Raw genomic sequence first — 55444 nt, 5'->3', positions numbered from 1 at the left:
AGCACTGCGACGCCTGTATTACTGGCGATCAGGTGAACTGCCTGAACGGCAGCGTGCCGACCATCGCTAACAAAGGCGGCTTTGCCGATAAGCTGCGCGCTAACTGGCAATGGGTCATTCCGCTGCCGGAGAAGCTGGATCCCGCATCTGCCGGTCCGCTGCTGTGCGGCGGCATTACCGTCTTCAAGCCGCTGCTGATGCATAACATCACCGCGACCAGCCGCGTAGGGGTTATCGGTATCGGCGGCCTGGGCCATATCGCAATTAAAATCCTGCACGCGATGGGTGCGGAAGTGACCGCATTCAGCTCAACGCCGGATAAAAAACAGTCGATTCTCGATATGGGCGCGGATCACGTGGTAAACAGTCGCGATCCGGAAGAGCTGAAAAAGCTGGCCGGCCAGTTTGATCTGATTCTCAGCACCGTGGCGGTGGATCTTGACTGGCAGCCGTACTTTGCCGCGCTGGCGCCGCGCGGAAAATTCCATACCGTTGGTGCGGTAATGAAACCTTTCGACGTACCGGCGTTCAGCCTGATTCTGGGTGACCGGGCGGTAACCGGTTCTTCCACCGGTTCGCCGGGCCAGCTGCGAACCCTGCTGAAGCTGGCGGCGCGCACCAGTATCGCGCCGAAAGTTGAGTTTTTCCCGATGTCGAAAATCAATGAGGCGTTGGATCACCTGCGTGCCGGTAAGGCCAACTATCGCGTGGTGCTGCAAGCGGATTTCTGACTGGCGCGACGCGCGGAAAGGTAAGTCAGGCGGCGGGATAATCTCGCCGCCTTTTTTACGCTCAGGATTCGGTGGCGGTTGTCGCCCGGCATTATTCAGCGGATGAGAGGCAGCCTTATTTTCAACTTTTTGAAAAAGATAATGATTTCTGATACGGGAAACCATCAGCCGCTGGCGGGTTAATGCTGGCCGGATATTTTTACATTGTCAACTCTGCAAAATAACGAAAATTTAACTTTTTGATCGCTTTCAACTTTCTGAAAAATCAGCAAAAATCTTTTCTATGCATGAATAGTGCATAAAAAATGCATAAAGGCCGCGCGCTTACGGCAGCGGTGAAAGTAACTAATTATTCATCTCTGTTGCGATTGCTTTACGCAAAAACAAATTTTTCTGTCAGGTTGAAAAATTCATCGACGATAATTAATGGTAAATTTATCAGCGCATAGTGATATGCAGGTCATTTCCACGGTTTAACAATATAAATAACTTTGTTCAAAAAGGTTTGTTATGGAAAAGCTATCTTACGCGTCGGAAAGCGGTACATCGGCCTGGAACACCTACCTGCAGCAAATTGATCGCGTTGCCCCTTATTTGGGTGATTTGTCGCGCTGGATTGATACGCTGCGCCATCCGAAACGTGCCCTGATCGTTGATATTCCTTTACAGATGGACGACGGAACCATCCGCCACTTTGAAGGCTTCCGCGTTCAGCACAATCTTTCACGAGGTCCGGGTAAGGGCGGTATTCGTTACCATCCTGACGTGGATCTGAATGAAGTCATGGCCCTCTCCGCATGGATGACCATCAAATGCGCCGCGGTAAACCTGCCTTACGGCGGGGCTAAAGGCGGCATCCGCGTCGATCCTTTCTCGCTGTCAGAGGGCGAGCTGGAGCGCCTGACGCGCCGCTATACCAGCGAAATTGGCCTGATTATCGGGCCGCAGCGCGACATCCCGGCCCCGGATGTCGGCACCAATGGCAAAGTGATGGCGTGGATGATGGATACCTATTCCATGAACCACGGCACCACCGTTACCGGCGTGGTAACCGGCAAACCGATTCACCTCGGCGGCTCGCTGGGCCGTGAAAAAGCGACCGGACGCGGCGTGTTTGTTACGGGCCGCGAAGTGGCAGGGCGCGCCGGTATTGAAATCGAAGGCGCAAAAATCGCCGTGCAGGGCTTTGGTAACGTCGGCAGCGAAGCCGCTCGCCTGTTTGCTGAAGCGGGCGCGCGCGTAGTGGTGATTCAGGATCATACCGCCACGCTGTTTAATGCGGACGGCATCGATCTGCATGCGCTCAGCGAGTGGCAGAACAGCCACAAACAGATTGCCGGTTTCCCTGGCGCGCAGAAAATCGACAGCGAAGATTTCTGGACGACGGACATGGATATTCTGATCCCGGCGGCGCTGGAAGGGCAGATCACCCGTGAACGCGCAGAGAAGCTAAGCTGCAAGCTGGTGCTGGAAGGGGCGAACGGCCCGACCTATCCCGATGCGGACGATATTCTTAAGGCGCGCGGCATTACCGTCGTGCCGGACGTTATCTGTAACGCCGGCGGGGTAACGGTCAGCTACTTTGAGTGGGTGCAGGATATGGCGAGCTTTTTCTGGAGCGAAGAAGAGATTAACGCGCGCATGGACAAGATTATGACCGAAGCGATGGTTCATGTCTGGGATAAGGCGGTTGAGAAAAGCTGTACGCTGCGTACCGCCGCCTATATCGTTGCCTGCGAACGTATTCTGATGGCGCGTAAAGATCGCGGTATCTATCCAGGCTAAGCCGACGGTCACGGTGCTCTGCCGCTGTGAATGCGTCAGGCCCGTCAGCGTTCCTGACGCTGACGGGCCTGCTTCTGGCCTCTGCTTTAATGGGGGTATTTATTCTGCTTAGCGTACTTACGTCCCGCTCTGGCGCGGCTTAACGCATGTGTAAACAGCATCACATCCTCACGCAGCCAGAGACGAACAGAAAGCGGCGCGTGATTCAGCGCCTCAGGCAGCGATACGCCGTCAATGGCGCCGCGATTACAGATAGCACGAATCAGTTCGCTCTCGTTGATACCCGCGTACCGGGCAAACTCCGGGGCGGTTAAATGGTGGCGTCCCATATTTCCTCCTTAAGCCTGCTTCAGATAATGGTTAATACAATTTAGCTTAAGGTTATTTTTTATCCTTTTTTGTGCAGGATTTATTGATCCAGGTCAGAAAGAACGCAGGACTAAAGTAAAGTTTTTTTGCCGTTTCGCTTGATTAATCAGGTATTTATCGGATAACGGAAGGCCAGAAGCGGATGGCACCGTCATCATCCGAAGCGGAGAGGTTGTCAGGTGAAATACCTTTTACCGTTTCAGGTAATCTGTACGATCGCGCCGGGGGTTTTTAACATCTGAAACAGCTGCTGCTGGCTGGCGTCCGTCGCCTCGTGAGTTTCCCAGCCGTGCCGCCAGGTCAGATGATGGATATGGCCCAGCTGCCGCCATAGCGCGATGGCAGAGGCGGCCAACGAGCAGGCTTCATCGCTCTGCAGGCACTCCAGCGTGGTGTGGCTCTCCTCATCCAGCGCGTTAATAAAAATTTGCGTGGCGTCGGCGGGAATAACGGCCCGCAGATCTTCCAGCATGTCCGCGCTGACGGCGGCGGAAAGACGCAGGATAAATGTCGCTGAATTCACGTTTACCTCCCTGATGGCTACGTTGTTACCAGAATGGTACGACAAGAGCCAGAAGCCAGCCCGCTTTTTCTGGCGGACTACGTCGGCTCACGGCAGGCAGGAAAGCAGAAAACCCAGCAGCCCTGGCTGAGCAGGGCTGAAAGGCTTATTTAGCCGCGTAAGCTTCGGTAGAGATAGTCAGCGCAATTTCATCGCTAACGGCAGGGATATACTGCTTCAGATTAAAATCGGAACGTTTCACCACAGCGGTGGCGTCAAAGCCAATCGCCTGTTTTTTTATCATCGGATGTTCGCCCTGCTTATTCAGCGTAGCATGCAACGTTACCGGGCGGGTCACGCCTTTAATCGTCAGATCGCCCTGCACATCATAGCGTTGGTTGCCTTTGCTGATAACCTGCGTGCTGCGGAACGTGGCCGTGGGGTAAGTACCGGTATTGAAATAGCGATCGCCTTTAAATTCGGTAGTCAGTGCGGCAACGTGGGTATCAATATTGGTTAGCGGCAGCGTCACGTCGACTTTTGATTTTTCCGGATGCGCGTTATCGAAAACCAGCGTGCCGCTGGTGCCGGAAATATCAGCGGCAGGATGAGAAAAACCAAAATGCGACCAGCTCATTACCACGGAAGTATGCTCCGGATTCAGCTGATAGGTCTGCGCTTCAGCGTGGCTGAACTGCGTCCAAAGGCCCAGGCTTAATACCAGCGGCGTGGCAATTTTTTTCATGCTCAACATAACGACAATCCTGCAGTCACTAAAATGGAATTTAAGTGTGGTCGCTGGCGGCAAGAATCGAAAGCAAAGATAATTGTTTTTGTTTTTCAAATAATTTGAAGAAAGTATCACGCCGCGCGATGCGGTATAAAGAAAGACCCGCCAGCTGAACTGTACCCCAAAGCCGTATTCCTGCGGGCCCGGCCCGCGCCGTTCATGACGCGGGCTTTTTATGTTAGGTTTGGGCGTAAATTAGCGGCCAGGGCCACCGTGATGAAATCCACCGCCTCCGCCATGTCCGCCGCCATGTCCACCGCCTGGGCCGCCCCAGCCGGGACCCCACCAGACACAGCCGCTTAATGATGCGGTCAGCACGACCGCCGTTAACAACATACACAGTTTTTTCATGATTACCTCCAGCAAGTGCGCGCGATTCTAAGATAAAAAAATGCCTCTTAAACCAGGCGATCGGCTGATTTTCACTTTCCTGACGTTTTGCTGCGTTTTTCCTGCGCCGCCGGGAGAAAGAACCGCAGTACCAAAGGTTTGCTATATTTAAAAAAACACAGGAGGCAAGAATGGATGTGAATATCGAGAAACACCAGACCGCCAATGGCGATTATGAATATCGCGCCAGCTGCGAACAGCCCGGCTATCGCTTTACGCTTATTGGTAAAGGAAAAAACGCCACTGAAGCGGACAATAATCTGCGGCAGAATCTGGAAGAGATGAAAATTCGGCTTGATGAAATTATCGACATCAGTAAGGTTTCCGCCTGACGGCTAACCTGCTGTTTACGCAACGGCACTCGGTAAGAGCAGGCCGGGCCGCACCCGCTTATAAAGAAAGCAGCCTCAGCCTGCCGTCCAGGCTGAATAATATTCATCTGCTACGCTTACAGGGACATGATTTTTTTAGCGTAAAAATGGAGGATGCATGGGACTGTTAAGCTTTGTGAAAGACGCAGGAGAAAAACTGTGGGATACGGTAACACATAACTCACAGGAACAGGATGCAAAGCTCAAAGAGCATTTACAGAAAACCGGGGTGCCGGATGCCGATAAGGTGCAGGTCGAAGTAAAAGATGGCCAGGCCACGGTAACTGGCCAGGGACTGAGCCAGGAAGCGAAAGAGAAAATCCTGGTGGCGGTGGGTAACGTAGCCGGTATCAGCGGCGTTGATGATAAGGTCTCCGTAGCGCAGCCCGCGACGGAAAGCCGTTTTTATACCGTGAAGAAAGGCGATACGCTGAGCGCCATCTCGAAAGAGGTGTATGGCAATCCCAACGAGTACAATAAGATTTTTGAGGCCAATAAGCCAATGCTGAGCAGCCCCGATAAGATCTATCCGGGACAAACCCTGCGTATTCCGCAATAAGCAATAACATGCCGCGGGGGCCGTCCGGCCCCCGCGATTAATGCCTTAACTTCTGGGCGTCCGCAGGCAGCCTTCAGAACAGATGAAAATGGTGACGCAGGCTGAAGATGCTCCAGTAGATCACGGAGGCAATCAGATACGCCCAGCAGCCCCAGTAAGCCACCGGCTCGCGTTTGCTTTTCTCTTTCGGCAAATTGATAAATAAATAGAACGCCGCGGCAATCAACGCAATAAAGTAAAATATCTTCAATCTATTCTCCTTTTTCCCTGGCCTGTCTGAACATAGCGTTGTAAAAGCTATAGCACAGAAGCGCAAATAAGGAGAAATAAACGGCGAAAATTGCCCGGTAAAGATGAGGCGAAATAATGGTTTACTGGTGTAACCACTTTTGCCGACCTTTGCTTTAATTTTACTTTTGCGCCAGGTTTAAGGGGGAGGAGAAAATTATGAAACGTGATGCGCTGAGTGAAGACTATTATGATGAAGTTTGCCGGGTGATTGGCGATGCGGTGATTGTCCTGTCGGAAAGCGGCCTGAATACCGAGCGAGAGACGCTCGCCAGTTTGCTCTGGCAAACGCGTCTGCGCCGTCAGGATAGCGATCGCGACGAGCAGAAAGTACTGGAACATGCGATCCGGCTGATTAAGCCCTGAACCGCGTCCGGTTTACGCCTGCCGCGGCGGCAAAGATGGAAATTCAGTCACCAGAAAGTGACGCAGATGGTCAAGACACCATTCGGCATCCTCGCTGTGCTGACAGCAAAAGGCGAGGGTGATTTTTTTGCCACGTATGCCGCCCATTTCAAGTTCAGACCAGCTCCATTTCAGTGCGGAACGCGCATAGCTCACCATCGCGCCATCGCTGATATGGTGTTGTAACTCCTGTTTCGCCAGATAAGCCCAAAAATAGTCATCCAGATTCACGGCATCAAGCGTTAACGAGGCGGGTAAACCCGAACGGAAAGTGAAATCCACGTAGCCGCTGATTCCGCCATCCAGCTGGCGATAATCACAGCCCAGCGTCATAAACAGTCCATCCTGCAAATTAACCTCTTCCAGCAGGCGCCGCAGGTCAGGAGAGCGTTTGGCTTCCTCAATCTCATCAATGCGCTGCGTTTCATTGGTTAAGTCGATACCGCCATAATTTACGCTACCGTCGCTATAATTTTCCTGCGGATAGGGAAAGGTAACGAAGCGGTCATGCTGTTTTTCCTGTTCCATGCTGGTATCTCGTTAAGGGTGGCCTGGTGCTATCTTCGGGTATTAATTCCCGCAGGTCCAGGTAATCATCTGATCCTGGCGGGGATCGATCAGGCGAAACTGCTTAGCGGAAAGGCGCTGGGCCAGATAACCTTCTTTGGTGACCGCGGCCGGGATATAACGGGTGCGATCGGCAGAGTGGAGCGGTCCGCTTTCCACTTTGGCATCCTCAGTGGCCACGCTAAACGAACTGACCAGATCAAACACTGTGGCGTGGGTAACGGCGCTTTCCTGACCGTAAATCGAGGCGACTTTGCCAGGACACTCAACGCCCTGCGGGCCGGAGGAGCAGGCCGCCAGCAAAAAGGGAAGCGTGAACACCATCATTCGCAGCATATTCATTGCCTTTTCATCTTAACGCTTTTCCTGCCGTACAGGAGGCAGGGCCGGCGCAGCAGCGCGCTGTGCTTTGAACAGCATAGCATCCGCCGGAAAAATGATGCAGTCCGGCGCTGCCGTTCCGGCTGAACCAGTGAAAAAAAGTGACTTAACTTGGTTTAGCGCGATAAATTTGGCAAACTGTGCGCCCTGTCACGAAAGGGAAAAGCGGAATGAAAGAAGAAGAAGCCAGCCTGATGCTGATTCGCCATGCTATAGATAACCTGCCACAGCCACAGAAAGAACGTGTAATGCTCTGTATTAGCAGGATAAAAGAGACGCTTGGCGAATACGAGGAAGAAGATGCGGGTCTGGCGCTGATGCTGGTGGCGGCGGAAATTGCCGCTGAGTAGCAAAACCTGGCACAAAATTTGAGTGGATCTGAAGCCGCCCTGGGCGGCCGTTATTTGACCGCAGACTTAGCGATTCATCTCTTTTACCAGCCAGGCGTGAATGACCGTAACAATATAGCGCTGCTGTTCGGCGCTTAGCGGCTGATGTGCGGCAATGTGATGCCACTTTTCCAGACAGCTACGGCAGCAGGTAGCGGTGGCGTGTTGAGCAATAAAGACGGGATGTCCACGCATCGGCGTTTGTTTGCCATCGTTACGCGGCTCGGCATCGGCCAGACGCTGCGCAATAAAATCCGCCGCATGCCGATCGATGACCTCCGGTCCTTTTTCCAGACAATATTGCCGTTCTTTACTGCCCAGCCGAAAGCGACGACGAAAAGTCGAGGCGTTCAGGCGCTGAAACAGCCGATCAAGTTCAGACATAAATCGCTCCTGTTAACTGCATCAGTGTTAACGGCGCGGCCAGCGTTGTCAAATTGACGATTGATTTTATGCCTGCCAGAAATTTCAGCAACGGCTTGCGCCAGATCATCTCTTCAGTTCGCGTTTCCGGCGATGTCAGGCTATGGATAATAATGAAATATTTTTGTGCTTACGCTGAGGGTGAATGCGCTATGAAGAGGTTATTGTTAGCGGCGGGATTGCTCACGCTATTTACGTCGTCCGCCCGGAGCGAAACCGAATTTCAGATCACCTGTCCGGGACGGGCAGTAATGACCATATCACGCGCGCAGTACGGTCTGACCACGCTTATGTGGCCGCAGCGCCATTTCCAGGTCGCCTCCGGCCAGACGCGCCACACCATGAAAAATGGCGCGAAGATCGCCATTACCCGTTTCCGCAATGGCGATCGGTTAATCATTAATCAGAGCAGCGGCGAAGTCTGGTTTGCCTATCATCATACCGAAAAGCTGCTGCCCTGTAGCCGTAGCGCTAAACGCGAAGTGGAAGCGGTCACGCTGGAACGTTTTGACGACCGCGGCCACATTAATTCTTAACCATCCACTTCCGGCGTCGCGGATTGAGGTAACACCGGATGGCCGCTTATGCGCAGGCTGGCCTGGCCGCGCGCCACGCTTAGCGCGCCCTGCGCCCCCAGCGGCAGCGTTACCGTCGCCTGGTCATGACCAAAATCGAGCCCGTCGATAACCGGCAGACCGGTCAGCTCGCGCATACGCTGCCAGACGCTGACGAAGCCGAAGCCGTTGTCATATTCCGTAGGTTTAAAGCCGGTAAAACTGCCGACGATAATCGCGCGCTGGCGCGCCAGGATACCGCACTGATGCAGCTGCAGCAGCATGCGTTCGGTACGGAACGGATGCTCATTCACATCCTCGATCACCAAAATACCGTCATTGATATTCGGCATCCACGGCGTGCCGACCAGCGACATGATCATGGCCAGGTTGCCGCCCCATAGCGTGCCTGTCAGCGTCGGCAGCGTCGGGGTGCTGCTGGCCCACGTCAGGGTAAAATCGGGCGAGGTTAACGCCTGCCAGAAGTGGTTCCAGCTAAATTCACACAGCTCCGGCGCGCCGAAATTTCCGCACAGCATCGGCCCGCTAAAGGTGATCAGGCCAGAATGAGCAAGCAGCGCCAGCTGCAGCGCGGTGAGATCGCTATGGCCGCACAGCGCGACCGGCTTGCCCTGCAGCTGTTGCTGCAAACCCGCGTAGTCAATCTGATCCAGCAGCCGCGTCACCCCATAACCGCCGCGCACCGTCAGAATAATATCGGGCAGCGGGCTGAGCCGGGCCAGCGCATTAATATCCTGCAGACGTTCGGCGTCGCTGCCGGCGAAACGCTGGAAGCGGCGGCCTGTTACCGCCTGATTGGTTACCTGATGTCCCGCCTGCTGTAGCCGCTGGATACCCAGCGCGGCGGCAGGCTGGTTATGGCAGTAACCGGATGGAGCAATAAGGTGGATGGTACGAGGCGTGTGCAGATTCATTAATCGGGACTCCTGTTTTTTTCCTGCGGTCCAGCTGGCGTGATGATGACGAAAAGCCTGGCTAAAGTCATCATTTGTCACACTTTATTCAGCAATTCGGACAAGCGGTAATTTTTAAAAGCGAGCCGCTAAGTAAGATGGGGCGCAGCAATAAGGCTTCGAGGAAACCTGCAGCGTGAAAATCAGGATGCTGGTGCTATCGGCACTGTTACTGGCGGGCTGTGCCAGTAAAACTAACACACATACCGCCCAGGAGCGGCAAACGCCCTTAACCAAAGCTTCGCCAGCGCATGTTTCGCAAGCCTGGTCGATGTTTACTGAAAGCGCCGCCAGCCATTATGGCGTTGACGAGCGTTTGATCAGCGCCATTATCAGCGTTGAATCGGGCGGCGATCCTGACGTGGTAAGCCGTTCGAATGCCGTTGGCCTGATGCAAATTAAAGCCTCGACCGCCGGACGTGAGGTCTATCGCGCTCAGGGACGGCATGGTCAGCCATCAACGCGCGAACTGCGCGATCCGGCAAAAAATATTGATATTGGCACCGCCTATATTCATCTGCTGCAGCAACGGGCGCTGGCCGGTATTCGCGACCCGGAAACGCTGCGCTACGCCACTATTGTTTCTTACGCCAACGGTGCGGGCGCGCTGTTACGCACCTTTTCACGCGACCGCGATCGCGCCATCGCCATGATTAATGATATGTCGCCGGATGAGTTCCGACGCCATGTACAGACCAGACATCCGGCTGCACAGGCGCCACGTTATCTGTGGAAAGTGAATACCGTTTATCGCACCATCTGATGTCGACGGTCAGCCTGCTGGCCGTCCTCACCCTCATTCGACGCCTTTTCCGCCATATTCAACTCCGGCAATGTGCCGCCGGTAAACTGCACGTGACGGATCGGGAAGGCGAAATGCACGTCCAGAGCGGCCAGTCGTTCCATCAGCTGCAGGTTAATCTCCTGCTGAATATCCATATATTTGTTGTAATCGGCGTCGGTAACGAAATAGATCACTTCATAGGTCAGCTGGGAAACATCAAAAGATAAAAAGTGCGCGCGATCGAAGCGCGTTTGCTCAACGCCCTGAATAATCTCTTTAACGATGCTGCCAATCTGGCGCGCCTTCTCCGCTGGCGTGTTATAGCTGATGCCAAAACGGAACTGGATACGCCGCTCCTGCATGCGCTTATAGTTGTGAATAGTTTGCTGTAACAGCACGGCGTTAGCGCAGACGATCTGCTCCCCGCTGAGGCTGCGGATGCGGGTCGTTTTCAGGCCGATATGCTCGATGGAGCCGGCAATATCGCCAAAAACGATAAAGTCGCCGATTTCAAACGGCTTATCCAGTCCGATAGCCAGCGAAGCGAAAACATCGCTCAGCACGGTTTGAATCGCCAGCGCGACCGCAATACCGCCAACGCCCAGACTGGCGACCAGCGCGGTAATGTTTACGCCCATATTCGACAGGATCGCCAGCATCATAATCGCCCAGATAAATATCCGCAGCATGATGCCGAGGATCACCATCGTGACCGGATTACGCACGTGCGTGGGATCGCGCAGCATATTTATCAACCACAGGCGCACGCAGCAGTCCAGCCACAGCGCGAACTGGAGCATCAGCGCGATAAACCAGCCGTGGGAAATGTTGCGGTGCCAGGTGGCGGGCAGATCGATAAACTTAACCGCAATCAGCAGGGAGAAGATAAACAGCAGCAGATGGCTGGTGGTACGCAGCATCTCAACGACAATGTTATAAAGGCGTGAGCGGTGATCGTTGTCAAAACGTCCAAGGCGGGAGCTGATAAAGCCAATTAGCGAACGCAGCAGCCAATAAATAATGACGGTGCCGGCCACGACGATAACCGTATTGAACCAGAACGTTTGGTTAAACAGCAGTGACAGATTCCGGTCGGAAAACAGATTTTCCATTAGGGAGCATCTCCTTACGGTTGATTGAGCGCCTGAAATCAACACTAAGCCTGGCTCAGACGGATGCCCTTTGCCAGGCCGGGAGAGAAGGGCCCCTTAACGGAAGCGCATCGCCTTTTCACGCGCGACGCGTTCAAGGGAGAAAATAATCTGCTGTAGCTGGCGCTCCTGCACCGGGCCAAGCGAGGTAAAGCGGAAGCTCAGGCGCGGCGTCGAAACCGTCTCGTTTTTACCGCTAACGGTGGTGCGCGCGCCAACGTGCAACAGTTGAGCATCCACCTGAAGCTCGCCATATTCGCCCATATCCAACCGCATACCATGCCAGGTGGCGCCGCTGGCGAGATTTCCCGGCATTTCACCTTCTACCAGTACGCCAATGCCGCCCAGCGAAATATCCTGTAAGCGGAGACGGGCCTTGCCGCCTTCGGGCCAGCTGGCATGACAGTAAAATACCGGATCCAGCGGGGCGCTAATCCGGAAATATTCGCGGCGCTGGATCTGCAGCAGCTCGGACGGCAGCGGGGTGCTGAAGGCGGGGAGGCCGCCAAAGTGAGCCTCATGCAGCTGCTCCAGGCTGAATTCGACCTTCGCGCCTTTCATTTCGGCGGTGACGGTCAGGCTGCGCACCTCCAGCGTCACCTGATTATCGTAATCATTGCTGCCGTAATCGAGCACCAGCAGATCTTTATCAGCGGAGAGGATACGGCTAATAAACTGGCCGCGCGCATGAGAAACCATAATCGGCATACCGTCATGTTCAAGGTCGCGCAATACGCCCAACACCGCCAGCGTGCCGCGTTTGTAATACTGCTCATTGTCTGGTTCTTTCACTTCCCCGCTCCAGTCTGTTTCCAAAAATTGCTGCAATCATCGTTATCCGCTGATTATCGGCACTGCGGCGGAGAAATTTATACCGGGCGTTGCTTTTTTGGGTAAAAAAACTGCAAAAAGTTATCTCTGAAATCACATAGTTAGAATCATGTCCTATACTTGTTGCCAGAAGTGTGATGAGCAGGTCAGCCGCTAACCTATCTCAGGAGAACTGGTAATGTTTTCGAAAAAAGAAACGCGCGACAGCCTGGAATATGCGCAGGACCGTACACGCGAGGCAGGCAGTGAACTGTGTCGCGAAATGAACAACGTAACGCATCAGGCGTGTGCGTATGTAAGAAGTAACCCCTGGGCAGGCGTTGGCGCCGGTGCCGTAGTGGGCATCATCATTGGTATGTTAATTAGCCGTAAATAAGAAGGAGTTACAGATGGGAATTCTGTCATGGATCATTTTTGGTTTAATCGCCGGTATCATCGCTAAATGGATCATGCCGGGTAAAGATGGTGGTGGTTTTATTATTACCATTATTCTTGGGATCATTGGTGCCGTAGTCGGCGGCTGGATCAGTACTTTCTTTGGCTTCGGCCGCGTTGATGGCTTTAATTTCGGCAGCTTTGTGGTCGCGGTGATCGGCGCTATCGTGGTGCTGTTTATCTATCGCAAAGTACGTCACTAAGCGGTAAACAGAAAAAAAGGAGGCCGGGGCCTCCTTTTTTTTTGCATTAACCGATAAGCCGATTGCCCGTCAGAAATCGTAGCCGACGGTGGCGACCACGGCGCGTTCCGCACCCCAGTAGCAGTTACCGGTGCCGTAACAGGCGGCAACATATTTACGATCGGTAAGGTTATTCGCATTCACCTGTAGCCATGCGCCCTTCAGCTGACTATTCCATACGCCTAAATCGGCACGCACGGAGGCGTCGAACAGGGTAACCGACGGCAGGCGGGTAGTATTTTCATTATCTGCCCACTGCTTGCCTAAATAACGTACGCCCGCGCCGGTGCTGATACCGTAATCAAATTTATAATGCGCCCACAGTGACGCGATCTGATTCGGCGTTACGTATGGCGTATGGCCATTATTACCGTCAACGGCATCTTTAAAGCGCACGCGGGTAACCGAATAGTTGGCGATAGTGCTGAAGCGCGGCGTAAGCTGATTATGTGCCTCCAGCTCCAGCCCGCGCGAATGAACTTTACCCACAGGTTCGTAGAACGAGGTATTAACAATGCGGTTGCCTACGTCTTTCTGCGTCAGATCGTAAACCGCCACGGAGTACATATCACTGCTGCCCGGCGGCTGATATTTTATCCCAGCCTCATACTGCTCGGCGGTGGTCGGCTTCAGCAAATCGCCGTTCGCGTCCGGCAGGCTGGAAGGCGTAATAGCCTGACTATAGCTGACGTAAGGGGAGACGCCGTTATCAAAGGCATAAAGCAGCGAAGCGCGGCCGCTGATATGGTCATCGGAACGACGGCGACTGGTCGCTGTGGTGTCGTTGGTGCTTTTGGCCACCAGGCGATCGTAACGGCCGGACAGCGTCATATGCCACTTATCCCACGCCATATCATCCTGCAGATAAACGCCCGCCTGATAATAACGGCGTGTTTGATTATAAGCATACAGGCCGGGGACGCGTGCGGTGCCTGGAGCGTAAGCCGTCTGCCAGAATTGGGTGCCGCCTTCGCCGGTTCGTGTATCAAGCGGGTCAACATAGGCGCTGGCGTCCCACAGTTTGTTACGATACTGATGATAATCCGCGCCCAGCACCAGCGTATGTACCACATCGCCGGTAGCAAAATCCGCTTCCAGCTGGTTATCGATAGCAAAGGCATCCAGTGAGGAGCGCTCGCCGGAGTAATAACGATCCAGCAGGTCGCTGTCGCCAAGCCAGCCAATCTGGTACACCTGATCTAAATCGACGTTTGAATGGGTGTAGCTGGCGTTAGAGCGGAAAGCCCACGTATCGCTGAAACGATGCGAGAATTCATAGCTGTAGATCTGCTCGCGACGCTTAAACCGATCGATTGCGCTTTCGCCATCATAAAAGCCGTTGCTGAGCTTCTGGCCGTGGTGTTCGGTAATACTGCCTTCGCCCGGCACCGAACCGTGATAGCCGCCGGAAGGATCTTTTTGCAAATAAGCTTTCAGCAATAAAGACGTATCGCTGTCAGGCTGCCAGAGCAGAGAAGGGGCGATGGCATAGCGCTCTTCACGCGTATGGTCATACTGCGTATCGCTATTGCGCGTAATACCGGTAATGCGAAATGCCCATTGATCGTTCAGCGCATTGGTATAATCGAAGGCGGCGCCGGTTGTGGCGTTATTGCCAGCCATCAGGCGGAAATGGCCCTCTTGAGAAAACTGCGGACGCTTAGAGGTCATCATCACCAGCCCGCCCGGCACCGTCTGGCCGTACAGCGCGGAGGAGGGGCCTTTAATCACATCGATACGTTCCAGGAACCAGGGATCAACCTGTAGCGCGTTATAGCTGCCGCCATCGGTCATCAGGCGCAGGCCGTCAAGGAAGGTATTATCCACGTCGCCGCCGTGGAAGCCGCGCAGGGAAACCGTATCATAGCGGGTAGCCGCACCGGCAAAGTTAGTAAAGACGCCGGAAGAGTAGTTCAATGCCTGGTTAACATCCATCGCGCCCTGATCTTCAATCTGCTGACGCGTCACCACCGAAACGGACTGGCCGGTCGTAATCAGCGGCCGATCGGTTTTAGTGGCGCCTTTACTGGTTTTAACGGTATAGCCTGCGGTAGGTGAATCGGCAGTTTCAGCGGGCTGAGCGGTGACCGTCAGCGTCTCTTCCGCCATTGATAAACCTGGGACGGCAAGCGCCAGTGAACAAAGCAGCGCGGAGCGTTTCAGGTTAAAAGGCATTCCCATGTAATATCCCTTAAACAGAATCGAAAAGACCGCTCCGGTAACGGAACGCGGCCAGCAGCAATACGGAGAGGTAATGCTCATGTAACTGGAAAGACTAATGAGAATTATTATCTTTATCGATTGCCGATTCAAGATCTAATTTATCTGATAATTTCCAGATAAACCGTGGGGATTCAGGGGATTAAAACGGGGAAGTCAGGCTGCCCGACCGTTCGGCCGGGCGGTAAAAAGCTACTGCGATTTTTTCATGTCATTAACGTTATTACAGGTTACGTCTTTCGGGCAGTACATATCCATCAGCTTAAGGGTGACGCCGTTAGTCCAGCCAAAGCCATCCTGCAACGGATATTCACCGCCGCCGCCGCCGCCAAGGTTGCCTTCCACCACATATTTTTCTACCAGCTTATGCTCGCGGTCATAGGTGGCCTGAACGTTGTCGAGGAAGCGCATCCCGATCTCTTTCGCCAGCGTTTGTTTGCCGTAGTGATTCAGGCCTTCAACCGCCACCCACTGCAGCGGCGCCCAGCCGTTAGGCGCATCCCACTGCTGACCGTTATGCACGTTGGTGGTAACCAGACCGCCCGCCTTAACCAGCTGTTTTTCCACCGCGGCGGCGGTTTTTGCCGCCTGATCGTCGCTGGCTAACTGCATATAAAGCGGGAACAGCGCGGCGGCAGTCAGCTGGGTACGCACGCTGCTGCGTTTCCAGTCATAGTCGGTGTACCAGCCGCCTTCGGCGTTCCACAGATAGCGGTTAATCGCCGCCTGACGTTTTTCCGCCAGCTCCGCGTAGCGCTGGCTGTCGTTCTGTTTGTCCGCTGCTTTACTGGCGTGCGCCAGCGTTTTTTCCAGATGGAACAGCAGAGCGTTCAGGTCTACCGGAACAATGTCCGTGGTGCGAATGGTGGAGAGATCTTTCGGGTCGTCAAACCAGCGCGAACTGAAATCCCAGCCGGATGCCGCGCCGGAGCGTAGATCGCGATACAGCTCCGCCTTGTTGCGCTGCGTGGCTTTTTCCGCAGTAGTAATGTCATCCATATAGGATTCGGTGCGTGGAACATCGCGCGCATCCCAATAGCGGTTCAGAACCGTACCATCTTTCAGTTTCACTACGCGTTTGCTGGCGTTACCGGCCGTGACGGTTTGAGCATCCGCCATCCAGTATTGATACTCTTTTTGCAGCTGCGGCAGATATTTACTGTAGGCGTTTTCACCGGCGTGCTGCGCCAGTAAATCAACCATCAGGCTAAAGAACGGCGGCTGCGAACGGCTCAGATAGTAGCTGCGGTTGCCGTTGGGAATGTGCCCATATTGATCCAGCTCGTGAGCAAAGTTATCCACCATATCCTGAACGCGATCCCAGTGGCCGCTTTCTGCCAGCCCCAGCATGGTGAAATAGCTGTCCCAGTAATAAACCTCACGGAAACGACCGCCCGGCACGACATAAGGCTTCGGCAGCGGCAGCAGTGAATCATACTGGTTAACTTTATCGGTAGTGCGCGTCAGCACCGGCCACAGGCCATCGATATGTTCGCGCAGGCTTTGTCCGGCTGGCGGCACATAGGCTTCGCCTTTGCCCGGCAGGGTGAAATTGTTATCGACAAAGCGGCGCAGATCGAAATTGCGCTGGTTTTTTTGCATTTGCCAGTCGGCGAGAATAGAGGCGGGGTTATATTTCGGCACCGCATCGGCAAAGGTTTTCTGATCCGGGAAGAACTTTGCTGACTGAACTGCATGATAAAGCGGCCCCAGACGCACGTCCGGCGGTTGCGGCGCCTGGCTCAGCAGATGCTGCTCGTCTGCCGCCTGCGCATAAAAAGTTCCCGTTGCCAGCGCGCCGGTAATCAACAAAGGCAATAACAGAGCGCCTTTCCATTGAGAAGGTACGGCCTTTTTCGTCATCAGTATTCTCCTTGTCCAGACCAGACATGGTCTGTAAGTGTTTGACCATTCAAAAAACTTTAGACGAAATTAAATAATTTGCCTGTCGTGAAGATACGAAATGTGAGTTGGATTAGGGTTTTAACTGATGCGATGGGGAAGGTCGGGGGCTTTATGCCACCCAAAAAACCGGCATTTTCGCGCAGGCTTTCGCCGGGATAATGGCCGTAGCGCATTATCAATTTATTCCTCCTTCGTTTATGGTATGTCCGGGTTACTCAGAATATTTAACGTTTTATACCTTTGATTTTAAAAGAAACTAACGGTAAGCGTATTCAGGTACTGAATTGTATAAAGGTAATTTTTTACGTAAAATTCACATTTTTGGAGAAAGAAATGTCGGTCACGGATTCACTTCTTGCTTATTCTTTTGCCGCATTACTTCTGACGCTTACGCCTGGGCTTGATACCGCGCTTATCTTGCGTACCGCGACGGTCGAAAGCAGGAAAAAGGCGTTTCACGCCGCAATCGGTATCAACACCGGATGCTTTATTTGGGGAACGCTGGTCGCTTTTGGGCTGGGGGCGTTACTGACAGCTTCTGAGCTGGCTTATGACGTGCTCAAATGGTGCGGCGCCCTCTATTTATGCTGGTTAGGAATACAGCTAATTTTAAAGCCGCGCAAGAAATTAGCGATGTATCAGGCGGCTAATTCCCCTTCGGCTAACTGGTTTTTAAAGGGGATGCTTGGCAATGTTCTGAATCCCAAGATAGGCATTTTCTACGTCTCTTTTTTGCCCCAGTTTATACCTGCCGGTCACTCGCCGGTAATCTGGACTTTCCTGCTTGTTTTTATTCATATTTTTATCGGCGCCGCTTGGTCAACGGTATTAATATCAGGAACGCGTTACGCTTCCGGAATATTGAAAAAACCCCTGGTCGTGCAATGGATGGACCGCGTCACGGGGGGTGTTTTCATGCTATTTGCTGCAAAACTTGCATTGAGCAGCCGGTAACTACCCTGAAGCCGCTTTACGGGCCGCCGATCTGCGACGGCCTTTTCCACGCCTGACTCTACCCTGATATGGTACTTACCCTATTATCCTCAACGAGCAGGGAGAACCCGTACGCGATCGAAATAGCTGCGTTGCGCCTGATTCGCTTGTCTGTCGTTACTGAAAAATCCCGGTAGTGAACTTCTCCCGTCAGCTCAACTTGATAATCGCAGCTTCACAGGATAATCAATAAAGCTGAACTTCAGCCCGCTGAGATGATCTATATTTATTAGGGTGTTGGAGCCTCTCCCTGGAGGGTTCTCTGGTTTTCTTATCGCTGGTAAGACGCTAAAGGCAATGTGAGGCTAAAATGTTAAATGAAAGGCAAAAAGAACTGGTTAAAGCCACGGTACCCGTACTGAAAGAAAATGGTGAGGCCTTAACGGCTTATTTTTATAAGCGTATGTTAAAAAATAATCCGCAACTGAAAGAAACGTTCAACATGGGTCATCAACGCAGCGGCGCGCAGGCTAAAGCCCTGGCGGGAGCGGTACTGGCCTATGCGGAAAATATTGAGGATCCGTCAGTATTGGCGGCGGTGATTGAGCTTATTTGTCATAAACATGTCAGCCTGAATATACAGTCCCCGGATTACAATATTGTTGGTGAGAATTTACTGCATTCAATAAGCGAAGTTCTTAATATCCCGATGGATGATGAATTAATCGCCGCATGGGGCGCGGCATATCAACAGCTTGCTGATATTTTTATTGCAGCTGAAAGTAAACTGTACGATGAGCGTAGAAACGCCACGGGCGGCTGGGTAGGCTGGCGAAACTTTATCGTCGATAAAAAGATAAAAGAGAGCGAAGAAATCACCTCTTTTTATCTGGTTCCGCAGGATGGGCAGCCGCTCCCTTCTTATAAGCCTGGCCAATATATCACCTTGCGAGTGCTGGTACCGGAGCTGGGTATTAAGCAACCCCGCCAATACAGTTTGTCCAGCAGCCCCGCTGACAATTATCTGCGTATATCGGTTAAACGAGAGGACGCCCGTATGGAGGGACAGGATCCGGGCTACGTTTCCTCCACGTTGCATAACACTATTGATGAAGGCAACGTTGTTGAACTCAGCGCCCCGGCAGGAAACTTTTACCTGCTGAACCCGGATGCCACCAATGTCCTTATCAGTGCTGGTGTCGGACTGACGCCGATGATCTCTATGGTCAATCACCTGCTTGCCGAACATTCCGATCCCAATTTGAATCCTGCGCTACGTGAAGGAGCAAACTCTAATACCGAAGCGTATCGGGCGCTAAAAAAAGATATTTATTTTATCCATGCAGCCCGCAGTTCTGAAGTACATGCGTTGCGTAAGGAACTGGAAAACTTAGCCAGCCAGAACGACAACCTTCATATTTTTATTGCCTACGAAAATGTCAAAGAAAATGAAGTGGCTGGCAAAGATTATCATATGCAGGGCAGGCTGGATTTAAACGCGCTTCCTGCCGAATATCTGCCCAAAGATGCTGATTATTATTTATGCGGGCCGGTTCCGTTTATGCAGGAGCAGTATCGCACCTTAATCGGTCTGGGGATCCCGCAGGAGAAAATATATAGCGAAGCATTCGGCACCGGCGGGCTGCATTTATAGCGCTCAGGCTTTCTCATGAAATATGCTAATAAAAAAGCCTGAACTTTCACTCAGGCTTTCTTATGAAATATGCCAACAAAAAAGCCTGAACTTTCGCTCAGGCTTTCTCATGAAATATGGCGGTGAGAGGGGGATTGACTCGCTTCGCTCGCCCTGCGGGCAGCCTGCGGCTGTCCAACCGGCGCTGCCGGTTGTCGAACCCGGCGGGGCTTCTCATCACCCCTCTCAGAGTGCTTTATGCTAATAAAAAAGCCTGAACTTTCGCTCAGGCTTTCTCATGAAATATGGCGGTGAGAGGGGGATTCGAACCCCCGATACGTTGCCGTATACACACTTTCCAGGCGTGCTCCTTCAGCCACTCGGACACCTCACCATATTGTCGTCAACAGGCACACTGCTGACCGGCGCTAATGTAGGGATTTTGCCGCAGCTCGTCAACCCACTTTCTGCGCTTAATGATGCGTTTAGTCAGTTTTAAACCACTTCGGCGCGAAAATAAGCGAAAAGCTAATGAAAACGTGCGGTTAACATAAATCAGACTGCATAGCCGCCGCAGAAGATGCATACTAATGCGCTTTAAATGCTTAAAAATCACTGAGGTCAGCTTGAACAACCCAACCAAAGCGCAACCGCAGGGGATCCCGGCGGGATCCGGGGCGCTGTTCTTTATTCAGATTTTTGCGACGCTCGGTTTCGCCGTGCTTTACTCCACGCTGGTGCTGTATGCCACTAAACGCCTCGGCTTCAGCGAGGCGCAGGCAAACGCCACTATGGGCGTTTTCGGCGCGTTTAACTACGGCCTGCACCTGTTCGGCGGCTACCTGGGCGGACGCTTTCTCAGCAACCGCAATCTCTTCGTATTGGGGATGGGATTGCAGGTGGTGGGCTGTTGGACGCTGTCAGGCGAAAGCGCACAGGGACTTTACTGGGGGCTGGCAATGTTCCTTACCGGCAGCGGCCTGAACGTCACCTGTATTAACATGATGCTGACCCAGCGCTTTGCCCCGGACGACCAGCGCCGCGAAAGCGCATTTTTATGGAACTATGCCGGGATGAACCTGGGGTTCTTTATCGGCTTTACCGGGGCCGGTTATTTTCAGCTTGGCGAGCATTATCAGGCGCTATTCCTGTTCGCCACCGTCGGCAACGCGCTGGCGATTATTATCAGCCTGCTGCGCTGGAAAATTCTGGCGGATATCGATACGCCGCTGCTGCATGTCAATCCGCGCCAGTATTGGCTGCGGATGTTGGTCGGTCTGATGGTGCTGGCAGTGCTGGTGCCGATTATTCGCGTAATGCTGACGAATGCTGATTTCACCGGCTCTTTTGTTATTGCGCTGGGCGGCCTGATCTTTTTACTGCTGTGTCTGACTACGCTACGCCATCGACCGCGCCACGAACAGCGCCGCATGACGGCTTACCTGCTGCTGGCGCTGGGTTCGCTGGTGTTCTGGGTGCTTTACCAGCTGGCGCCGATGGGGCTGATGCTGTTCGTCGAACATAATATCAACCTCAACGTTTGGGGAATACCTGTTGCGCCGCAGTGGGTGCAAAACATCAACACGCTGGTCATTGTGATCGGTGGACCGCTGCTGGCCGTCGCCTTTAAGCGTCTGCGTCAGCGCGGCTGGCGCATCGATATTCCGCTGCAGTTTGCCTGCTCGTTGTTCTGCATTGGCCTGGGCATGCTGGTGTTGCCGCTGGGCATTATGCTGGCGGGCGGCGACGGGATGGTGGCTTTCAAATGGATCTTCTTTAGCTATCTGCTGCAGAGCATCGGCGAGCTGCTGATTTCTCCGGTCGGTTACGCGATGATTGGCAAGCTGGCGCCGACGCGCTATCAGGGGATTATGATGGGCTGCTGGATGATGGTTACCGGCGTCGCATCGATACTGGCGGGCTACGTTTCCGCGCTGATGCCGGAAAACAGCGGCAGTAACGCGCTGTTAACCAATCCTGGCTACAGCCATATTTTCAGCCTGCTGGGCTGGGGAGCGGCGGCGGTCGGTCTGGTAATGCTGTTCCTTATCCCGTTGCTGCGTAGATTGATTCAGTCAACGGCGCCGCAGGCTTAATTATTCTCAGGCCCGCACGCTGCGGCGGGCCGAATTCTGCAATTTTTTCTTGCCAGCGCCTCCGGTTTCCCTGAGCCTTGGGTGAAATAAAAACAAAGGAGACACTATGGAGATCATTTTTTACCATCCCACCTTTAGTCTGGAAAAATGGCAGCAGGGCCTGCAACAGCGGCTGCCGCAGGCGCGGCTGCGGCTCTGGCAGCCGGGCGATAACGGTCACGCCGATTATGCGCTGATGCGTTTTGCGCCGGTTGACATGCTGCAGGGGCGGCGTGGATTAAAGGCTATTTTCGCCATCGGCGCTGGCGTGGATGATATTCTTGGTCAGCTACAGCAGCATCCGGATATGATCGATCCGGCGGTGCCGCTGTTCCGTCTGGAAGATACCGGTATGGGCCTGCAAATGCAGGAATATGCCGTGCATACCGTGCTGGGCTGGTTCCGTCGCTTCGATGATTACCGTTTACAGCAGCAGCAGGCTATCTGGCAGCCGCTGCGCAACTATAAGCGCGAAGAATTTACCGTCGGCATTATGGGCGCGGGCATACTTGGGCTGAGCGTGGCAGAGAGCCTGAAGGCCTGGGGCTTTCCGCTGCGCTGCTGGAGCCGTTCGCCCAAACAGCTGGCGGGAATGGAAAGCTTTCACGGCAATGAGCAGATGGCTGATTTTCTCTCCGGCACCCAGGTGTTGATTAATTTGCTGCCCAACACGCCGCAAACCGTCGGGATCATCAACCGTGCGCTGCTTAACCAGCTAAATGACGGGGCCTTTGTCATGAATCTGGCGCGCGGCGCGCACGTGGTAGAAGAGGATCTGCTGGCGGCGCTAAATGATAATAAAATTAAAGGCGCGGCGCTGGACGTCTTCGTGAATGAGCCGCTGTCGCCAGATCATCCGTTCTGGCTTCATCCGCGCGTCACGCTGACGCCGCATAATGCCGCGGTCACCCTGCAGGACGAGGCGATGCGCTATATCGCCAGCGCGATTGAGCAGCTGGAAGCGGGGCGTCAACCCGAAGGCCGCGTTGATCTGACGCGCGGTTATTAATCGTAACGACGGCAGGGTGCGCCAGCCCTGCCCAATCCGAAGGGGAAAGTTAAATGTATCCTGTTGATTTGCATATGCATACTGTGGCAAGCACCCACGCATACAGTACGCTGCATGACTATATCGCCGCCGCAAAGCTAAACGGCATCAAATTGTTCGCCATTACCGATCACGGCCCCGATATGGCCGATGCGCCTCATTACTGGCACTTTATCAATATGCATGTCTGGCCGCGCGTAGTGGATGGCGTGGGTATCCTGCGCGGTATTGAAGCGAATATTAAAAACAGCGCCGGCGAGATCGACTGCACCGGACGCATGCTGGATGCGATGGATTTAGTGGTTGCAGGTTTTCATGAGCCGGTCTATGCGCCCCAGGATAAAGCGGCGCATACCGAAGCGATGATCGCCACTATGGCCAGCGGCAACGTGCATATTATCAGTCATCCCGGCAACCCGAAATTTGAGGTAGATATTCCGGCGATCGCCAGGGCGGCGGCAAAATATCAGGTTGCGCTGGAAATCAATAACTCTTCTTTTACCCATTCACGCCCCGGCAGCGAGCCGAACTGTCGCGCCATCGCCGCTGCGGTGAAAGAAGCGGGGGGATGGCTGGCGTTTGGTTCCGATTCCCATACCGCCTTTACGCTGGGAAATTTTGAGCATTGCCTGCGTATTATGCGCGAGGTGGATTTTCCTGAGGAACGCGTGTTAAATGTCACGCCGCGCCGCCTGCTTGATTTTCTGGAAATGCGGGGCGGGAAGCCTCTCGACGCGTTTGCTGACTTTTAACGGCGGCGTCTTAACCTCTGAACGGACTGAAAGTAATGAATGAGTTTTCCATCATCTGAACGGACTGAAAGTAATGGATGAGTTTTCCATCATCTGCCGCGTGCTCGGCTCGCTGTTTAATCGCCAGCCGCGGTATCAGCGCCAGTATTGATGAGCGCCAACAGGCAGACGGGTAGCCATATTCTTGAGAGCTGCATATTTTTCCCTCAGGCTGATTAATTTCAGCCGCTGTCAGAATTGGTAGCTGTAATTCATGCTGAAGAAATAGAGAGAGGGGTCCTGATATTCTCCCTTCACGCCCTGTGATGATACGTAGGAGGAAGAAAGATTCACGTATTCAAAGGCCACGCCTATATTGCTGGCAGGCGTAACCTGATACTGCGCGCCAATACCATAACGCCAGGCCTCACCTGAGGGCATGGTCATTGAAGTATCATCCGGTGAACGATAGAAACTACTGTCATACGCCACGCCGCTATTGAAGCGCCAGTATTCATTCGGACGGAACTGAACGCCGAGCGCTGCATGCCAGGTATCCTTAAGGCGGTTCTCCCGATCTACCTGATTGCCGGACAGGTAAACCTGATTGCTGCCATATGCGCTCCAGTCCTGCCAGCCCAGATCGCCCATCACTGACCAGCGCGGATTAACATCATGAACCATACTTAGCATCAACTGAGCCGGAGCGTTGATCTGTGCAGAGAGGGGAAGATCATATTCCACATTGCCCAACTGAGGGAGTCTGGCTTTACCATTAATATTGAAGTGGTAGTCCGTTTTGCTGGTGTAATTCAGGCCCACGCGGGTTGCTCCGGTGATGTCGAACAATACGCCGGTGCGAAAATTGAGCGCCCAGTCATGGTCGCTTTGCTTCTCATCCTGTCCGCCTACGTTGCGCGTGAGGGAAAGGAAGCCATAATTAATACCCAGCCCAACCCCCCAGGAGAGGCGATCGTTTATTTGCCAGGCCACGGCTGGGCTGAGCGTTAACGCCAACAACGTGCTTTTTTTAATCAGACGATCGCCCGCCCAATCGCCAAAATCCAGGCCTAAGCCGTAATTACCGTAAAGCCCGACACCGGCAGACAGCTCGTCATTGATACGCTGATGGTAAAAAAGGCTGCCGCCAGGAAACCAGCCGATGGTATTACCAGGACTTTTCCCCTGGAGTGAAGCCTCATTATCCAGCGTGTAAGGAGTATCACCATACAAAGCCTGCAATCCGCCCGTCAGCATACGATCCGGTAGCCTGGTCATTCCAGCGGGGTTGGTCACCAGCGTGGAAGCGTCCTGAGCACGTGCCGCCTGACCGGCTCCGGCTAATCCTGTATCTTCAGTACCGATTTCATAAAGATAGAGGCCACTGGCCTGACTAGCCATAGAAACGAAAATACCTGTCATGCCGATAATCAGTCGCTTCATAACCGCTCCAGAGCAAGAATAATGCTGGCAAAATTAGCTGCCTGTAATGAATGCTTTTCGAAAGAATTAATACGCAAGACCTGAGGGATAAATAAAAAGCCCTGTAACAGACAAGTCACAGGGCAGTTACCTTACGGTGTCACCATATTGAACCAGAACTCAAATTTATCCATATAACCAAGCAGCTCATTCAGCTTGTCGCCGTTACCCGTAATTTTGACGTCACCTTTGCTTTTCGCGTCATCCAGCGACTCTTCTTTCAGGATGATTTTATTCAGTGTGTCGCGAGACAGGGTGATGGTTGCATCAGGGTTTTGAGCGGCGGAATTTGCCGTATGGTTCAGTACGCCGTTCTCCAGTTCGACCGTGTATTTTCCACCGTCTTTACCGAAGTCGAAGTTCAGCAGCGCATGGGCATTTGCCGCTTTTTCGCCATTGATATGCACAGCCAGATAGTCAAAGAACATTTCAGGCGTCATAGCACGGACGGTATCCGGGCTTGCAGTATTTGGCGTTGGCAATTTCTGCACGCCGTTACGCAGCTCCTGAGCACCTGTCAGGTAGAAGTTACGCCACGGACCAGATTCAGCCTGATAGCCCAACTGCTCAAGCGCATCGGCCTCCAGATCCCTGGCCGCTTTGTTGTTCGGATCGGCAAAGACTACCTTGCTGACAACCTGAGCCACCCAGCGGTAATTCCCCTGAGCGTAGTCATCTTTGGCTTTTTTAAGGATGCTATCCGCACCGCCCATGTAATCGACAAATTTCTTCGCCGCTTCTTCAGGCGGCAGCTCGTCCAGCGTTGCCGGGTTGCCATCAAACCAGCCGAGATACAGCACGTAGGTGGCTTTGACATCATGACTGACGGAACCGTAGTAACCCCGGTTGGCCCAGGTATTAGCCAGATTCGGTGGCAGTTTGAAGTTAGCCGCAATTTCATCGCGGGTTAACCCTTCGTTAGCCATACGCAAAGTCTGGTCATTAATGTAGCGATAAAGGTCGCGCTGGCTTTTAAGCAATTTATTAACGTTCTCATTGCCCCAGGTCGGCCAGTGGTGCTGGGCCATTAATACTTCAGCCTTGCCACCCCAACGGTTGATCGCATCATTGATATATTTTGACCAGGGCAGCGGCTCACGGATCTTCGCGCCACGCAGTGAATAGGTGTTGTGCAGCGTATGTGTCACGTCCTCTGCGGACTCAATCAATTTTTTCTCTTCGATATACCAGAGCATTTCTGCCGGCGCTTCGGAGCCTGGCGCCATCATGAAATCATAAGTCAGGCCGTCAATAACCTCTTTCTGACCTGTCCTGGTAATCGTGTTGGTTGGCGCAATCAGCGTCACTGTCCCTGCTGAGGTGGTGGTTCCCAGGCCTGCGCCTACCTGGCCTTTGGCATCTCCTTTCAGTAAGTTGCCGTACATATAGCTTGCACGGCGGCTCATCACGTTACCCGCCATGATGTTTTCCGCCACCGCAGAATCCATAAATCCGGCAGGCGCATAAATTTTCACCTTGCCTGACTTCACATCCGCTTCTTCAACGACGCCACGCACCCCGCCATAATGGTCAACGTGGCTATGGGTGTAAATCACCGCAACTACAGGTTTTTTACCACGGTTCTTGTAATAGAGATCCATACCGACTTTCGCCGTTTCGGCGGAGACCAGCGGATCGACCACGGTAATGCCTTTTTGGCCTTCAATGATGGTCATGTTAGACAGGTCGAGGTTGCGGATCTGATAGACCCCGTCGGTCACCTCAAAAAGGCCGCTTATGTTGATGAGCTGGGATTGTCGCCAGAGGCTTGGATTAACGGTATCCGGCGCTTTAACGCCTTCCTTAATGAAGTCGTACTGTTTAGGGTTCCAGATTACGTTGCCTTTCTCACCCTTGATAACCTCCTGCGGGAGTGGAGCAATAAAGCCTTTATGAGCGTCGGTAAAATCAGTGTTATCAGAGAAAGGGAGTTGATTGTAGAGTGCGTCATTCGCCTGTTTAGTGGCTTCAGTCGCCTCTCTGGGGCCATCTTCTGCATATACGGGCCCAGCCAATGCTGTAACCAGCCCTGCCAACGCCATACTTTTAACTAACGGATTCAGTCTCATTTTCAACCTCAGATTTGAAGGGAGCGAGTTATTTATCCATGTAAAAAATGGGAGTGATTATGTAAAGGAATTAAACATAAATATTGCCTGCGCAATATTCAGATATAACTATAACGTTTGCTTTACATACATCCAGTTTGACTTAAGTAAATTTTATTTCTGTGATGTGGAAAAGCAGGTGAGGTAAAAAGCCTTTAAAAATAGTGGGTTGTAAAACACAACCTGAAAGTTTGTAAGCTGCGGTGAAAGAAGCGGGGGGATGGCTGGCGTTTGGTTCCGATTCCCATACCGCCTTTACGCCGGGAAATTTTAAGCATTGCCTGCATATTAGGCGCGAGGTGGATTTTCCTGAGGAACGCGTGTTAAATGTCACGCCGCGCCGCCTGCTTGATTTTCTGGAAATGCGGGGCGGGAAGCCTGTCGACGCGTTTGCTGACTTTTAACGGCGGCGTCTTAACCTCTGAACGGACTGAAAGTAATGAATGAATTTTCCATCATCTGCCGCGTGCTCGGCTCGCTGTTTAATCGCCAGCCGCAGGATCCGCTGTTGGTGCCGCTGTTCACGCTGATCCGCGCAGGCAAACTGCAGCAGAACTGGCCGCTGGAGCAGGATGAGCTGCTGACGCGTCTGCAGCAGCATGCCGATCCGCAGGCGCTGGCCGCCGATTACAATGCGCTGTTTGTCGGCAGCGACTGCAGCGTGCCGCCGTACGGCTCGCAGTGGAAAGATGGCCCGGCCGAGGCCGAGGTGCGCAGTTTTCTCCAGCAGCGCGGTATGCCGCTGAGCGATACGCCTGCCGATCATTTCGGCGCGCTGCTGCTGGCGGCCTCCTGGCTGGAAGATCAGGCGCAGGAAGATGAAATTCAGGCGCAGATCGACCTGTTTGATGAATATCTGCTGCCGTGGTGCGGCGCGTTTCTTGGCAAAGTTGAAGCCCACGCCACCAGCGGCTTTTATCGTACGCTGGCGGCATTAAGCCGCGAAGCGCTGCAGGCGATGCGCGAAGAGTTGGCGGAAGAAGAGGGTGACGACGAGGCGTAATCGCACACGTTACCGATCTCGTATAACCGGGTGTATTTGCTAAACAGCATACGTCCAGAAACAGACCCGCCAGCATGGCGCAGGCGGGCAAAATCCAGGCCCGCTATCAGGCTGGCAGCCAGCTGGCGGAGGCTGAACCCAACGGGCTGCCGGAGCGTGACCAGAGCAGCGGCGTACCGGGCAGCCACAGCGGCGGCCGCAGCCGATAACCGATGCCCAGCGGCGTGATCTCCAGCGTATCGCTTTCATCATGCGGCTGCGCCGGGCCAGGGCCGGTTGCCGCCGTGGCGGCCGGGTAAGGATGCGAGGTCAGCAGATGCGCGGTACGCGCCAGAGAAAGCCGCGCCGTAATGCCGGTGCGGTGCGCAACGCGTCGGCGCATGCCTTCCAGCACCGCCGCCGCCATCAGATAGCCCGTGGCGTGATCCAGCGCCTGTACCGGCAACGGACACGGCGCATCGGCGGCCTGCCAGCGCTGTCCCGCATCGGCAATGCCGCAGGCCATCTGCACCAGGCTGTCGAAGCCGCGCCGGTTGCGCCACGGGCCGCTCCAGCCCCAGGCGTTCAGGCTGACATCCACCAGACCGGGCGCCAGCTGTTGCCGACGCGCGCTGTCGTAACCCAGATTTTCCAGCGCATCGGCGCGATAGCCGTGTACCAGCACATCCGCCTGCGCCAGTAGCTGCTCAAACTGCTGACGCCCCTGCACGCTTTTCAGATCGAGCCGCGCGCAGCGTTTGCCCTGCATCATCTCTTCTTCCAGCGAAGGTTCCTCCCAGCCTGGCGGATCGAGGCGCAGCACCTCGGCACCCAGCCCGGCCAGAAAACGGGTCGCCACCGGCCCGGCGATAATTCGCGTCAGATCCAGCACCTTAACGCCGCGCAACGGGCGCGCTATCGGACGCTGCCATGCCGGCGGCGCTCCTTCCGCCTGCGGCTCCCAGGCGATTAGCGCCTCCTGCGCCACGCTTTTACCCTGCGGATGCTGCTGCCACTCGGCCAGGCTACGCATTTCTGCGGCACAGCCGCCAGCATCAATAACGGCCTGCTCCAGCGCCTGCTTTTGCCAGCCGGCAACGATTTTGGCCAGTGCCGCGCGGTCTGGCTGTTTCCCCAGCACGCGCTCCATCGCCTGACGGTGAAGCGGCGCATTGGTGTGCAAACGGATCCAGCCGTCAACGGTGGCGTAATCGCCAGCGAAGGCGTCCCAGCTGGCAGGCAGCGGGCGGTTTATCGGACGAAAGGTATGCTGGAACCAGCGTGAGGCGCGACGAATATCAATCGTCACTTTTGCCGGGTTGTTGACCAGCCCGGCGGCGGATTGCGCCGCCAGCGCCATGCTGGTGGCGGCGAGTTCGCTGACCGGATAAGCTGATGCAAAGGCTTCGTATCCCTGCAGGATAACCGGAGGCGGCGGCGTTTCTCCCTGCAACGCATGCCACAGCTGCTGCCAGAAAAGTGCCGCCAGGTTGTTATCCATATCCTTCTCCCTCAGTTCGTTTGCTCTTTCACCTTAGCAATGGATGGGCTTTTTTTCCTGTTACGGCTGGCGTTTACGCCATAGCGGCAAACGGGGGAAGCGGGCGTGCATACGTAAACGACGAATATTGATCACCGCGATAGCGGTGCCGAAAATCACCAGCAGCGAACCGATGATTTTGAACCTATTCATGCTGTCGCCCAGCACCAGCACGCCCATAATTACCGCCAGCACCGGCGTCAGCAGCGAGTAGGGCATGATCAGGTTGACGTTATATTTTTTCAGCAGCGCATACCACAGCGAATAGGCCACTACGGAAGAGGCGATAGCGCTATACAGAATGCCGAACCAGCCACGCCAGGAGGCGTGCAGCAGCGCGTCAATCTGATGCGCTTCGGTCAGCCAGGAGGTAAAGCCCACGACAGGAATCGCCATAAACGACAGCCAGCCGGTCATGGTTAATGGCTTAATCGGCGGCGCCTTTTTTACGATCAGATTGCTGATGGCCCAGCCGCATGCGCTGATCAGGAGCAGCGCCAGTACCCACCAGGTGGGAATCGTCGGGCTGCCGGTTAACACCACCACGCCGCTAAGGGAAATGGCGATGCCGAACAGCTGGATCAGCGTTAGCTTCTCTTTTAATATCACCCACGCCAGCAGCATGGCGATCGGCGTGCCCAGCTGCACCAGTACCGCGGCGGTGCCGGCATCGGTATAGCTTATCCCGACAAACAGCAGCGAAAAGTGCATAAAGCCGAAGGTAAACGCCAGCGCCGCCAGCCAGGGCAGCTGGGCGCGCGTGATGCGGGTAAAGGGGATCAGTACCAGCGCGACCACCACGAAGCGCATAAAGGTCATAAATAACGGCGGCAGATCGAGCAGGCCCCATTTAATGGCCACGTTATTAAACGCCCAGATGGTGACCACCATCAACACCAGCAAAAAATGACGCAGAGCCACAACACCATCCTTAATTATCCGAAATAAAACGTTAACTATCATGACAGGTCTCATCAGCCAGACAAGCGTCAGCGCGGTCGTTTTCTTTGCCTGCTTATTATCAGCCCGCACAGAAGTCTCAGAAAAAGTTATGAGACAGCCCACAACAGAGCTGTAATACTGTACAACCGAAACGCTCCCGTAACAGGAAAAGGATTCGGTATGACGCCCACGCAGTTACCTCTCGCTATTATCCAACTTGAACGTCCTCCCGCGCCGGTGCGCGAACGCATTGGCGAACAGGCGCGCTGGTTTATCGATGCGCTGGACCTCGCGCCACACGACTATATTATCTGCCGCCCCGATCTGGGCGAAACGCTGCCCGATTTTGCTGCCGTCAGCGGCGCTATTCTGAGCGGTTCGTGGGCGATGGTTACCGATCACGCCGAGTGGAGCGAACGCACCGCCGCCTGGCTGCGCGCTGCAATGGAACAGGCGCTGCCGCTGTTTGGCGTCTGTTATGGTCACCAGCTGATGGCCTATGCGCTGGGCGGCGAGGTGGGCGATAATCCGCGCGGCTGGGAGCGGGGAGCGCTACCGATCACATTGCAGCCTGGCCCGCAGTCCGATCCGCTGCTGCAGGCGCTGCCTTCAACGTTTCCGGTCTGGCTGTCTCATCGTCAGACGGTGCTGGCGCCACCGCCCGGTGCGCGCGTACTGGCCCGTTCCGCCACCGATGATTGCCAGATTATCCGCTACGGGCCGCATGCGCTGTCGGTGCAGTTTCATCCGGAATTCGATGCGCAAATTATGCTGGCCTGCCTGCCGGAGGGGGTGAATTTTAATCCTGCCGCCCAGCCAGCCACCGATAATCCGCGCCTGATTTTACAGCGTTTCTGGCAAAGCCTGCGCCAGCGTGAGCAGCTTAGCGCCTGAAACGCTGAATCTTTCCGCCGGGCTCACATTTTTCTCCTGTGGCGACTGACAAAGCTGCCGCATTCGGTCAAGTTAATAAATGGTTATTCATTTGTTATTTAATGCCACAGGAGAATCGGTATGCGTTACGCCTGGCCCGGATATAAAGATTCGCTGATAACGCTGCAGCAGCGTTATGGCAACTACATCAACGGTGAATTCGTTGCGCCGGTTAACGGCGAATATTTCACCAATACATCGCCGGTTGACGGCTCGGTTATCGGCGAATTCCCGCGCTCCGGCCAGCAGGATATTGAAAATGCGCTGGACGCCGCGCATGCCGCCGCCGAACGCTGGGGCAAAACCTCGGTGCAGGTGCGCTCTCAGCTGCTGCTGAAAATCGCTGACCGCCTGGAACAGAACCTGGAACGTATCGCGGTACACGAAACCTGGGACAACGGCAAACCGGTCCGCGAGACGCTGGCGGCGGATCTGCCGCTGGCGGTGGATCATTTCCGCTATTTTGCCGGCTGTATCCGCGCGCAGGAGGGCACGGCGGCGGAAATCGATGAGCATACCGCCGCTTACCATATTCACGAGCCGCTGGGCGTGGTCGGGCAGATCATCCCGTGGAATTTCCCGCTGCTGATGGCGGCCTGGAAGCTGGCGCCCGCGCTGGCGGCCGGTAACTGCGTGGTGCTGAAGCCTGCCGAGCAGACGCCGCTCTCTATTACTCTGTTTGCCGAGCTGGTGGGCGACCTGTTGCCTGCGGGCGTGCTGAACGTGGTGCATGGTTTTGGCCGCGAGGCGGGCGAAGCGCTGGCGGGCAACCCGCGTATCGCCAAAATCGCCTTTACCGGCTCAACCGCTACCGGTACTCATATTCTGGAGCTGGCGGCGAAAAACCTGATCCCTTCGACCGTTGAGCTGGGCGGTAAATCTCCTAACATCTTCTTTGAAGATATTATGCAGGCCGAGCCTTCTTTTATTGAGAAAGCGGCGGAAGGCGTGGTGCTGGGCTTCCTGAATCAGGGAGAAGTGTGTACCTGTCCATCACGCGCGCTGATTCAGGAATCGATTTACGAACCGTTTATCGCGGCGGTAATGGCGCGGATTAAAACCATCCGACGTGGCGATCCGCTTGATACCGAGACGATGATCGGCGCGCAGGCCTCGCAGCAGCAGTTTGATAAAATCCTCTCTTACCTGGATATTGCGCAAAAAGAGGGCGCGGAGATCCTGACCGGCGGCGGCATTGAGCCAACCGAAGGCCAGCTGCAAAGCGGCTACTATATTCAGCCAACGCTGCTGAAGGGCAGCAACAGCATGCGGGTGTTCCAGGAAGAGATCTTCGGTCCGGTAGTGGGCATTACCACTTTTAAAGATGAGGCGGAAGCAATCGCCATCGCTAACGATTCGATTTACGGCCTCGGCGCTGGCGTCTGGACGCGTGATATTAACCGCGCATGGCGCGTAGGGCGGGCGATCAAGGCGGGGCGCGTCTGGACCAACTGCTATCATCTCTATCCGGCGCACGCGGCGTTCGGCGGCTATAAAAAATCGGGTATTGGCCGCGAAACCCATAAAATGATGCTCGATCATTATCAGCAGACCAAGAACCTGCTGGTCAGCTATAGCATCGATCCGCTCGGCTTTTTCTGACGTCATTTCCTCCTTTCAGGGGCGTTGATCGCCCCTTTTTTCTTCTCTTTATGCTGATTTGTCGCCAGCGTGACGGATCCCTGTCGTCTGACGTTCTATGCTTAACTTTTATCGAAACGTAACGGGACGCTTATGACCGTTGGAATTCTGCTGCTGGCAGCAGGGGAAAGTACGCGCTATCGCGCCGCTTGCGGCCGTCACAAGCTGCTGGAACCGGTGGAAGGCGAACCGATGCTGGTGCGCGATGTCGATCTGCCGTCAATGCTGTCAGGAGAGAAATAATGCACTCACTCGATCAACAGGTTATCGACCGCGCGCTACAGTGGCATCAGCAGGGAGAATGCGTCTGGCTCTGCACCGTATTGCACAGCTGGGGATCGGCACCGCGAGCGCCTGGTGCGCTGCTGGTGGCGAATCAGCAAGGGAATTTTTGCGGATCGCTTTCCGGCGGCTGTATTGAAGAGGATTTTCTTACCCGCTTACAGCAGGGGAGCTTTAACGCCGCCAGCCAGCTGGTGCGCTACGGCGATGGCGGGCTGGCGACTTCTACCCGGCTGCCGTGCGGTGGGGTACTGGACGTGCTGATTGAACGGCTGCCGCCGGACGCGGCCAGCCTGAGCCATCTTCAGCGCCTGCAGCAGGCGCTGGCGGGCGGCGATCGCCTGCGCAAGCAGATTGTAATGGGACAGGCCGCGCAGCTGGAAACCGATACCAATCGCGTGCCGCGCGCGCTGTGCTATGACCACGACAGCGTTTCGCTATCGGTGGGTAGCGTGCCAACGCTGCTGCTGGCGGGTTATTCAGCGGTGGCCGGTGAATGTTTGCGTCTGGCGCTGATGCTGGGTATGCAGGCGATCGTGTGTGAGCATCGGGAGCCTTTCTGGCAGCAGCTGCAGGAGAATCATTCACCACAGCCGCATTTGCGCTGCATCAGCCAGCATCCCGCGCGCTATCTGGAGCTGCATGGCGCAACGGATCAAACGGCGGTGATCTGCGCCACGCACGATCCGCGCGTGGACGATCTGGCGCTGCTGGAAGCGATGAATACTCCGGCCTTTTACCTGGGCGCAATGGGCTCCGCCAGTAATAGCCGACAGCGGCTGGCGCGTCTGCGCCGCATCGGCGAGCTGGATGAAACCGATTTACAACGTATCCATGCGCCGATTGGCCTGCCTATCGGCAGTAAAACGCCGATGGAAATCGCGCTGGCGATCATGGCGGATATTGTGCGCGTTAAAAACGGGCGCTGATTAACAGAAGTAATATATTTAGCGTGAGCTTTCGTTCCATTGGCCCGTGCGCCGGGAAACGCTGCGCTTAGCTTGCCGGTGAAGGTTCTGTTCCGGAAAGCGCAGCCAGCGCCACAGGGTAGAGAGACTTACGCCGTGACGGATAACTGAGCAGGACTACTCTACTCAGTTCCCAAAAAGTAGACTCATAAAAAACCATAAGTAAAATATGACAAATTTAACCAAAAGGATGACGGAAAAATGCTGGAGCCTATTGAAGGGATATTAACTTTCAGATCTGAAGGTAATAATTTAAAATCAAGCAGAGATTATTCAAGAAAAATACACTGGCCTGGAAATTCTTCAGCATGCGGTAAAAACAATTCTGGGGTAACAATTGGCCGGAGGTTCGATCTTGGAGACAGGTCAAAAATAAGCGCATTAATTAGTCTGAAAAAATCAGGAATAAAAAAAGAAAAGGCTGCGGCAATCGCAAATGGAGCAAGAATAAAAGGATGCTCCGCTTATAATTTTTTCATTATGAACAGAGATCTAATTGGTGAGATAACAGAGCAGCAGCAATTAAACCTATTTATCCTGACCTACGACGAGATAAAAAAGGATGTTGAGAGGATATGCAAAGATGATTTTACTATCAAAAAGTATCATCCCGACCCAAATATATCAGCATCTTTAGCATGGAATAACATTCCGGGCAAAATAAAAGAAGTCCTTGTTGATTTGCGTTACTGGGGAGACTATAACCCAAAGAGCAGAGTATGCTTACAACGAATGGCATACGCAGGTGATTTAAAGGGGTTTGGAAGTGTAATTGCAGATAGATCAATTTGGCCGTCTGTGCCTAACGACAGATTTAAACGAAGAGTTGACTTCTATGAAAGTAATTAAAATTATCTTTTTCATTTTCATCTATTCTTTTAATGCTAATGCTGCATTTACCGAGACAGAAATTAATCAATTAGATGAAATTAATAAAAAATCGATAGAAAAATCAGAAAATTCGAAGCATATATTAGAGGTTGCAATAAAAAAGACAATAGAACACTTACCAAAAGAAAGAGAAAGGATACTGGATTTAGAAAAATCATGGAATATAACCATTAAGAAAAAATGCAAAGTGATGATATTTAGCTCACTGAACACTGATGCGGAAACTGCGGAGGAGAATTCATGCTTATCATCTGAATATCTTTCGGCAGCGAATTTTTTTGAAAACCTGAACTATTAATAAAATGCAGGTGCCTAACGATAAAAACAGGCACCTGAATTAATCATCTTTTTTCTAAAAATAAGATGTAGAATCTTTTATGTTCCACCCCATGCGCGTTTCAGCACCTCGCCTGCCGATCGCCGCCTGTTCCCAGTACTGGAACTTTACTTTATCAGCCTGAAACTCATACTCAATGTCGGTCATTGAACCGCTTTCGTTTAGAAGCACTTCCATGACAATGTCATTTTCCAGCGTAATCCGGTAATACTCCACTTGTTCGCCACCCGCTTTACAGGCAGATAACTCAACTTTTTTAATTTTGTTTCCATTTGAAGCAAACAAGAGTGTAGCAGCCGTTGCTTTATCCACCTGACAGTGGACAGTAAGATGGTGGTAATTAGTCATCCCTGTTTCTGAACCTTCTCCTTTCCTGGATACTCCCCATGAATAACTCTCAACATCAGTCCATCCCTGATGAAGAGAGTCTTTCGACTCTCCCATGATCCCATCGATTTTAAGAAATGTACTGTTCATCCTATGCTCCCTAAAATTCCCTGTTTGATCCTGTGTTAGCCAGCAGAATTTACCATAACACGAGTTTGAGGACCAAGGATGTTAAAAACCATACTAAGTGCGTAGTTTACTGTTTTTCTCATTTAATTAATGAGTAACCCCGGTTCGATCCAGGTAAATAATGTACTGATTTCATTTTTAATTATTATTTTCCATGCATAACCTGCCTCATTGCAGTAGTTAACTCCAGTGGTATTCCTACGTTAATTTATAAGTTTATTAATTTCGCTATCATTTAGCTCATGATAGTTATCAGGCTGCTTTATAGCGAGGTGTAAACCATATTTAAATACTTTATCAAGATCAAGTTTCTGATAGCTAATTCTGATTATTTTATATTAATTTATTGCGTTTTTTCGTTTTTTAAACAGAAATAAGTATTCCTTGATATGCCTGTTTTCTCTGCCACCGTTTTAAATGATTGCCACAGGTGGATTACTAAATGGTGAACGTGTTCCCCCGAAATCGTACTGGTTATGGATGTTGCCAGATGGATCCACCTAACAAGCCATAACTCTCTGGAGACCAAACTGGCGAAGTGCCAAAAGGAGAGGATCCACCGGGTACACAGGTAACAGAGATAAGGGACGGAACCCAGGAGAACCAAAAGTTTCTCGACGGAATGTGAGTAGGTCGTTCCGCAAGTCCGGTTCTGAAAAGGGGGCCTGCCCGGATAACTGAGCAGGACTACTCCACTCAGTTCCCTTATCACGCGGTACAGACGCGGACACGCCGGGAAAACAATAAGGGAAATATCGGAAAAAAGGGCTATTTCCTCTGGCAATCTGGCGTAGCGGCTCAATGTTACTATGATGAAAAGGATGCATTTTCACCGGAGAGAACTGATGTCAGTAAGCCACAGCCTGTTTGACGATCGCGATGAAACGCTCGATGCCCTTGAGGAAAGCCTGATTGCAGTGAACCTGCCGGGACGACAAATGCTTCATCTGACTGAGAAGGAACGTTTTCCTGTGCTGACGAGCGAACATTCCGGCGCGTTGCGCGATCCGCTTTATGACAGCGACGAGCGGGTATTCTGGCGCTAAACCCCGCTGCGCCCCGAAGTCATTCCAGATATTTGGCTCAGGAAAGACGACGCCGCGCCTTTCCTGCCGTTTCATCACACCGCTGCGGTTTTGAAAATCGCCACGCTGCGGCTGAGGTGGGAGGCCTGATCTTCCAGCGACGCGGCAGCGGCAGCCGCCTGTTCAACCAGCGCGGCGTTCTGCTGCGTAACTTCATCCATCTGCGTGACCGCCTGGCCCACGTGTTCAATACCGTTCGCCTGCTCATCGGAAGCGTTAGAGATTTCAGTCATAATCTCTGAAACGCGCTGAATAGAGGTGACGATATCTTTCATCGTCGTGCCGGCAGCGGCCACCAGCGAGGTGCCTTCCGTAACGCGTTCTGAGGATTGATGGATCAGCTGCTTGATCTCTTTCGCCGCCGTTGCGCTGCGCTGCGCCAGCGCACGCACTTCGCTGGCAACCACCGCAAAGCCGCGTCCCTGTTCACCCGCACGGGCGGCTTCTACCGCCGCGTTCAGCGCCAGAATATTGGTCTGGAAAGCGATGCCTTCAATGGTGCTGATAATATCCACGATATGCTGCGAGCTTTCCGCAATTGCCGACATGGTCGTGACTACCTGATCCACTACGTTGCCGCCGCGCAGCGCCACCTGCGATGCATCGCTGGCCAGCGTGCTGGCGTGCTGGGCGTTAGAGGTGTTCTGCCGCACCGTGGCGGTCAGCTGCTCCATACTGGCCGATGTTTCTTCCAGCGAGGCCGCCTGCTGCTCGGTACGGCTGGAGAGATCGATATTGCCGGTCGCCACTTCTTTCGCCGCGCTGTCGATAGAAGAGGCCGCGTTCTGAATATCAGAAACTACGCGGGTTAGCTGTGTCTGCATAGACGCCAGCGCGGTTAGCAGCGTTCCGGTTTCATCACGAGAGTCTGCCACCAGTCGGGTAGTCAGGTCGCCGGTCGCAATAGCCTGCGCGGCGCTGACCGCACGCTGTAACGGAAGGGTGATCGCGCGCGTCAGCACATAACCCAGCGCCACCGCGATAATTAAACCGAACAGCGAACCAAAGATCAGCGTCAGCGTAGTTTGTGACGTGGTTGACGCGACGGCAATCTGACGTGCCGCCAGCAGCGCCTGTTCTGTGGTCGACATTTCATCAATGATGGCGCGCATATTATCCATCCGCTTTTTGCCGGGGTTCGCTTCAAACGCGTCGATAAATGCCTGTTCCGTTAACGTACCGGCGTTGGCGGCGCGGCGGTTTTCCATCAGGCGCGCAGCAAAATCGGTGTTCCACGCTTTCTCAAGCTGCAACAGACGATCCAGCCGATCCTGCTGGGCGGGGTTATCCGACGTCAGCTTTTTCGCCAGTTCCAGATGCTGTAAAAACGTTTTTTGCCCGGAAATATAAGGCTGTAGCATTTCTTCTTTGCCGTTAAGCGCGTAGCCGCGCAGACCGGTTTCCATATTGACCAGGCTCGCAACCAGGCCACGGCTTTCATCAATTACTTGATAGGTGTGCACGTTCCAGCTATTCGTCGTTACGATGCGCGAAAAATTCAGGTAGAAAGAAGCGCAGATAATTAACATCACTGCGACTACCGCCCCGAAAGCCAGAATAAACTTTCGCTTGATCGTTAAATTTTTAAACATGTGTCATTACCCGCGTGTTGTGGACGATCCCGTTAAGTTTCCGGGGACATCTGAATATCGGCGGCAACAGGGAAACGTTTAGCTGAAAACATAAGGAAAAGTTGAGCTTCACGCAGAAACAAAGCGATAGCGGCCAGATCGATAAGGCGATTTGAACATTTCCGCTTGTCGTTATATGAATATGATGATCGGCAGCAGGGTTATCCCGGCCTGACCGTGGATCGCCTGATGCGGCTGCGTTGTTACAATATCAACGGAATACGAGGGCGTACTAAACCTGCCGGATGCAGCTGGTTAGCATACATCAGCATTTTAGCCATACCGGCGGTTCCAACAAGTTGCGCCACGCTGTCTGCTATATTGCCGGATGACGGATACTGGCACACCATCGCAACTATCCGCAAAATACCCGGCGTCCACGGAACGTCTTTGTAGTCATCGCGTAGGGCAATATCTGGGCGATCGCGGCGTAGCAGTCTGCTGGATCCGACCTGGGCGAATTACGGATCTTTGAGGTTGCTGAGGATGGGTGGTCTGATACGCGCGCTTTGACGCCCCTCCTTAACTGCGGCAACCTTTGCCCATAAGCCACTGATACTCTTTATCAGACCTGCTACGGCAGATGCGTAAAACTGGATGGAATAATCGCTTTCGCGCCCGCATTTTCATTTTCCAGGCTTACAGTTGCCGTGCGGCCTGCAATCAGTTGTACGCCATCTGGCACTTTATCAATCGCAATTCGTACAGGAATACGCTGCGCCAGGCGGATCCAGCTAAAGGTTGGATTCACGTTAGCGAGCAGATTGCCTGCGGCGGTAGTGCGTTCGCTGTCGTTGATACCTGCAGATAATCCGTCAACATGACCGTAAAGAGGCTGGTTTTCACCCATTATACGGATAATGACTTGGTCGCCATTTTGAATATGCCCCAGTTTGGTCTCTTCAAAATAGCCCGCAATATAGAAACTGTGAGAGTCCACCAGAGCCATGACCGGCTGACCGGCGCTGGCATAGGCCCCCGGACGTAATGAAAAATTGGTGATTACGCCGTCCACTGGTGCGAACAGATCGGCGCGCTGCAGATTTATCCGGGCCAGTTCACGATCGGCTAACGCCTGATCCAGATTCGCTTTAGCCAGCAATTGCGCGTCATGGTGATTATCGCGCTCCTGCTGAGAGATGGCGGACTGCAGCGTCTGGTAGCGCTGGTTTTCACGACGCGATGAGCTCAACTGGACGCTGGCTTGCTCAACGGTCGCCTCGGCCTGGGCCAGGGCATTGCGCAGGCGAACCTTATCAAGGCTAAGCAGTAGCTGTCCTTTACGCACCACCTGATTATCGTGAATATAGACCTCGTCTACTCTGCCGGAAACATCTGTTGCCAGCGGCACGACATCGGCGCTTATTTTGCCATCACGGGTTTGCGGCGCGTAGGTGTAATAGTGATAGAGCTGCCAGAGCACGACAATGGCAGCCAGTACGGCAATAAGCGTCAGCAGCGGGCGCAGAAGGGTGAAGCTAAATCGTTGGAGCATGCTATCCTCACGGCGTGGTTAATAATTTCAGACCATAGAAAATAAGTCCGGTCAGTATCAGAAACAGGGCAGTATCAAAAAGCGGACGCTGAGCGATCAGACGATAGACACCGGCCGCGTTGAGCAGTGCGGAGAGCATCATGCGCAGGAAAAAGGCGCAGACAAGACATAGCAGCAGCGGCGAAATAAAAATGCCGTCAATATTAATCTCACCAATCATATTAAGGTTTCCAGTGCCAGGCCTGAGGGAAATGTAATAACCGTAGCCGGGTTAACGGACGCAACAGCCGGGGATCGCTTCGCTCCCATGCATATTCCAGACTGGCATCCAGTTGCGTTAGCAGCGTTCCGGGGATTTCTTCGGTGAGCGATAACTGGCGAAAAGTTGCCAGCAGCCCGAATACCGGCGACGCATCAGGGCAGGTGGTTACAGCCTGTTGCAGCAGGATCAGATTGATGCCGGTTTTGAGCCGGGTCAGCAATAGCGGGCTACGATCTTCCTGCCCGATGGCGCTGAAACGGCTACCCAGCGCCGTAATGCGCTCCAGTGCGCGCGCTGATAGCGCTCCAGGTCTCTGGTGGAGAGGTGCCGGTTCAGAGACATCATCTCTTGCGCATCCTTACGGATCAGCCTTGCCACGGCAAGTTCAGTTCCCCAGCGGCGATAGAGCGCTGCGGATAAAAACGCGCAGTAAACGCCAACCAGCGTACCGGATGTGCTTTCCAGATACTGGCCCATATTGTTTGGCGCATAGTGACCCTGAAAGTTGACGTTGCTGAGCGCCAGGGCAATCGCGAGGGTTGCCAGGGGATTACTGGCAGCCCACACCCCTAACGGCAGCAGGAAAATGCCCATCACCACCAGGAAACTGCCGTAATCTCCGGCCATCGGCAACAGCAGATAACTCAGGACCGCGCCAAGCGCCATCGCAATGAAAGCAAATCGGCCGAAGGAGGCGATCGTTTTGCCTGGATTATCACCGTGACCAAAAAAAGCGATAGCAACGATCCCCATCAGAACCATGTTGGCGCCCTGTGACCAGCCGGTCAGATACCATACTCCGCACAGCAGGGTATAGGTCGTCAGGATGCTGGCAAACATTCGCAGCGCCATACCGGTATCCGCCGGGAGAGAAAACACACGGCTACGCTTCATTCGGGAATATAAGTGCTCCGGCAGTGGCTTACCCTCCAGGAAGGTCTTTAATTGCCGAACCTGCGCCCAGAGTGCCAGCCAGCGTCTGACTTGTTCCACCAGTTCATCAACGAGCAGCTTCTCCCAGGGATGAAGCTGTCCTTGCGTGGGCAGATGAGCCAGCGTCGCGACAAAGGACGGCTTCGGCAATTGAGCCTGCCGCTGGATTTCCGCCAGCCACGGGGTAAGCACGGTACGTAAATTTTCCGGCAGAGCGTTAATACTGCTGTCAATCGATGACAGCAACGGCACCATCTTCACAACGCGCTGCTGTATTGCACTGGCGGCCTGTCGGGTAGATTTTTCAACTGAGCTGTCGTATCCCAGCGTCGTCATCAGCTGATTAAAGGAGGCGATATCGCTAAGTAACCTGATGCGATCGGCTTGTGTAGTGGCATCCGCAGATTTGCCATTCAGACTCTCATTCTGCCAGCGTTCCAGATCCGACAGCCAGCCATTCAGACGCTTGTGCAATACCGGCGCCAGCGACGACGGGAACAGTACGCTGTCAACCAGCGTGACCGCCAGGATCCCCAGACAGATCTCTGTAACGCGGGTAACGACCATGGTGAACATCGTATCCGGCCGTTGATATAAGCGATCGCCACTAACATCATGGTTATGGCGCCCAGCTGGAAAAAATAAGCGCGCGGAGTTCTGTCAAGATAAGAGATCCCGAGCATCAGCGAAGAGGACAACCCGGCAACGATAATCAGTAGCTGGGGCGTGTTGCTCAGAAATGCTGATATTGTCAGCGTTAGCACTCCCGCAAATAGCGTTCCGCAGAAGCGATAGGTTGCTCTGGCGCGTACTGCTCCGCTGACCGGATTGCTGAGTACGCAGCAGGTTACCATTGCCCAGTAGGGGTTTTGCAGACCGATATTTTCCGCAAGGGCGAAGGCCAGCATGGCAGAAATAAATAGCTTTACTGCGTACAGCAGCTGCGGTTTACCAACAGGGATCATGATTTATGGTTAGCCTGTTGCAGGTACTGACAGGCGCGCTCTTCGAACAGACGTAAAATCCGCGTGGCGGTTTCGATCTCTTCCAGCGGAACATCGTGCATTAGCTCAAGCCGTAGCTTGTTCGCCGCAGTTTCAATTTTTTCCGCCAGCTCTGCGCCCGCAGGCAACGTTCGCAGAACTTTAAAGCGCCGATCGTTTGACTGCTCCTGGCGTTCTAATAAACCTAACTCAGATGCCTGATCCAGCAGGCGCACCAGGGCGCCCGGATTCACGCCCACTTCTTCCGCCAGGTCTCGCTGATTAATACCCTGTGGATTGCGGTGTACCAATACCACAACGGTAGCCAGCGACATGGAAATACCCGACCTGGCGAGCACCATCGTTGCGGCCTGCTTCCAGACGCGGCGAACCGGCTGTAAGGCGTTGGTGAGGGCATACAGGGATTTTTCTTTGGATGACATAAAACACCTCGATACAGGGTGCGCATAGGTTAAATGGCAACAATTGCTTTAGCAATTAATATTTATATCAACGTCATCCCTGTTTGCCGCGCTTACCTGAAGCGGTTCGAGACGACGGGCGATCAGCACGGCACTGTCGCCTTTTGCCCGCGTTTAGCGGTTTCCTGAACTATTTTTAGCATGTGATGCGGGGTGATCTCGCTGATGGGAAGTTTTCCGCTGGAGGGAAAGACTACAGGCTCCAGCATATCAAGTCGGCGTATTGTAGTGATTTCCGCCCGGACTTTTATCTGTAACCATTTTTTGGCGATAAGCTCAAAGGTGTTGGATGCAACTTTGATTTTGCGGGTTTTATCTAACTGACGCGCCTGGGTCGGGTTTGCCCCAACAGCGACTGGCTTACGCGCCTGCTCACTAATGCAAACTATTATTTAAAAAGCACGAGTGTTTCCTGCAAAGGTTTTTTCAACAACGTCATAGCATGTGCTTCAGAGCGGATATTGGTATATCCCAAAATTAACCCGTAACGTTTCTGTGTCTGGCTGTACCAGCTGGAAAGCGGAAACACCTGTAAATTATGTGCCTGCCAGATAGTCGCGATCTGCACATCCTGCGTGCCTTTGCGGAGAAAAGCCACTATATGCATGCCGCCTTCGGTAAGCTCATAGTAAAAAATCTCTGAATAAAGTGCATTTAGCGCGTTGAGCATTATTTCCCGTCGCTGCTGATAAAGACTACGCATCCTTTTTATATGTTTAAAAAAGTGTCCTTCACTGAGAAACATACTGAGAATTTTTTGAGGCAACAATGGCTGGCCGGTCTCCATAATTTCACCAATTTCATTAAATTGCTGGATGGTTTCCGGTGGCATAACAATGTAACCAATACGCAGCGCGGGCATAATGGTTTTACTGAATGTGCCGACATATATCACACGTTCATTGGTATCAAGGCTTTTCAATGCCGGGATAACTTTACGTGTGTAATGAAACTCTCCGTCATAATCATCCTCCACAATCCATCCCTGATTTTCGCGGGCCCACTCGAGCAGTTCATGTTTACGCGGTAAAGAGAGTGAGACGGCCAGCGGGCTCTGGTGCGTGGGGGTGACGATGACAAAGCGCGCATCAGGGTGATGCTTCTTAAAATAATCAGTATCCAGTCCCTGTTGATTGACAGGAGAGTAATGCAGATTGGGGGCAATGCGTTTCAGCAGCTTCTGGCCAAAAAAATAACCCGGATCCTCCATCACCACTTTATCTGTATGCTGCGCAAGCGCCTGCAGGATCAAGCGAATATTAGTGCGGTATCCATTAGTCACAAATATTTGCTCAGGAGTGCAGTTTATTCCCCGTGAAATTTGCAGATAGCCTGCCAGCGCTTGCCGCAACGGGGCATAACCCATCAGAGGCTGGCTGGTCATCTCTTCCGGGCGCAGTGAGCGAGCCGCTTTTCCGGAGAGTAATAGCCATTTTTTAAAGGGGAATTCATCAAGTGCTGGAATGCCCAGCCTAAGATCCCCGTTGCCGTCCCGCAGGGAGGTGATCATGCTGAGACCCGCATCCGCCGCTTTTGCTTCAACAGGTGGAGTGACAGGCTTAATCTTTAAATCCGGGTTAACCAGCGTTCCTTTTGCCCCCTGACTGACAATGTAACCTTCACCTGTAAGTATGGCGTAAGCAGCTTCAACCGTTTTTCTGGCAACCTTTAACTCTTCCGCCAGCACCCGGATAGCCGGGAGCTTATCACCTGGCTTAAGCAGCCCGGTGACAATCAGCTGGCGATACTGCTCATAAATGCCTTTATAGCCCATCTGGATGTCCTACCTTTATTTGCGTTTTTTGTATCTTTTTTATATGCCATAGCGGGTTATTATCTCGGCACCAGATCATGGTGCCCTGTTTCAACAGCATAATGCCCTGGTAAAGACTTTACCTGGCCAGGATACAGAACAGGGTGCATCAGAGAGTAAATAATATGGCTGCCCTGACTGATATTACGCATTTTGAAACGGAGAGAGAACTTCGTACGTGCTTCCCGCTCATGAATATTTTACGCCGACAGCTGACATCAGAAACGGAGTTTATCCAGCAGATTAAGCGTCAGCAAATTCAGGGCTACCATCTGGTTGGCTTAGAGCAGGAAGGGAAGCCGATAGTGCTGGCAGGATACCGTGAATTAGAAAATTTTATCAACGTACCGGCTACATAGCGTCAGGTATGCATTTTTATCAGCGCATAAAATAAACGGTGTGGAGACTAAACTTATGAAGTTATTACATATCAAAGTCAGCCCTAATATAACGGGATCTTCGTCGCGGGCCGTGTCGAATATACTGGCCGAAAAGTTAAAAAACCATTATTCAGGTCTTGTAGAGACAGTTCTGGATTTATCGGAAACGCCTCTGCCACATCTGGACGCATTCACTATTGGTTCATTCTTTACCATGCCTGAAAATCGCACTTCTGAGCAGTGTGCTGCTATTGAGCGATCTGAAGAAATGGTTAATTTACTGCTTGAGAATGATCTTATTATTATCTCGTCACCTATGTGGAACCTGGGTTTGCCATCCGTGCTTAAAGCCTGGTTTGATCACATTACACGTGCCGGACGCACGTTTGGTTTCACTGATGAAGGAACTAAATTTGGGCTGGTCACCGGGAAAAAAGTTTACGTCGTGGTTGCAAGCGGAAGCATGTTCACCAATGGTCCCTTTATGAATGACGATCAGTTCTCGCCATATATCAAAACGGCACTGGCCTATGTCGGGATTACAGACGTGCAGTTTATTCGTATAGACGGAACGCACGATCCGCGTAGCCGGGAAACAGCATTACCAGACGCTATTAAATTTGTTAACCAACTTGTAATTAACTGAGGGAAATATTATGAGCGCTCGTGTAAATCATTTCAAAACGGTTCCTGCGCTGATTAAAACACTCACCAGTATGACAATGGCATCTCACGCCACGTCTATTGATCTGACTATCAAAGATTTAATTGATATTCGTGCTTCACAAATGAATGGCTGTGCCTTCTGCCTGGATATGCATGTTAAACAGGCAAAAAATAATGGTGAGCGTGAACTGCGTATTTATCATCTCCCAATCTGGCGCGAATCGCCTTTATTTACCGCCAAAGAAAAAGCAGCGCTGGCGCTGACGGAAGCGCTGACCCGCGTTACTGAACATGGCGTAACGGAAGAAATTTACCGTTCAACACAGGAACATTTCTCTGAAGCGGAAATTTCAGAGCTGACCTTTGCCATTGCTCTTATCAACAGCTGGAACAGGATGCAGCTTCTTTCACAAATGGAGCCGGGTGCGCTGGATAGTGCATATGGACTTGAGCGTGCCAATCTGAAATAAATTTCAGGCCCGTCAATCAGGTTGACGGGCATCTATGTGTAATGTTTCGGGCTGATTGAGCTACAGCCAGTTTATTAACGCAACGGAATATTAGTGAGTCTGCTTCCGGCACGAAGCCGTCAGTAATTAAGAGATTTAAAGTCAGCTATGAGCAAAAGCGGACGTTCCTCTTTTTGCAGCAAAGCAAAAAGAGTGTCTAAATCTAATGCGGCAATTCGATTGTTCACCAATAAGGACTTAGTCAGTCTAAAGCTATCTTCGCTAGTGGCAGGCTGATATTCACCAATACGGATAAGGAGTTAACGGCGTATAAGCAATCGCACCCGCTTACCACGATAGTTAACATACTTTTGAAGCTGGAAACCAAAACGCTCAGCTAGATAATTTGAACGTTTGTTTTCTTCATCAATAATACAGCACACTGGAGAGGAAAATGTCTGGTCGGCCCATAGTAAAATTGCGGTCAGTGCTTCAGATGCATAACCTTTGCCACGTACTTCAGGAATCAACGTCCATCCAGCTTCAGGGTATTCCAGTGCAGGCGTAATATCACGATGCGCATCCTGAAAGCCAAAAGAACCAGCGTAACGGTTTGTTGATTTTTCAAACACTGCCCAGTAGCCATAACCTAACGCCTGCCAGTGCCCGATATAACGTAATAAGCGGGTCCAAACCATTTCTGCCGTTGGATTTTCCCCGCCATTAATTTTAGCCATTTCAGGGGTAGCCCAGCATGCCTTGAGTGCAGGAAAATCATCCAGCGTAAATTGCTTTAAAATCAGGCGTTCTGTTTCAAGTTGAGGCGCTTGCTGTGTAGCCATTATTTCCCCTTATCCTGGCTTCATAATTTGGCTAATTTACCACCATGCACGGATCTTTTTCCACCAAATCAACATAACGGTAACAATGTCCGCTCCAGGCTAAATTAAGATGTCCGTCACGTAGACTTACCATCGAAGGATTTTGATGACGGCTCATGCAGCGTAGTTTTTCACTTTGGACGAAGTTAACCGACTCAAAATCATTCAGGATGTTAGATTGTGCGCTCAGTCATTATGTCTGAGCGCTTCCAGGATGACATTAAAGGCAGCCGAAGATTTCAGCCGACTGGTGTAATAGAGATAATATCCCGGGAAGGTAATGGTGAAGTCGTCCAGAGCGGTAATCAGTCGGCCAGAGGCGATATCATCCTTCACTAACGCATGCGGGACGTAAGCCAGCCCGTAGCCGTCGAGACAGGCCTGATGAACCTGATTGATGCCGTTTACGATAACCTGTCCCTGAATACGCAGCTTTTGCTCCTGCCCGTTAATTACAAACGTCCAGGATAAATTCTGCCCATGGGTTGGTAACTGTAAATTGATACAAGGTAGCGCCAGCAATTCCGCGGGAGTTGTCGGTAGATCCTTTTTTTGCAGACAATGAGGCGAGACAACGACAACCATACGGTGTTCCGCACTGATCGGAATGGCCACCATATCCAGGGCAATCAGGCCACCTCGCCTTACGCCGGCATCAAAGCGCTCCTTAGCGATATCAACCAGGCCATAATCCGTGATGAGTTCCAGGTGAATGTCAGGATAGTTCTTCAGAACCGGCGCTAATTTCGGCCACAGAACCTGCTGGATGGCATATTCATCGGCAGAAATACGCACCCTACCCGCCGGTTTATCCCGCAGGTCTGATAGCTGCTCCAGTCCAGTTGAGATATCTTCGAGTGCCGGGCCGATAAGTTTTGCCAGGCGTTCCCCCGCTTCTGTCAGCGTCAGGCTTCGGGTTGTGCGGTTCAGCAATTTCAGCTGCAGACGTGCTTCGAGATTACTGATGGTCTGGCTTACCGCAGACTGAGTTGTTCCCGCTTTCACGGCAGCCCGCGTGAAACTCCCTTCCTGAATCACCGTCATGAATGTAATGAGATCGTTGAGATTCTCTTTCATCATATTAATAAGCCATGCTAATAACTGTCATCAGATTATCCCTGCTAATCAAAAATGCCGTCCACTCATATCATCACTTCACCGTCACACAGGTCTCATCTTCGGGAGAAGAAAATGATGAAATCCATTCGCTTTACCAATGCAGAAATCAGTATGTCCGGGAATCTGTTCCTCCCGGAGAATTTCAGTGAAGCAGAACGCTACCCCGCGATTGTCGTCGTTCACCCGAGCGGCGGCGTTAAAGAACAAACTTCAGGCCTCTATGCTGAAAAACTGGCGGGTCATGGTTTTATAACCCTGGCCTATGATGCTTCGTATCAGGGGGAAAGCAGCGGTGAACCTCGCCAGCTCGAAAATCCTTATAACCGGGTAGAGGACATCAGTGCGGCTGTTGATTATCTGATCGCACAGAACTGCATTGATGAGCAGCGAATTGGTGTTCTGGGCATCTGTGCGGGAGGAGGCTACGCCGTTCACGCAACCATGATGGATCGCCGGATTAAAGCGCTCGGTACCGTCAGCGCCGTTAACTATGGTGATATGTATCGTCTGGGCTGGGAAGGCGATCTGCAGCCTTCATCGTCCCTTGAACTCCTCGGGATGGCTGCAGATCAACGCACTGCTGAGGCCAGAGGAGCTGTCACTGGCTATCTGCCAACGACACCGAACTCAATGGAAGAGGCGCCAAACAGGGATTTTGCCGAAGCCTATGAATATTACCGTACGCCACGGGCGATGCATCGTAATGCCTCCAGTAAATTCACCACCCGCAGCCTGGCGCAGCTTATTACCTACGATGCCTTCAGTCATGCAGACGTTTTTCTGACTCAGCCAGTTCTGGTCATTGCGGGTAGCGAGGCGGGAACGCGCTGGATGACTGAAGCGATTTATCAGCGTGCCGCCAGTCAGAAAAAGTCAATTCATATTGTTAATGGTGCCACCCATATCGCCATGTATGACAAGCCTGACTACGTGACGGAAGCGACAGAGAAGTTTGCTTCCTTCTTTTCAGAAAACCTGTAATGCCGTCCATTGCCCGCCGGACCCCCCCCCCGGTTCGGGCAGAAACTGACCAGAGAACACTATCATGAAATACACTCTTATCACCGGAGCAAGCTCAGGGATCGGCAAAGCCCTTAGCTATCAGTTCGCATCCCGGGGCCAAAATCTCATTATCACCGCCCGTCGTCAGGACGAACTGCACAGGCTCCGGGAGGACATCGAAGAAAAATATGCTGTACAGGTAATCGCAGAACCCTGCGACCTGGCACAGGAAGGCCAGGCGGAAAACCTGTATCACCAGCTTGCTGATTATGATCTCTCTGTCCTGATTAACAATGCCGGTTTTGGCGATTTCTCCATGCCCTGGGATATGGATTTAACCAAAGCAACCCGGATGCTGGATTTGAATATTAAGGCCCTGACCACGCTCTCCCTGCTGTACACCAGGGATTATGCCGATCGGGAGGCTACGCTGATCAACGTAGCTTCTGTCGGCGGTTATTCGGTATTTGATATTGCCGTCACTTATTGCGCGACCAAGTTCTTTGTCGCGGCGTTTACTGAGGGGCTTGCTCAGAATCTGCAGGATCAGGGCAAAAAAATGCGGGCCAAAGTGATAGCCCCGGGTCCTACGCAGAGTGAATTTGTCGCCCGCTCTTCCGACAATGGTGGGATCAATGGTGATGGTCTGTTCGCTGAGGATTCATTTATTACCGCAGATACACTGGCAAATTACACATGGCAACTGTATGACAGCGACAGTACGGTGGCCATCGTCAATGCCGACCGCCGCCTGATGCTTAAGTCACCTGTCTATCCGTATATCAGAGTCCCGCACTGATGCGCAGGGCATCTCAATACGCTTGAGGAGTTCACACTATGTCTCATGAACAATCCGTTACCTTCAGGAATAACACCTGGCAGGTCGCTGCCACAATCCGCTTTCCTGACGGATTCGATGCAAACCAGAAATACCCGGCCATCGTCTGTGCTCATCCTATCAGCAGTTGTAAAGAACAGACATCAGGCGCAGTCTACGGTCAGAAACTGGCCGAAGCGGGTTTCATTACTCTGGCATTCGATGCTTCCACCCAGGGTGAAAGTGGCGGCGAGCCACGCTTTAGCGAAAATCCGTCAACCCGCGTGGAAGATTTCCGCTGTGCAATCGACTACCTCGTAACCTTATCTTATGTGGATGAGGAGCGCATCGGTGTATTGGGGGTCTGTGGCGGAGGGGGATATGCCGTCAGCGCCGCAACAACGGACCACCGCTTCCGGGCGGTGGCAACAGTGGTCGCGGCCAACTACGGACGCATCATGCGTGAAGGTGATTCGGGCCCTGATGCCGCACTCAGGACGATCGAAGCGCTTGGCAGACAGCGAACAGCTGAGGCCCGGGGAGCCGCTCCACTCGTGGTGGGTTACATTCCGGCCAACGCTGAGGAACTGGCCAAATCGGGCATTAAGGATATCGATATCATTGAGGCGGTAGATTATTACACCACTCCCCGTGGCCAACAGCCTGGCTCACCCAACAAGCTGCGCTTTACCAGCACCGCTCCCGTATTAAACTGGGATGCTTTTGCCTTTACGGAGAAATTGCTGATACAACCTCTGCATATTGTTATTGGCGATGTCCCTGGTGGTTTTGGTTCATATCGCGACGGTTATGAACTTTACCAGCGAGCCCGCTCTGCTGAGAAGACGCTACAGGTGGTCAAAGGGGCTTCCCACTATGATCTGTATGATCGTCCGGAAGCAACGGGTCAAGCGCTGGAACAGATTATTCCTTTCTTTAATAAGCATTTAGGCTCGTAAGTGGTTTAGCCTTTTGTTAATTCCCTTTCAGGCCCCAGGTCATAAAAGTCATGGCCTGGTTTTTTAAATTTGTCTCCTCCTGCCGCCTGCAAGCGGGAAAATAGTCAGCGATAGTCTCAGGAAAATAATCCGGGTGGTTAGTGCTCACTGTAGAGAATAACCAATGTTATTCGCAATATTTCACGGATACCCCATTAAAAAGTTTTTCGTAGTTCATCCTACATCTCTTGTTCCCTTAGTCAGTTCAAACTGAACAGGGCTACCCGTTTTTTGCTGCAGCACTGTCGCTCTGCCCGAAACAGAGTGTCCATAGGCCACATCGGAAACTTTCAGCTTTACCAGAGCACAGCCCCGAAGTTTACTGTCCAGCGCCATGTTAAACAGAGCCAAATCGCGTACTTTTCCTTCCAGCTCAAGCCGGTTACGAATTCCCCATATATGAGAAATCTGAAGCGGTCGTTTCTGGCCAATAATACGGCTTTTGTTCCAGGAGGATGTTGTCATGTTCAATCTCCAGTGATTCAGGAGATGTGATTATGATTGTCTCATATGAGCGAAGAGCGGAAGTTCACATTGACAGTCTGTGTGTATCGGTACGAACAGCTTTAACAGTCTTTAATCAGTAGTTATTCTGACTGACATGAGTATCAAATTATAAAAATCGTTAAGCGTTCAAATCTGAACGTCAGAATTCTTATTCACACAGAGAGCAACAGAATGAAGATGGACGCATTTGCTTTTGGCACAACGAACTGGAATGAAGTCGAAAGAACAGAGCATCCCGGAGAAACAGGCATCGCCTACTGGCGTACACAGAGCTTTGGTAGCGAGCCCAACCAAATTCGTGTACGTATGGTTGAGTATACTCCTGGCTACCTTGCGGATCATTGGTGTCAAAAAGGACATATCCTTTTCTGCATGGAAGGCGAGTTAGAAACAATGCTCGAAGATGGACGAGAATTCGTCTTGAAGGCAGGAATGAGTTATCAGGTTGGCGATAACGCTGAGCAACATCAGTCAAGAACAACTACAGGGGCAAAACTTTTTATAGTTGACTAAATTGCTTGCAAACCGATCACGCTAAGTCCGCGTCTGGCACGAAGCGGACTGCCAAAGATGCTCAGGCTTAGACGAGTTGAGTTGTGGTTCGATTCAGGTCGATATCCCATCTCGTTTAATCGTGTGCTGCCAGTGGTTCTGGTTGCATGCGGGCTAAAAGCTCCGCTCCAGCCAGGACTTTTAAGTAACAGGCGTAACGAGTAAGAAATTATCGGGCCACGCGGATTATCCCTGCCCGGAAAGAGATGCCGCCGGTGCCCGGTTAGTCCCTGGCGGGTTCTGAGCATTTTGACGGTCTGGGAGGGAAGGGGAATGTTATGCTCTCAATGGGCTTTCATTCGTGCCGCTGGAATTACCCACAACGCTTTATCAAGATCGGTTTCGGCCCGTTTCGCTTCGATGGCTTCGGCAGAGCGAGCCAGCGTCCGCCACATCAGACACATGCAAAAGTTAATTGACCTGTTTACGGGCGACGATATAAAAAAATCCACGCAAGGGCGTGGATTTTATAAGGTTTGTTAGGCTTCGTGAGATGCGCTGCGATCCCACAAGTCAACCAAAGCGATTAGACGTTAAACCATGATTTACCACTCAATGCATTGATTTAATTGTTTTATTTAAATTTGTTTTTTATTTGTACTCAGATTTGTACTCATTTTCATGTCGATTCATATTGGCAATGTGCAGTACGGATGTTCTACTTCTAGTATCGGTACAAGCTCAACTCCTTGAAGAGAGTGTAACGTTAGTTCCTGTATAAAGTGCACATTCAGTAACTTCCTAACCATTCATGAGATTTTTAGCGCACCCTGCCGCTGCCAAGTGCGCCGTTAGTTCGGTCTTTTACTCGATTTGTTTTAGCACGAATGATTCTAATGAATCGCTCAAGATTTCAAGAACGCCAGAGAGAGGAGACCAGCACACAATTTTGCCGTTCCCGTTGTTAACTTCCCTCTAAACTGAAGGTAATCCTAGTTTATCAAAGAATGCACGATTACGTTCTTTCGCTGATTTCACTAGTTGATCGAAACTAATCACTTCTATGTAAGAATGTGCAGGTTCATTGTAACCAAAATAGCCCATGCCGTCGGAGGTGATACGCAAATTAGCCCTTCGGCACCGGCGATGCATTGTCTTAGTTAAGTCACAAAGCACATAACAATAGCCTGGGATATCCTTGCCTCCGGGAATAGGGCGTCCTGACTTAGTTTTTACACCTCCCTCACGAATTCTTTCTAAATAGCCTAAGGCCTGATCAATCGGGTCTTTATCTTCTCCTTCTTGCATATCGTTACGCATTGGTCTTTTAATCTCAACAACTGTAATGGAAGCAAGATAGGGTGTGTTTTGGTCATTTACCAAAAGAGGGTTATCAAAAAGTCTAAGGCTGAGTATATCCGGTTCTTTTGTTGACTCTGCTCCAGTAATTGGCATTGATAGCAGAGTTTTATCTGAAGCTAAATAGTTATGAAATGCCAAACGTTCGTCAATCAGCCATAAGTTACAAGCTTCAAGAAAAACTTCATTAGAATCTTTTCGCATGGGCATTATCAATTCATGGATCATATCTTCACGAGCATATTTTCCGTCTTCAAGTCTTTCGATCGATTTTTGCAATAAATCAATGATTACTTTGCGGTGAGAGACGTAATTGGCTAGATCTGATTTTTTAAGGTCTTCAGCTTTGCTAAGGTATTCATTCAGCCTTTCTTTATATTCCTCTACCTGCTCTTTGTTCTGAGGTTTTAAGATGTCATGACCTTCGTTTACCAACTGCCTTTCTACTTCATACCACTGTGAGTGCAAATGTAACTCTAATTCTTTATCTGATTTTTCTGGGTCCACGATCAGTAGCTCTTCCGGCACATGATTTACGATTGGACGATAGCGCGGCGCATGATTGTTAATGAAATCGTCAACACGTTTGCGGCCGGCAGAAGTAGTTTCTGCTAGTACATCCTGAAGATAGAATTTAGTACGAGCTAACACAGCTTCGCGGATGTCTTTTAGACTGACTTCATTGAGCATGTCTTCAACATCTTCAGCAATATCAAACGATGTTCGTTCACTACGAACGTGCTGATTAAGATATTCAGAAGATACATAGCATGTATAAGTAAACTCACCAGAATTGTCCGAGATTTTTCCGTATAAACCGGGGATTTTACCTTGTATTGATTCTTCTTTAACCAATCTATTTGCGGCGCAAAGTGCCAGTTGATGCTTTTTATTCACCGAAGCACGAAATTTAATATGGGTAAGATCAAACTGGCATTCACGAATTGTAATTGTTTCAATGAATGCACTCGCATGCATATGTCCTTCAAGTAAACTATCTAGATCAAAAGTTTCGTCAGAATCTTCAAGGATTATATTTGGAGCACTGCCTTGTCGTACGAAATACCAAAGCACATGCTCCAGTAATTGGTTAGCTATTGAATGACCTTTTGAAGGAACTTGCTTTCTAAAACTTTCATCAAAATCAATCAACCTGATGACGGTGCCGGGATTCGAAGATGTTGGATCTAAGATCTTTTCGCCATGGACACCTGATTTGCCATCGAAACGAAACAAGCGTTTTTTCAACTCGCCATCAGAATCGAAAAAGTGGCTTTCCACTTCGACCTGCTTAAACACCTTAAGCCACATCAGGCGACCCACACCACGGCATCCTTTGTCAATTTTATGGTCCGAATCAAGGGTTTCAAAGGACTTAAAGTTGTCGTCATTAAACCCACAGCCATTATCTATGATAGTAAAGCCGACGATTGCTGACTGAGATTTTGCATCAAAATCCAGATTGCCTTGAGTTGCACGATTGACTTGGAGAACAATCCGCCCTTCAGCGGCGCCATTCATCTCTTCAATGGAATGGATGGAGTTGACTACCGCCTCGAAAACAGGCATCAGGCCGTGGCTTTTAGGCAAAAAAGTGTTGCGTAAACGTCCTCTCAGATTTGTTTGCAAGCTCACAGCGCAATCTCTCATTTTTATCATTGATGCTAAAAAATCTAACTGACACGATGTTATGAGGCAATACATCACTGAAAAATTAATGTTTAGCATTAGGAGTGATCACAAAGGAATTTGTTCTTCTTGTGTAGTGGTTTACTGAATTTGGCCACCTGAACAGAGGTGATATGCTCACCTCAAAACAATACAGGTGCCCCAATGAAAAGAAGAAATTTCAGTCCTGAATTCAAACGCGAATCCGCTCAGCTGGTTGTTGATCAAAATTACACCGTCTCTGACGCTGCTAAGGCTATGGATGTTGGTCTTT

Annotated in this window: 60 protein-coding genes, 1 tRNA gene and 5 pseudogenes (1 of these 66 cut by a window edge); 32 read left to right on the top strand and 34 right to left on the bottom strand. The window is 52.0% G+C overall.

What is annotated here, in order from left to right; translation table 11 throughout:
* Positions 1-731: the 3' portion of an NADPH-dependent aldehyde reductase Ahr gene (gene ahr, locus COO59_RS00295; RefSeq protein ID WP_103057853.1), read on the top strand. It extends 286 nt beyond the left edge of the window; only the last 731 of its 1017 coding nucleotides appear in the window; the start codon falls outside the window, past its left edge; the stop codon is at positions 729-731.
* A gap of 510 nt (positions 732-1241) precedes the next feature.
* Positions 1242-2516 (top strand): Glu/Leu/Phe/Val family dehydrogenase, encoded by a 1275-nt coding sequence (locus COO59_RS00290; RefSeq protein WP_103057852.1) that lies wholly within the window; start codon positions 1242-1244, stop codon positions 2514-2516.
* An 86-nt stretch (positions 2517-2602) separates the two neighbouring features.
* Here the strand turns inward: COO59_RS00290 and COO59_RS00285 are convergent, their stop codons facing one another.
* The 4 genes from COO59_RS00285 to COO59_RS20845 form a co-directional block, all read right to left on the bottom strand.
* Positions 2603-2845: a hypothetical protein gene (locus COO59_RS00285; RefSeq protein ID WP_103057851.1), complete on the bottom strand. Its 243-nt coding sequence runs from the start codon at positions 2843-2845 to the stop codon at positions 2603-2605.
* A 239-nt stretch (positions 2846-3084) separates the two neighbouring features.
* Entirely contained in the window at positions 3085-3408 is a 324-nt protein-coding gene (locus tag COO59_RS00280) for a hypothetical protein (RefSeq protein WP_409371620.1), read from the bottom strand.
* Positions 3409-3553: 145 nt separating this feature from the next.
* Entirely contained in the window at positions 3554-4141 is a 588-nt protein-coding gene (locus tag COO59_RS00275; protein WP_103057850.1) for a YceI family protein, read from the bottom strand.
* A 231-nt stretch (positions 4142-4372) separates the two neighbouring features.
* On the bottom strand, positions 4373-4528 hold the full coding sequence (locus COO59_RS20845) for a hypothetical protein (protein ID WP_165786466.1): 156 nt from the start codon (positions 4526-4528) through the stop codon (positions 4373-4375).
* A gap of 170 nt (positions 4529-4698) precedes the next feature.
* Here COO59_RS20845 and COO59_RS00270 point away from each other — a divergent pair, with 170 nt between their 5' ends.
* Together COO59_RS00270 and lysM are read left to right on the top strand one after the other, a co-directional pair.
* Positions 4699-4899 carry a hypothetical protein gene (locus COO59_RS00270; RefSeq protein WP_103057849.1) on the top strand — a complete coding sequence of 67 codons (201 nt, stop codon included), beginning with the start codon at positions 4699-4701 and terminating at the stop codon, positions 4897-4899.
* 157 nt (positions 4900-5056) lie between these two features.
* Positions 5057-5497 carry a peptidoglycan-binding protein LysM gene (gene lysM, locus COO59_RS00265; protein WP_103057848.1) on the top strand — a complete coding sequence of 147 codons (441 nt, stop codon included), beginning with the start codon at positions 5057-5059 and terminating at the stop codon, positions 5495-5497.
* A 73-nt stretch (positions 5498-5570) separates the two neighbouring features.
* Here the strand turns inward: lysM and COO59_RS20840 are convergent, their stop codons facing one another.
* Positions 5571-5747 carry a hypothetical protein gene (locus COO59_RS20840; RefSeq protein ID WP_165786465.1) on the bottom strand — a complete coding sequence of 59 codons (177 nt, stop codon included), beginning with the start codon at positions 5745-5747 and terminating at the stop codon, positions 5571-5573.
* 197 nt (positions 5748-5944) lie between these two features.
* Between COO59_RS20840 and COO59_RS00260 the strand changes: the two genes are divergently transcribed.
* Entirely contained in the window at positions 5945-6151 is a 207-nt protein-coding gene (locus tag COO59_RS00260; RefSeq protein ID WP_103057847.1) for a DUF2767 family protein, read from the top strand.
* A 12-nt stretch (positions 6152-6163) separates the two neighbouring features.
* On the opposite strand, the gene COO59_RS00255 is transcribed toward COO59_RS00260, so the two are convergent.
* Together COO59_RS00255 and COO59_RS00250 are read right to left on the bottom strand one after the other, a co-directional pair.
* Positions 6164-6718, bottom strand: coding sequence for a hypothetical protein (locus COO59_RS00255; protein ID WP_103057846.1), 555 nt, complete (start codon positions 6716-6718; stop codon positions 6164-6166).
* Positions 6719-6760: 42 nt separating this feature from the next.
* Positions 6761-7093: a hypothetical protein gene (locus tag COO59_RS00250; RefSeq protein ID WP_103058242.1), complete on the bottom strand. Its 333-nt coding sequence runs from the start codon at positions 7091-7093 to the stop codon at positions 6761-6763.
* 215 nt (positions 7094-7308) lie between these two features.
* Here COO59_RS00250 and COO59_RS00245 point away from each other — a divergent pair, with 215 nt between their 5' ends.
* Positions 7309-7488, top strand: a complete 180-nt coding sequence (locus tag COO59_RS00245; protein ID WP_103057845.1) for a hypothetical protein — start codon at positions 7309-7311, stop codon at positions 7486-7488.
* 66 nt (positions 7489-7554) lie between these two features.
* Here COO59_RS00245 and COO59_RS00240 read toward each other — a convergent pair whose 3' ends face one another.
* Positions 7555-7911: a DUF4186 domain-containing protein gene (locus COO59_RS00240; protein ID WP_103057844.1), complete on the bottom strand. Its 357-nt coding sequence runs from the start codon at positions 7909-7911 to the stop codon at positions 7555-7557.
* A 191-nt stretch (positions 7912-8102) separates the two neighbouring features.
* On the opposite strand from COO59_RS00240, the gene COO59_RS00235 reads away from it, so the two are divergent.
* Entirely contained in the window at positions 8103-8486 is a 384-nt protein-coding gene (locus COO59_RS00235) for a hypothetical protein (protein ID WP_103058241.1), read from the top strand.
* Here the strand turns inward: COO59_RS00235 and ldcA are convergent.
* Complete coding sequence (gene ldcA, locus COO59_RS00230; protein ID WP_205960839.1) at positions 8483-9439, bottom strand: muramoyltetrapeptide carboxypeptidase; 957 nt, start codon at positions 9437-9439, stop codon at positions 8483-8485. The two genes, COO59_RS00235 and ldcA, sit on opposite strands and share 4 nt — an antisense overlap.
* Before the next feature lie 187 nt (positions 9440-9626).
* On the opposite strand from ldcA, the gene emtA reads away from it, so the two are divergent.
* Positions 9627-10241 (top strand): membrane-bound lytic murein transglycosylase EmtA, encoded by a 615-nt coding sequence (gene emtA, locus COO59_RS00225; protein WP_103057843.1) that lies wholly within the window; start codon positions 9627-9629, stop codon positions 10239-10241.
* Here emtA and COO59_RS00220 read toward each other — a convergent pair.
* A complete protein-coding gene (locus COO59_RS00220; protein ID WP_103057842.1) occupies positions 10226-11374 on the bottom strand; it encodes a mechanosensitive ion channel family protein in 1149 nt (382 codons plus the stop codon). The genes emtA and COO59_RS00220 overlap by 16 nt on opposite strands.
* Before the next feature lie 96 nt (positions 11375-11470).
* Positions 11471-12205 (bottom strand): flagellar brake protein, encoded by a 735-nt coding sequence (locus COO59_RS00215; protein ID WP_103057841.1) that lies wholly within the window; start codon positions 12203-12205, stop codon positions 11471-11473.
* A gap of 217 nt (positions 12206-12422) precedes the next feature.
* Between COO59_RS00215 and COO59_RS00210 the strand changes: the two genes are divergently transcribed.
* Positions 12423-12620 (top strand): glycine zipper domain-containing protein, encoded by a 198-nt coding sequence (locus COO59_RS00210; RefSeq protein WP_103057840.1) that lies wholly within the window; start codon positions 12423-12425, stop codon positions 12618-12620.
* Positions 12621-12633: 13 nt separating this feature from the next.
* Positions 12634-12882, top strand: a complete 249-nt coding sequence (locus tag COO59_RS00205) for a GlsB/YeaQ/YmgE family stress response membrane protein (protein WP_103057839.1) — start codon at positions 12634-12636, stop codon at positions 12880-12882.
* A gap of 69 nt (positions 12883-12951) precedes the next feature.
* Here COO59_RS00205 and COO59_RS00200 read toward each other — a convergent pair whose 3' ends face one another.
* Entirely contained in the window at positions 12952-15102 is a 2151-nt protein-coding gene (locus COO59_RS00200) for a TonB-dependent siderophore receptor (RefSeq protein ID WP_103057838.1), read from the bottom strand.
* A gap of 231 nt (positions 15103-15333) precedes the next feature.
* The gene (gene treA / locus COO59_RS00195; RefSeq protein WP_103057837.1) at positions 15334-17004 is read right to left on the bottom strand and encodes an alpha,alpha-trehalase TreA; all 1671 of its coding nucleotides are present in this window, start codon (positions 17002-17004) and stop codon (positions 15334-15336) included.
* A gap of 375 nt (positions 17005-17379) precedes the next feature.
* Here treA and COO59_RS00190 point away from each other — a divergent pair, with 375 nt between their 5' ends.
* A complete protein-coding gene (locus COO59_RS00190; protein WP_103058239.1) occupies positions 17380-18000 on the top strand; it encodes a LysE family translocator in 621 nt (206 codons plus the stop codon).
* A gap of 349 nt (positions 18001-18349) precedes the next feature.
* Positions 18350-19633, top strand: a complete 1284-nt coding sequence (locus COO59_RS00185) for a globin domain-containing protein (RefSeq protein ID WP_103057836.1) — start codon at positions 18350-18352, stop codon at positions 19631-19633.
* 285 nt (positions 19634-19918) lie between these two features.
* Here COO59_RS00185 and COO59_RS00180 read toward each other — a convergent pair.
* Positions 19919-20006: transfer RNA gene (locus tag COO59_RS00180), tRNA-Ser, on the bottom strand.
* A gap of 232 nt (positions 20007-20238) precedes the next feature.
* Here COO59_RS00180 and COO59_RS00175 point away from each other — a divergent pair.
* From COO59_RS00175 to COO59_RS00165, 3 genes are all read left to right on the top strand, one after another.
* Positions 20239-21708 carry a peptide MFS transporter gene (locus tag COO59_RS00175; RefSeq protein ID WP_240614057.1) on the top strand — a complete coding sequence of 490 codons (1470 nt, stop codon included), beginning with the start codon at positions 20239-20241 and terminating at the stop codon, positions 21706-21708.
* Between the two features lie 106 nt (positions 21709-21814).
* Positions 21815-22756: a glyoxylate/hydroxypyruvate reductase GhrA gene (ghrA, locus tag COO59_RS00170; protein WP_103057834.1), complete on the top strand. Its 942-nt coding sequence runs from the start codon at positions 21815-21817 to the stop codon at positions 22754-22756.
* Between the two features lie 53 nt (positions 22757-22809).
* Positions 22810-23547 carry a phosphatase gene (locus COO59_RS00165; protein ID WP_103057833.1) on the top strand — a complete coding sequence of 246 codons (738 nt, stop codon included), beginning with the start codon at positions 22810-22812 and terminating at the stop codon, positions 23545-23547.
* A gap of 231 nt (positions 23548-23778) precedes the next feature.
* Here COO59_RS00165 and COO59_RS00160 read toward each other — a convergent pair whose 3' ends face one another.
* Together COO59_RS00160 and COO59_RS00155 are read right to left on the bottom strand one after the other, a co-directional pair.
* The gene (locus COO59_RS00160) at positions 23779-24969 is read right to left on the bottom strand and encodes an OmpP1/FadL family transporter (protein WP_103057832.1); all 1191 of its coding nucleotides are present in this window, start codon (positions 24967-24969) and stop codon (positions 23779-23781) included.
* 131 nt (positions 24970-25100) lie between these two features.
* Positions 25101-27077, bottom strand: a complete 1977-nt coding sequence (locus COO59_RS00155) for an alkyl/aryl-sulfatase (RefSeq protein ID WP_103057831.1) — start codon at positions 27075-27077, stop codon at positions 25101-25103.
* Positions 27078-27316: 239 nt separating this feature from the next.
* Here COO59_RS00155 and COO59_RS21100 point away from each other — a divergent pair.
* Positions 27317-27520, top strand: a pseudogene (locus tag COO59_RS21100) (phosphatase); the annotation flags it as partial.
* Positions 27521-27555: 35 nt separating this feature from the next.
* Positions 27556-28119, top strand: coding sequence for a TorD/DmsD family molecular chaperone (locus COO59_RS00145; RefSeq protein ID WP_103057830.1), 564 nt, complete (start codon positions 27556-27558; stop codon positions 28117-28119).
* A 106-nt stretch (positions 28120-28225) separates the two neighbouring features.
* On the opposite strand, the gene COO59_RS00140 is transcribed toward COO59_RS00145, so the two are convergent.
* Both COO59_RS00140 and COO59_RS00135 read right to left on the bottom strand, forming a co-directional pair.
* A complete protein-coding gene (locus tag COO59_RS00140) occupies positions 28226-29599 on the bottom strand; it encodes a CoA transferase (protein WP_103057829.1) in 1374 nt (457 codons plus the stop codon).
* 60 nt (positions 29600-29659) lie between these two features.
* Complete coding sequence (locus COO59_RS00135; protein WP_103057828.1) at positions 29660-30559, bottom strand: DMT family transporter; 900 nt, start codon at positions 30557-30559, stop codon at positions 29660-29662.
* A 201-nt stretch (positions 30560-30760) separates the two neighbouring features.
* On the opposite strand from COO59_RS00135, the gene COO59_RS00130 reads away from it, so the two are divergent.
* The 6 genes from COO59_RS00130 to COO59_RS00110 all read left to right on the top strand — a co-directional run bounded on the left by COO59_RS00130 (position 30761) and on the right by COO59_RS00110 (position 35593).
* Positions 30761-31474: a glutamine amidotransferase gene (locus tag COO59_RS00130; RefSeq protein WP_103057827.1), complete on the top strand. Its 714-nt coding sequence runs from the start codon at positions 30761-30763 to the stop codon at positions 31472-31474.
* Positions 31475-31594: 120 nt separating this feature from the next.
* Positions 31595-33115 carry an acetaldehyde dehydrogenase ExaC gene (exaC, locus tag COO59_RS00125; protein ID WP_103057826.1) on the top strand — a complete coding sequence of 507 codons (1521 nt, stop codon included), beginning with the start codon at positions 31595-31597 and terminating at the stop codon, positions 33113-33115.
* A gap of 132 nt (positions 33116-33247) precedes the next feature.
* A complete protein-coding gene (locus tag COO59_RS20835; protein WP_165786464.1) occupies positions 33248-33397 on the top strand; it encodes a hypothetical protein in 150 nt (49 codons plus the stop codon).
* A complete protein-coding gene (locus tag COO59_RS00120; RefSeq protein WP_103057825.1) occupies positions 33397-34365 on the top strand; it encodes an XdhC family protein in 969 nt (322 codons plus the stop codon). The genes COO59_RS20835 and COO59_RS00120 overlap by 1 nt, the downstream gene beginning before the upstream one ends.
* 240 nt (positions 34366-34605) lie before the next feature.
* A complete protein-coding gene (locus COO59_RS00115) occupies positions 34606-35253 on the top strand; it encodes a lysozyme family protein (protein WP_240614056.1) in 648 nt (215 codons plus the stop codon).
* Positions 35240-35593, top strand: a complete 354-nt coding sequence (locus COO59_RS00110) for a hypothetical protein (protein ID WP_103057824.1) — start codon at positions 35240-35242, stop codon at positions 35591-35593. Before COO59_RS00115 ends, COO59_RS00110 begins: the two co-directional genes overlap by 14 nt.
* Before the next feature lie 54 nt (positions 35594-35647).
* Here COO59_RS00110 and COO59_RS00105 read toward each other — a convergent pair whose 3' ends face one another.
* Positions 35648-36109, bottom strand: a complete 462-nt coding sequence (locus tag COO59_RS00105; RefSeq protein WP_103057823.1) for an Hcp family type VI secretion system effector — start codon at positions 36107-36109, stop codon at positions 35648-35650.
* Positions 36110-36993: 884 nt separating this feature from the next.
* On the opposite strand from COO59_RS00105, the gene COO59_RS00100 reads away from it, so the two are divergent.
* Entirely contained in the window at positions 36994-37194 is a 201-nt protein-coding gene (locus tag COO59_RS00100; protein ID WP_103057822.1) for a hypothetical protein, read from the top strand.
* A 74-nt stretch (positions 37195-37268) separates the two neighbouring features.
* Here the strand turns inward: COO59_RS00100 and COO59_RS00095 are convergent, their stop codons facing one another.
* The 10 genes and pseudogenes from COO59_RS00095 to pdxR all read right to left on the bottom strand — a co-directional run bounded on the left by COO59_RS00095 (position 37269) and on the right by pdxR (position 44799).
* Complete coding sequence (locus tag COO59_RS00095) at positions 37269-38825, bottom strand: methyl-accepting chemotaxis protein (RefSeq protein WP_103057821.1); 1557 nt, start codon at positions 38823-38825, stop codon at positions 37269-37271.
* 312 nt (positions 38826-39137) lie between these two features.
* Positions 39138-39310, bottom strand: a pseudogene (locus tag COO59_RS21095) (hypothetical protein); the annotation flags it as partial.
* A gap of 128 nt (positions 39311-39438) precedes the next feature.
* A complete protein-coding gene (locus COO59_RS00090) occupies positions 39439-40359 on the bottom strand; it encodes an efflux RND transporter periplasmic adaptor subunit (RefSeq protein ID WP_103057820.1) in 921 nt (306 codons plus the stop codon).
* Positions 40360-40366: 7 nt separating this feature from the next.
* Positions 40367-40579 (bottom strand): DUF1656 domain-containing protein, encoded by a 213-nt coding sequence (locus tag COO59_RS00085; protein ID WP_103057819.1) that lies wholly within the window; start codon positions 40577-40579, stop codon positions 40367-40369.
* Between the two features lies 1 nt (position 40580).
* Positions 40581-40841 carry a hypothetical protein gene (locus tag COO59_RS21090; protein WP_240614055.1) on the bottom strand — a complete coding sequence of 87 codons (261 nt, stop codon included), beginning with the start codon at positions 40839-40841 and terminating at the stop codon, positions 40581-40583.
* A complete protein-coding gene (locus COO59_RS00080) occupies positions 40835-42130 on the bottom strand; it encodes an FUSC family protein (RefSeq protein WP_276308248.1) in 1296 nt (431 codons plus the stop codon). The genes COO59_RS21090 and COO59_RS00080 overlap by 7 nt, the downstream gene beginning before the upstream one ends.
* Positions 42013-42462: an FUSC family protein gene (locus COO59_RS21710; protein ID WP_276308250.1), complete on the bottom strand. Its 450-nt coding sequence runs from the start codon at positions 42460-42462 to the stop codon at positions 42013-42015. Before COO59_RS21710 ends, COO59_RS00080 begins: the two co-directional genes overlap by 118 nt.
* Before the next feature lie 53 nt (positions 42463-42515).
* Positions 42516-42980 carry a MarR family winged helix-turn-helix transcriptional regulator gene (locus tag COO59_RS00075; protein ID WP_103057818.1) on the bottom strand — a complete coding sequence of 155 codons (465 nt, stop codon included), beginning with the start codon at positions 42978-42980 and terminating at the stop codon, positions 42516-42518.
* Between the two features lie 146 nt (positions 42981-43126).
* A pseudogene (locus COO59_RS21085) lies at positions 43127-43393 on the bottom strand (phage integrase central domain-containing protein); the annotation flags it as partial.
* A gap of 14 nt (positions 43394-43407) precedes the next feature.
* Positions 43408-44799 carry a MocR-like pyridoxine biosynthesis transcription factor PdxR gene (gene pdxR, locus COO59_RS00065; protein WP_103057817.1) on the bottom strand — a complete coding sequence of 464 codons (1392 nt, stop codon included), beginning with the start codon at positions 44797-44799 and terminating at the stop codon, positions 43408-43410.
* Between the two features lie 224 nt (positions 44800-45023).
* Between pdxR and COO59_RS20830 the strand changes: the two genes are divergently transcribed.
* The 3 genes from COO59_RS20830 to COO59_RS00050 are packed head-to-tail and all read left to right on the top strand — an operon-like array spanning position 45024 to position 46348.
* A complete protein-coding gene (locus COO59_RS20830; protein ID WP_165786463.1) occupies positions 45024-45191 on the top strand; it encodes a hypothetical protein in 168 nt (55 codons plus the stop codon).
* A 55-nt stretch (positions 45192-45246) separates the two neighbouring features.
* Entirely contained in the window at positions 45247-45858 is a 612-nt protein-coding gene (locus COO59_RS00055) for an FMN-dependent NADH-azoreductase (RefSeq protein WP_103057815.1), read from the top strand.
* 10 nt (positions 45859-45868) lie between these two features.
* The gene (locus COO59_RS00050; protein ID WP_103057814.1) at positions 45869-46348 is read left to right on the top strand and encodes a carboxymuconolactone decarboxylase family protein; all 480 of its coding nucleotides are present in this window, start codon (positions 45869-45871) and stop codon (positions 46346-46348) included.
* A 299-nt stretch (positions 46349-46647) separates the two neighbouring features.
* Here the strand turns inward: COO59_RS00050 and COO59_RS00045 are convergent, their stop codons facing one another.
* Complete coding sequence (locus tag COO59_RS00045) at positions 46648-47169, bottom strand: GNAT family N-acetyltransferase (protein WP_103057813.1); 522 nt, start codon at positions 47167-47169, stop codon at positions 46648-46650.
* A 225-nt stretch (positions 47170-47394) separates the two neighbouring features.
* Entirely contained in the window at positions 47395-48285 is an 891-nt protein-coding gene (locus tag COO59_RS00040; protein WP_103058237.1) for a LysR family transcriptional regulator, read from the bottom strand.
* 114 nt (positions 48286-48399) lie between these two features.
* Here COO59_RS00040 and COO59_RS00035 point away from each other — a divergent pair, with 114 nt between their 5' ends.
* The 3 genes from COO59_RS00035 (at position 48400) to COO59_RS00025 (ending at position 51105) form a co-directional block, all read left to right on the top strand.
* On the top strand, positions 48400-49308 hold the full coding sequence (locus COO59_RS00035; protein WP_205960837.1) for an alpha/beta hydrolase: 909 nt from the start codon (positions 48400-48402) through the stop codon (positions 49306-49308).
* A 64-nt stretch (positions 49309-49372) separates the two neighbouring features.
* The gene (locus tag COO59_RS00030) at positions 49373-50128 is read left to right on the top strand and encodes an SDR family NAD(P)-dependent oxidoreductase (RefSeq protein ID WP_103057812.1); all 756 of its coding nucleotides are present in this window, start codon (positions 49373-49375) and stop codon (positions 50126-50128) included.
* A 38-nt stretch (positions 50129-50166) separates the two neighbouring features.
* Positions 50167-51105: an alpha/beta hydrolase gene (locus tag COO59_RS00025; protein ID WP_103057811.1), complete on the top strand. Its 939-nt coding sequence runs from the start codon at positions 50167-50169 to the stop codon at positions 51103-51105.
* A gap of 222 nt (positions 51106-51327) precedes the next feature.
* Here the strand turns inward: COO59_RS00025 and COO59_RS00020 are convergent.
* Positions 51328-51609, bottom strand: a pseudogene (locus COO59_RS00020) (site-specific integrase); the annotation flags it as partial.
* Positions 51610-51822: 213 nt separating this feature from the next.
* Here COO59_RS00020 and COO59_RS00015 point away from each other — a divergent pair.
* Positions 51823-52164 (top strand): DHCW motif cupin fold protein, encoded by a 342-nt coding sequence (locus COO59_RS00015; protein ID WP_103057810.1) that lies wholly within the window; start codon positions 51823-51825, stop codon positions 52162-52164.
* An 89-nt stretch (positions 52165-52253) separates the two neighbouring features.
* Here the strand turns inward: COO59_RS00015 and COO59_RS21080 are convergent.
* Both COO59_RS21080 and COO59_RS00005 read right to left on the bottom strand, forming a co-directional pair.
* Positions 52254-52616, bottom strand: a pseudogene (locus tag COO59_RS21080) (tyrosine-type recombinase/integrase); the annotation flags it as partial.
* Positions 52617-53118: 502 nt separating this feature from the next.
* A complete protein-coding gene (locus COO59_RS00005) occupies positions 53119-55137 on the bottom strand; it encodes an ATP-binding protein (protein ID WP_103058235.1) in 2019 nt (672 codons plus the stop codon).
* Between the two features lie 198 nt (positions 55138-55335).
* Here COO59_RS00005 and COO59_RS20680 point away from each other — a divergent pair.
* Positions 55336-55444 (top strand): transposase (locus tag COO59_RS20680; protein ID WP_133158576.1); only part of this gene is annotated, 109 nt, incomplete at its 3' end.

The organism is Mixta theicola (genome assembly GCF_002895925.1).
Taxonomy (GTDB): domain Bacteria; phylum Pseudomonadota; class Gammaproteobacteria; order Enterobacterales; family Enterobacteriaceae; genus Mixta; species Mixta theicola.
This window is presented reverse-complemented; position numbering and strand designations above follow the sequence as displayed.

Excerpts from the sequence above, each read along its gene's own strand:
- COO59_RS00075 (WP_103057818.1), bottom strand. The coding sequence starts at position 42,980 with ATGTCATCCAAAGAAAAATCCCTGTATGCCCTCACCAACGCCTTACAG.
- COO59_RS00110 (WP_103057824.1), top strand. The coding sequence starts at position 35,240 with ATGAAAGTAATTAAAATTATCTTTTTCATTTTCATCTATTCTTTTAAT.
- COO59_RS00030 (WP_103057812.1), top strand. The coding sequence starts at position 49,373 with ATGAAATACACTCTTATCACCGGAGCAAGCTCAGGGATCGGCAAAGCC.
- COO59_RS00260 (WP_103057847.1), top strand. The coding sequence starts at position 5,945 with ATGAAACGTGATGCGCTGAGTGAAGACTATTATGATGAAGTTTGCCGG.
- COO59_RS00250 (WP_103058242.1), bottom strand. The coding sequence starts at position 7,093 with ATGCTGCGAATGATGGTGTTCACGCTTCCCTTTTTGCTGGCGGCCTGC.
- COO59_RS00210 (WP_103057840.1), top strand. The coding sequence starts at position 12,423 with ATGTTTTCGAAAAAAGAAACGCGCGACAGCCTGGAATATGCGCAGGAC.
- COO59_RS00185 (WP_103057836.1), top strand. The coding sequence starts at position 18,350 with ATGTTAAATGAAAGGCAAAAAGAACTGGTTAAAGCCACGGTACCCGTA.
- ghrA (WP_103057834.1), top strand. The coding sequence starts at position 21,815 with ATGGAGATCATTTTTTACCATCCCACCTTTAGTCTGGAAAAATGGCAG.
- COO59_RS20830 (WP_165786463.1), top strand. The coding sequence starts at position 45,024 with ATGAATATTTTACGCCGACAGCTGACATCAGAAACGGAGTTTATCCAG.
- COO59_RS21710 (WP_276308250.1), bottom strand. The coding sequence starts at position 42,462 with ATGCTGGCCTTCGCCCTTGCGGAAAATATCGGTCTGCAAAACCCCTAC.
- COO59_RS00240 (WP_103057844.1), bottom strand. The coding sequence starts at position 7,911 with ATGTCTGAACTTGATCGGCTGTTTCAGCGCCTGAACGCCTCGACTTTT.
- COO59_RS00275 (WP_103057850.1), bottom strand. The coding sequence starts at position 4,141 with ATGTTGAGCATGAAAAAAATTGCCACGCCGCTGGTATTAAGCCTGGGC.
- COO59_RS00045 (WP_103057813.1), bottom strand. The coding sequence starts at position 47,169 with ATGGCTACACAGCAAGCGCCTCAACTTGAAACAGAACGCCTGATTTTA.
- COO59_RS00140 (WP_103057829.1), bottom strand. The coding sequence starts at position 29,599 with ATGGATAACAACCTGGCGGCACTTTTCTGGCAGCAGCTGTGGCATGCG.
- exaC (WP_103057826.1), top strand. The coding sequence starts at position 31,595 with ATGCGTTACGCCTGGCCCGGATATAAAGATTCGCTGATAACGCTGCAG.
- COO59_RS00050 (WP_103057814.1), top strand. The coding sequence starts at position 45,869 with ATGAGCGCTCGTGTAAATCATTTCAAAACGGTTCCTGCGCTGATTAAA.
- COO59_RS00025 (WP_103057811.1), top strand. The coding sequence starts at position 50,167 with ATGTCTCATGAACAATCCGTTACCTTCAGGAATAACACCTGGCAGGTC.
- COO59_RS20845 (WP_165786466.1), bottom strand. The coding sequence starts at position 4,528 with ATGAAAAAACTGTGTATGTTGTTAACGGCGGTCGTGCTGACCGCATCA.
- emtA (WP_103057843.1), top strand. The coding sequence starts at position 9,627 with ATGCTGGTGCTATCGGCACTGTTACTGGCGGGCTGTGCCAGTAAAACT.
- COO59_RS00205 (WP_103057839.1), top strand. The coding sequence starts at position 12,634 with ATGGGAATTCTGTCATGGATCATTTTTGGTTTAATCGCCGGTATCATC.
- COO59_RS00015 (WP_103057810.1), top strand. The coding sequence starts at position 51,823 with ATGAAGATGGACGCATTTGCTTTTGGCACAACGAACTGGAATGAAGTC.
- COO59_RS00120 (WP_103057825.1), top strand. The coding sequence starts at position 33,397 with ATGCACTCACTCGATCAACAGGTTATCGACCGCGCGCTACAGTGGCAT.
- COO59_RS00095 (WP_103057821.1), bottom strand. The coding sequence starts at position 38,825 with ATGTTTAAAAATTTAACGATCAAGCGAAAGTTTATTCTGGCTTTCGGG.
- COO59_RS00245 (WP_103057845.1), top strand. The coding sequence starts at position 7,309 with ATGAAAGAAGAAGAAGCCAGCCTGATGCTGATTCGCCATGCTATAGAT.
- COO59_RS00220 (WP_103057842.1), bottom strand. The coding sequence starts at position 11,374 with ATGGAAAATCTGTTTTCCGACCGGAATCTGTCACTGCTGTTTAACCAA.
- COO59_RS00115 (WP_240614056.1), top strand. The coding sequence starts at position 34,606 with ATGCTGGAGCCTATTGAAGGGATATTAACTTTCAGATCTGAAGGTAAT.
- COO59_RS00290 (WP_103057852.1), top strand. The coding sequence starts at position 1,242 with ATGGAAAAGCTATCTTACGCGTCGGAAAGCGGTACATCGGCCTGGAAC.
- COO59_RS00085 (WP_103057819.1), bottom strand. The coding sequence starts at position 40,579 with ATGATTGGTGAGATTAATATTGACGGCATTTTTATTTCGCCGCTGCTG.
- COO59_RS00035 (WP_205960837.1), top strand. The coding sequence starts at position 48,400 with ATGATGAAATCCATTCGCTTTACCAATGCAGAAATCAGTATGTCCGGG.
- COO59_RS00165 (WP_103057833.1), top strand. The coding sequence starts at position 22,810 with ATGTATCCTGTTGATTTGCATATGCATACTGTGGCAAGCACCCACGCA.
- COO59_RS00100 (WP_103057822.1), top strand. The coding sequence starts at position 36,994 with ATGTCAGTAAGCCACAGCCTGTTTGACGATCGCGATGAAACGCTCGAT.
- COO59_RS00200 (WP_103057838.1), bottom strand. The coding sequence starts at position 15,102 with ATGGGAATGCCTTTTAACCTGAAACGCTCCGCGCTGCTTTGTTCACTG.
- COO59_RS00255 (WP_103057846.1), bottom strand. The coding sequence starts at position 6,718 with ATGGAACAGGAAAAACAGCATGACCGCTTCGTTACCTTTCCCTATCCG.
- COO59_RS20835 (WP_165786464.1), top strand. The coding sequence starts at position 33,248 with ATGACCGTTGGAATTCTGCTGCTGGCAGCAGGGGAAAGTACGCGCTAT.
- COO59_RS00190 (WP_103058239.1), top strand. The coding sequence starts at position 17,380 with ATGTCGGTCACGGATTCACTTCTTGCTTATTCTTTTGCCGCATTACTT.
- COO59_RS00155 (WP_103057831.1), bottom strand. The coding sequence starts at position 27,077 with ATGAGACTGAATCCGTTAGTTAAAAGTATGGCGTTGGCAGGGCTGGTT.
- COO59_RS00080 (WP_276308248.1), bottom strand. The coding sequence starts at position 42,130 with ATGTTCACCATGGTCGTTACCCGCGTTACAGAGATCTGTCTGGGGATC.
- COO59_RS00270 (WP_103057849.1), top strand. The coding sequence starts at position 4,699 with ATGGATGTGAATATCGAGAAACACCAGACCGCCAATGGCGATTATGAA.
- lysM (WP_103057848.1), top strand. The coding sequence starts at position 5,057 with ATGGGACTGTTAAGCTTTGTGAAAGACGCAGGAGAAAAACTGTGGGAT.
- COO59_RS00090 (WP_103057820.1), bottom strand. The coding sequence starts at position 40,359 with ATGCTCCAACGATTTAGCTTCACCCTTCTGCGCCCGCTGCTGACGCTT.
- COO59_RS00235 (WP_103058241.1), top strand. The coding sequence starts at position 8,103 with ATGAAGAGGTTATTGTTAGCGGCGGGATTGCTCACGCTATTTACGTCG.
- ldcA (WP_205960839.1), bottom strand. The coding sequence starts at position 9,439 with ATGAATCTGCACACGCCTCGTACCATCCACCTTATTGCTCCATCCGGT.
- COO59_RS00145 (WP_103057830.1), top strand. The coding sequence starts at position 27,556 with ATGAATGAATTTTCCATCATCTGCCGCGTGCTCGGCTCGCTGTTTAAT.
- treA (WP_103057837.1), bottom strand. The coding sequence starts at position 17,004 with ATGACGAAAAAGGCCGTACCTTCTCAATGGAAAGGCGCTCTGTTATTG.
- COO59_RS00040 (WP_103058237.1), bottom strand. The coding sequence starts at position 48,285 with ATGAAAGAGAATCTCAACGATCTCATTACATTCATGACGGTGATTCAG.
- COO59_RS00105 (WP_103057823.1), bottom strand. The coding sequence starts at position 36,109 with ATGAACAGTACATTTCTTAAAATCGATGGGATCATGGGAGAGTCGAAA.
- COO59_RS00055 (WP_103057815.1), top strand. The coding sequence starts at position 45,247 with ATGAAGTTATTACATATCAAAGTCAGCCCTAATATAACGGGATCTTCG.
- COO59_RS00285 (WP_103057851.1), bottom strand. The coding sequence starts at position 2,845 with ATGGGACGCCACCATTTAACCGCCCCGGAGTTTGCCCGGTACGCGGGT.
- COO59_RS00130 (WP_103057827.1), top strand. The coding sequence starts at position 30,761 with ATGACGCCCACGCAGTTACCTCTCGCTATTATCCAACTTGAACGTCCT.
- COO59_RS00160 (WP_103057832.1), bottom strand. The coding sequence starts at position 24,969 with ATGAAGCGACTGATTATCGGCATGACAGGTATTTTCGTTTCTATGGCT.